45 protein-coding genes and 2 pseudogenes (1 of these 47 running past the window's edge) are annotated in these 57,671 nt (G+C 67.3%); 35 read left to right on the top strand and 12 right to left on the bottom strand.

Annotated elements, in window-relative coordinates:
- The 6 genes and pseudogenes from D187_RS56505 to D187_RS55755 all read left to right on the top strand — a co-directional run.
- Window positions 1–1,082 (top strand): annotated as a pseudogene (locus D187_RS56505) (hypothetical protein); the annotation flags it as partial.
- The gene (locus D187_RS35895; RefSeq protein ID WP_020918501.1) at window positions 1,079–2,419 is read left to right on the top strand and encodes a hypothetical protein; all 1,341 of its coding nucleotides are present in this window, start codon (window positions 1,079–1,081) and stop codon (window positions 2,417–2,419) included. The pseudogene D187_RS56505 and the gene D187_RS35895, both read left to right, overlap by 4 nt.
- 131 nt (window positions 2,420–2,550) lie before the next feature.
- Entirely contained in the window at window positions 2,551–4,701 is a 2,151-nt protein-coding gene (locus tag D187_RS35900) for a hypothetical protein (protein ID WP_020918502.1), read from the top strand.
- Entirely contained in the window at window positions 4,698–6,038 is a 1,341-nt protein-coding gene (locus D187_RS35905) for a hypothetical protein (protein ID WP_020918503.1), read from the top strand. The genes D187_RS35900 and D187_RS35905 overlap by 4 nt, the downstream gene beginning before the upstream one ends.
- Window positions 6,039–6,563: 525 nt before the next feature.
- Entirely contained in the window at window positions 6,564–7,172 is a 609-nt protein-coding gene (locus tag D187_RS55750; RefSeq protein WP_155893833.1) for a hypothetical protein, read from the top strand.
- A 329-nt stretch (window positions 7,173–7,501) separates the two neighbouring features.
- Complete coding sequence (locus tag D187_RS55755; RefSeq protein WP_155893834.1) at window positions 7,502–8,602, top strand: M48 family metalloprotease; 1,101 nt, start codon at window positions 7,502–7,504, stop codon at window positions 8,600–8,602.
- 319 nt (window positions 8,603–8,921) lie between these two features.
- On the opposite strand, the gene D187_RS59370 is transcribed toward D187_RS55755, so the two are convergent.
- Window positions 8,922–9,224: a helix-turn-helix transcriptional regulator gene (locus D187_RS59370; protein WP_076606291.1), complete on the bottom strand. Its 303-nt coding sequence runs from the start codon at window positions 9,222–9,224 to the stop codon at window positions 8,922–8,924.
- Between the two features lie 243 nt (window positions 9,225–9,467).
- Between D187_RS59370 and D187_RS35915 the strand changes: the two genes are divergently transcribed.
- A complete protein-coding gene (locus D187_RS35915) occupies window positions 9,468–9,884 on the top strand; it encodes a hypothetical protein (RefSeq protein ID WP_043433185.1) in 417 nt (138 codons plus the stop codon).
- Window positions 9,885–10,076: 192 nt separating this feature from the next.
- On the opposite strand, the gene D187_RS35920 is transcribed toward D187_RS35915, so the two are convergent.
- Window positions 10,077–11,612 carry a recombinase family protein gene (locus D187_RS35920; RefSeq protein ID WP_002643382.1) on the bottom strand — a complete coding sequence of 512 codons (1,536 nt, stop codon included), beginning with the start codon at window positions 11,610–11,612 and terminating at the stop codon, window positions 10,077–10,079.
- A 938-nt stretch (window positions 11,613–12,550) separates the two neighbouring features.
- Here D187_RS35920 and D187_RS35925 point away from each other — a divergent pair.
- From D187_RS35925 to D187_RS55760, 4 genes are all read left to right on the top strand, one after another.
- Window positions 12,551–13,651: a sensor histidine kinase gene (locus tag D187_RS35925; protein WP_002627580.1), complete on the top strand. Its 1,101-nt coding sequence runs from the start codon at window positions 12,551–12,553 to the stop codon at window positions 13,649–13,651.
- 777 nt (window positions 13,652–14,428) lie between these two features.
- Window positions 14,429–15,844, top strand: a complete 1,416-nt coding sequence (locus tag D187_RS35930; protein ID WP_002627579.1) for a serine/threonine protein kinase — start codon at window positions 14,429–14,431, stop codon at window positions 15,842–15,844.
- A gap of 42 nt (window positions 15,845–15,886) precedes the next feature.
- A complete protein-coding gene (locus D187_RS35935) occupies window positions 15,887–16,357 on the top strand; it encodes a hypothetical protein (RefSeq protein WP_002627578.1) in 471 nt (156 codons plus the stop codon).
- 15 nt (window positions 16,358–16,372) lie between these two features.
- Window positions 16,373–16,537, top strand: a complete 165-nt coding sequence (locus D187_RS55760; protein WP_002627577.1) for a hypothetical protein — start codon at window positions 16,373–16,375, stop codon at window positions 16,535–16,537.
- A 24-nt stretch (window positions 16,538–16,561) separates the two neighbouring features.
- On the opposite strand, the gene D187_RS35940 is transcribed toward D187_RS55760, so the two are convergent.
- From D187_RS35940 to D187_RS35950, 4 genes are all read right to left on the bottom strand, one after another.
- Window positions 16,562–17,299 (bottom strand): class I SAM-dependent methyltransferase, encoded by a 738-nt coding sequence (locus D187_RS35940; RefSeq protein WP_002627576.1) that lies wholly within the window; start codon window positions 17,297–17,299, stop codon window positions 16,562–16,564.
- Window positions 17,300–17,431: 132 nt separating this feature from the next.
- Window positions 17,432–18,838, bottom strand: a complete 1,407-nt coding sequence (locus D187_RS35945) for a Dyp-type peroxidase (protein WP_063725068.1) — start codon at window positions 18,836–18,838, stop codon at window positions 17,432–17,434.
- The gene (locus D187_RS50880; RefSeq protein ID WP_002627574.1) at window positions 18,726–20,432 is read right to left on the bottom strand and encodes a hypothetical protein; all 1,707 of its coding nucleotides are present in this window, start codon (window positions 20,430–20,432) and stop codon (window positions 18,726–18,728) included. The genes D187_RS35945 and D187_RS50880 overlap by 113 nt, the downstream gene beginning before the upstream one ends.
- Window positions 20,414–20,866: a response regulator gene (locus tag D187_RS35950; RefSeq protein WP_002627573.1), complete on the bottom strand. Its 453-nt coding sequence runs from the start codon at window positions 20,864–20,866 to the stop codon at window positions 20,414–20,416. The genes D187_RS50880 and D187_RS35950 overlap by 19 nt, the downstream gene beginning before the upstream one ends.
- A 417-nt stretch (window positions 20,867–21,283) precedes the next feature.
- On the opposite strand from D187_RS35950, the gene D187_RS35955 reads away from it, so the two are divergent.
- Both D187_RS35955 and D187_RS35960 read left to right on the top strand, forming a co-directional pair.
- Window positions 21,284–25,363 (top strand): protein kinase domain-containing protein, encoded by a 4,080-nt coding sequence (locus D187_RS35955; RefSeq protein WP_002627571.1) that lies wholly within the window; start codon window positions 21,284–21,286, stop codon window positions 25,361–25,363.
- Window positions 25,364–25,395: 32 nt separating this feature from the next.
- Window positions 25,396–26,019, top strand: a complete 624-nt coding sequence (locus D187_RS35960) for an RNA polymerase sigma factor (protein WP_020918504.1) — start codon at window positions 25,396–25,398, stop codon at window positions 26,017–26,019.
- 3 nt (window positions 26,020–26,022) lie between these two features.
- Here the strand turns inward: D187_RS35960 and D187_RS35965 are convergent, their stop codons facing one another.
- Entirely contained in the window at window positions 26,023–26,835 is an 813-nt protein-coding gene (locus tag D187_RS35965; protein ID WP_002627569.1) for an Fpg/Nei family DNA glycosylase, read from the bottom strand.
- 139 nt (window positions 26,836–26,974) lie between these two features.
- Here D187_RS35965 and D187_RS35970 point away from each other — a divergent pair, with 139 nt between their 5' ends.
- The 3 genes from D187_RS35970 to lptE all read left to right on the top strand — a co-directional run bounded on the left by D187_RS35970 (window position 26,975) and on the right by lptE (window position 30,570).
- The gene (locus tag D187_RS35970) at window positions 26,975–27,358 is read left to right on the top strand and encodes a response regulator (protein WP_002627568.1); all 384 of its coding nucleotides are present in this window, start codon (window positions 26,975–26,977) and stop codon (window positions 27,356–27,358) included.
- Window positions 27,359–27,455: 97 nt separating this feature from the next.
- Window positions 27,456–29,954, top strand: coding sequence for a leucine--tRNA ligase (gene leuS, locus D187_RS35975; RefSeq protein ID WP_002627567.1), 2,499 nt, complete (start codon window positions 27,456–27,458; stop codon window positions 29,952–29,954).
- Between the two features lie 73 nt (window positions 29,955–30,027).
- Window positions 30,028–30,570: an LPS assembly lipoprotein LptE gene (lptE, locus tag D187_RS35980; RefSeq protein ID WP_051256693.1), complete on the top strand. Its 543-nt coding sequence runs from the start codon at window positions 30,028–30,030 to the stop codon at window positions 30,568–30,570.
- Window positions 30,571–30,579: 9 nt separating this feature from the next.
- On the opposite strand, the gene rpsT is transcribed toward lptE, so the two are convergent.
- Both rpsT and mazG read right to left on the bottom strand, forming a co-directional pair.
- Window positions 30,580–30,855: a 30S ribosomal protein S20 gene (gene rpsT / locus D187_RS35985; protein WP_002627565.1), complete on the bottom strand. Its 276-nt coding sequence runs from the start codon at window positions 30,853–30,855 to the stop codon at window positions 30,580–30,582.
- A gap of 114 nt (window positions 30,856–30,969) precedes the next feature.
- On the bottom strand, window positions 30,970–32,148 hold the full coding sequence (mazG, locus tag D187_RS35990; protein WP_002627564.1) for a nucleoside triphosphate pyrophosphohydrolase: 1,179 nt from the start codon (window positions 32,146–32,148) through the stop codon (window positions 30,970–30,972).
- A 244-nt stretch (window positions 32,149–32,392) separates the two neighbouring features.
- Between mazG and D187_RS35995 the strand changes: the two genes are divergently transcribed.
- The 19 genes from D187_RS35995 to D187_RS36085 all read left to right on the top strand — a co-directional run bounded on the left by D187_RS35995 (window position 32,393) and on the right by D187_RS36085 (window position 55,554).
- Entirely contained in the window at window positions 32,393–34,438 is a 2,046-nt protein-coding gene (locus D187_RS35995) for an FYVE zinc finger domain-containing protein (protein ID WP_245591911.1), read from the top strand.
- A 12-nt stretch (window positions 34,439–34,450) separates the two neighbouring features.
- Window positions 34,451–35,644 carry a DUF4388 domain-containing protein gene (locus D187_RS36000; RefSeq protein ID WP_002627562.1) on the top strand — a complete coding sequence of 398 codons (1,194 nt, stop codon included), beginning with the start codon at window positions 34,451–34,453 and terminating at the stop codon, window positions 35,642–35,644.
- Window positions 35,645–35,749: 105 nt separating this feature from the next.
- Window positions 35,750–36,820, top strand: a complete 1,071-nt coding sequence (locus D187_RS36005) for a PhoH family protein (protein WP_043433235.1) — start codon at window positions 35,750–35,752, stop codon at window positions 36,818–36,820.
- A gap of 104 nt (window positions 36,821–36,924) precedes the next feature.
- A complete protein-coding gene (locus D187_RS36010) occupies window positions 36,925–39,420 on the top strand; it encodes an HD family phosphohydrolase (protein WP_002627560.1) in 2,496 nt (831 codons plus the stop codon).
- 25 nt (window positions 39,421–39,445) lie between these two features.
- Window positions 39,446–40,291, top strand: a complete 846-nt coding sequence (ybeY, locus tag D187_RS36015) for an rRNA maturation RNase YbeY (RefSeq protein WP_002627559.1) — start codon at window positions 39,446–39,448, stop codon at window positions 40,289–40,291.
- 45 nt (window positions 40,292–40,336) lie between these two features.
- The gene (locus D187_RS36020; protein ID WP_002627558.1) at window positions 40,337–41,647 is read left to right on the top strand and encodes an Lnb N-terminal periplasmic domain-containing protein; all 1,311 of its coding nucleotides are present in this window, start codon (window positions 40,337–40,339) and stop codon (window positions 41,645–41,647) included.
- A gap of 18 nt (window positions 41,648–41,665) precedes the next feature.
- Window positions 41,666–42,785, top strand: a protein-coding gene (gene prfB, locus D187_RS36025; protein WP_245591912.1) for a peptide chain release factor 2 whose coding sequence is annotated in 2 segments (ribosomal slippage) — window positions 41,666–41,734 and window positions 41,736–42,785 — 1,119 coding nt in all. Because the reading frame shifts where the segments join, the coding sequence is not laid out codon by codon here.
- A gap of 112 nt (window positions 42,786–42,897) precedes the next feature.
- Complete coding sequence (locus D187_RS36030; RefSeq protein ID WP_002627556.1) at window positions 42,898–43,500, top strand: sigma-70 family RNA polymerase sigma factor; 603 nt, start codon at window positions 42,898–42,900, stop codon at window positions 43,498–43,500.
- 26 nt (window positions 43,501–43,526) lie between these two features.
- A complete protein-coding gene (locus D187_RS36035) occupies window positions 43,527–43,880 on the top strand; it encodes an anti-sigma factor family protein (protein WP_002627555.1) in 354 nt (117 codons plus the stop codon).
- 76 nt (window positions 43,881–43,956) lie between these two features.
- Window positions 43,957–45,501 (top strand): lysine--tRNA ligase, encoded by a 1,545-nt coding sequence (lysS, locus tag D187_RS36040; RefSeq protein ID WP_002627554.1) that lies wholly within the window; start codon window positions 43,957–43,959, stop codon window positions 45,499–45,501.
- Between the two features lie 12 nt (window positions 45,502–45,513).
- Window positions 45,514–47,883 carry an FtsX-like permease family protein gene (locus D187_RS36045; protein WP_002627553.1) on the top strand — a complete coding sequence of 790 codons (2,370 nt, stop codon included), beginning with the start codon at window positions 45,514–45,516 and terminating at the stop codon, window positions 47,881–47,883.
- A gap of 5 nt (window positions 47,884–47,888) precedes the next feature.
- Window positions 47,889–48,563: an ABC transporter ATP-binding protein gene (locus D187_RS36050; protein ID WP_002627552.1), complete on the top strand. Its 675-nt coding sequence runs from the start codon at window positions 47,889–47,891 to the stop codon at window positions 48,561–48,563.
- A gap of 152 nt (window positions 48,564–48,715) precedes the next feature.
- A complete protein-coding gene (gene bamA, locus D187_RS36055; RefSeq protein ID WP_002627551.1) occupies window positions 48,716–51,061 on the top strand; it encodes an outer membrane protein assembly factor BamA in 2,346 nt (781 codons plus the stop codon).
- 101 nt (window positions 51,062–51,162) lie between these two features.
- Entirely contained in the window at window positions 51,163–51,726 is a 564-nt protein-coding gene (locus D187_RS36060) for an OmpH/Skp family outer membrane protein (RefSeq protein ID WP_002627549.1), read from the top strand.
- 15 nt (window positions 51,727–51,741) lie between these two features.
- Complete coding sequence (gene lpxD, locus D187_RS36065; protein ID WP_002627548.1) at window positions 51,742–52,806, top strand: UDP-3-O-(3-hydroxymyristoyl)glucosamine N-acyltransferase; 1,065 nt, start codon at window positions 51,742–51,744, stop codon at window positions 52,804–52,806.
- On the top strand, window positions 52,806–53,273 hold the full coding sequence (gene fabZ / locus D187_RS36070; protein ID WP_043433236.1) for a 3-hydroxyacyl-ACP dehydratase FabZ: 468 nt from the start codon (window positions 52,806–52,808) through the stop codon (window positions 53,271–53,273). Before lpxD ends, fabZ begins: the two co-directional genes overlap by 1 nt.
- 18 nt (window positions 53,274–53,291) lie before the next feature.
- Entirely contained in the window at window positions 53,292–54,068 is a 777-nt protein-coding gene (gene lpxA, locus D187_RS36075; protein WP_002627546.1) for an acyl-ACP--UDP-N-acetylglucosamine O-acyltransferase, read from the top strand.
- 8 nt (window positions 54,069–54,076) lie between these two features.
- Window positions 54,077–54,880, top strand: coding sequence for an LpxI family protein (locus D187_RS36080; protein WP_002627545.1), 804 nt, complete (start codon window positions 54,077–54,079; stop codon window positions 54,878–54,880).
- A 227-nt stretch (window positions 54,881–55,107) separates the two neighbouring features.
- Window positions 55,108–55,554, top strand: a complete 447-nt coding sequence (locus D187_RS36085) for an adenine nucleotide alpha hydrolase family protein (RefSeq protein WP_043433195.1) — start codon at window positions 55,108–55,110, stop codon at window positions 55,552–55,554.
- 17 nt (window positions 55,555–55,571) lie between these two features.
- Here D187_RS36085 and D187_RS36090 read toward each other — a convergent pair.
- The 3 genes and pseudogenes from D187_RS36090 to lpxB all read right to left on the bottom strand — a co-directional run.
- A pseudogene (locus D187_RS36090) lies at window positions 55,572–56,198 on the bottom strand (MarC family protein); the annotation flags it as partial.
- An 8-nt stretch (window positions 56,199–56,206) separates the two neighbouring features.
- Window positions 56,207–56,911, bottom strand: coding sequence for a polyprenol monophosphomannose synthase (locus D187_RS36095; RefSeq protein WP_043433198.1), 705 nt, complete (start codon window positions 56,909–56,911; stop codon window positions 56,207–56,209).
- Window positions 56,912–56,948: 37 nt separating this feature from the next.
- Window positions 56,949–57,671, bottom strand: partial view of a lipid-A-disaccharide synthase gene (gene lpxB, locus D187_RS36100; RefSeq protein WP_002627541.1) — the 3' portion only. Its footprint extends 429 nt past the window's final position; only the last 723 of its 1,152 coding nucleotides appear in the window; its start codon lies off the right edge, out of view; the stop codon is at window positions 56,949–56,951.

A 57,671-nucleotide genomic window follows, 5' to 3' on the forward strand; every position in this document is an offset into this window, starting at 1 on the left:
GGTTGGAGGCGAGGCTGGGGGTGGAGGGCCTGCGAGCGCTGGCCCGGGACATCCAAGCCAGCCGGGAGGCGGGCCACTTCGTGGCGGTGGGGGGAGTGGATGCCGCCCTGGCCCTGCGTGAGGCGCGGGGCGATGTGGCCCGGGCCCAGGCGATGATGGCCCGGGCCCGGCCCGGGGCCACGGGCGCGCCAGAGGGGAAGAGTGGGGCGGGGGCGAGTTCCGGGAAGGGGGCCACCGTGGCGGACGACGCCACACGCGCCACCCTCGAGCGGAGTGGTGCCGCGGAACGCTCCTCCGGGGGCATCGCCTCGCTGGTGGACGAGGAGGTGGGCCTCACCCGGGACGTGGTGGAGGCTCGGCTGGCGCTGGTGGAAAGCGAGGCCACGGGTCCGCGTCTACCCAGGGACGTGGTGGTGCTGGAGAGGCAGCAGCCCTCCCTGGAGGCTCCTCCGTCCGGAGCCGAGGGCAACCCGCGTTGGCGTGAGTACGTCGCCTACTACGAGAGGCGGGTGGGGGAACTCGAGCAGGGGAAGGCCGTCGAAGGGCCTCTGCGCTGGGCCGCCTATGAACGGATGTGGGGCGGGTTCACCCGGGGACTCGCCTTCGAGCGCTTCATGGTGAACCTGTTGCGCGAAGACGCGAAACTGCCTCGGGCTCAGCGTCGCTTCCTCGGCGACTTCGACAGGCCTCGCGTTGAAATGCAGGTGGGCGTGAGGAAGCTGGATTCTGGTCTGCGCTACGCAGATGTGCTCGTCATCGAAGAAGGCGCGCTCGGCGGGCGACCACGTCGCGTGGAGACGTTCAGCTTCAAGAGTCGAGATTTGTCGGGACTGAAGTACAACGATCTGAAGGCGCAGATCGTTGCGGATGCGAAGGAAGCTTTGAAGAAGTACGGCGAGACGCTGAATATCCGCCGAGGCTCCCTCCAGTCCCTTTTCCCAGGGGGCAGTGAGGTGCAGGTCCCGAGGGTCCGCCTCATCTACGAGGGAGGCAACCTCAAGCCCAGGGATCCAGACTTCTTGAAGAGAGCCGTGAACGAAACCAGGCAATTGGTCCCGGGTGTGGAGGTGTTGGTCCAATGAAGGCGCTGAGCGTGCATGACTTGCAGCCGGAGGACAGCCTCAAACTCATTTTCGACGCCGCTTTCGACTCGAAAGCGGCACTGAAGAGCGAGTTGGAGCCGCTTCTCCAGTCGCTTGAGAAGTACGCCAACGGGTGGCTGCCGGATGTCGCCGAGGGCAAGCGGCGACGTAAATACGCCCGCGCTGCCATCTGGAAGGCACTGGAGGAGCAGCGCGGCGAAAAAAGCACGTCCATCGGGCTCTATCGCACGAAGTGGCCCGCGTTGGATATGTCGCTCAGTCTCTGGTCTCCACCGCTGCCTCCCAACCTGGGAGTCTTCATCAACGTGAAACCGCTCTCCTTCTTCTCGGAGGTGGAGCGTTGCCGCCACTTCGTGGAGATGGTGCGCACATGGGCCTCGCGCTACCCGGTTGCCTATGCCATGGCCCACAGTACCGATGACAGGGTATTGGCGGGCGCTCCCAATTTCGGCCGCGACGATGAGACTGAATACAGAGACGGTTTCGACAAGATCTACGAGGTGTGCTGGCTCAATGTCTTCGGACCGAAGCTGGTGGAAACCGTCGGCCGCGAGCGCATGTTGTCCACACCGGCCTGGAGGGTGGAGGAACTGCCCAATGGTGGCGTGCTGCTGGTGACGAGGCCCACCGTCACGGACTTCGCCAGCGAGGAGGCGCGCCTCGCCCAGGCCCGTGTTCACTGTCACTTGCGGCCGGACCTGGACTTCCCCACCGTGCTGCGCACCCTGCGCGAGCGCAGCGCGGCGCTCGCCCCCGTGGAGCCCCGCTTCCACCCAGACATGGCTCCGCTCCTCTCGCGCGTGGTGGACGACGTCGCCAGCTACGAGCGGCAGCGGAAGATAGCCGAACTCAACGCATGGCAACCCCCTGAGCCCGAGGAGTGGCGCCCCGCCGACTCCGCCCTGCCTTCGGACGTGGAGGACCCGGAGCGCGCGTGCGCGCACTATCGCTACCTCGCCGAGCACCTCGTGGCCCTGCTGCACACGAAGGTGCCCTCCATCTTCGAGGCGACACCCGCGTCCCTCACGGAGGCCGACTTCTACTTCTGGCACGAGGAGTTCCCAACGAGCCGCCTGCGGGAGAACATCGACGCGCACGCGGTGCCCGCCATTGGCGCCTACCTGGGCCAGGTGCTGGTGCGCCACCTCGGAGGCCGGTGGATTCCGCGCGAGAAGCTCGAGGAGACCCAGGTGCTCGTGGGCCACCGCGTCTGGTTTCCCTTTGTCCGCGCACGTCACTACATGCGCTCGCGCCAGGCGCTCCTGGACTTCTCGCTCACCCAGCTCTACCGGGTGGCCGAGCGGCACCGTTCCTGACGGCCTCCCAAAATCACGCGGGATGCATCGACATTAGCCAAGTCCGAGAGTTGGCAGGGAGCTCCTTGCTGTCATGACTGGAGAGGGGGGCTATCCTGAGGAACGGTGGTGCTACCAACGAGGAACCCCTCATGCCAACGATCAGCCGCGCGCGCTTCTTCGTGAGCCGCGCTGTCATGGAACAGGGCGGCGGGGTGGCGTTGTTGCTGCTGGCCGTCGTCGTGCTGGCGGGGTGCGCCGCGAGCACTGCGCTCGTCCTGGCCGAGGGGACAGGCGGGTCCGGCGCCGCCTCGGGAGAAGCTGTCGCGTGTGGAGAGCAGGCCCTGCCTCCGGGGTGGCCCGAGCTGTCCGCGGGGGATGCCGAGGCGTTGCTGGCCCCCTTCCTGCGATGTGCCTCGCCCGGGGACTACGTGGCGTTGCAGGAGCGGGTGGACATGCCCCGGGTGGTGGAGGCACTGGACGGCTGGAGCGCCGTGCGGCTGGGGGCCCTGGGGCCCATACGCGCGGACGCCGCCGACCTCCTCACCCGCAAGCGCGCCGCCTTCCTGCTCGAGGCCACCGAGCGCTATGGGCACTACCACGCGGAGGTGTTCGCCCTCTTCGTGCTGCACTCGGCCCATGACGACGAGGTGCGCGCGTTGCTGCGCCTGCTGGCTCGGGACAAGCAGTTGGGACAGACGCTGGGGCTGATGCCCACCGTGCGCGAGGAGTTGGAGCGGCGAGGCTTGCCGCTGTCGGCCCATGCGGAGCGGGCCGAGCGGCCCGGTGACGTGCTGCGGGGGCTGGGCCGAGCGGCCCGGGATGCGCTCGCCACCAGCCAGATGAGTGACGGCGGGCGGTACAGCGAATTGTCCGCGCGGTGGAAGCAGTTGCTCGAGCCCTACCAGGAGGCCGCGCACGAGGTGGAGCGGGCCCTGGCGCTGCGGCACTTCAGTCCGGGAAGCGTGGCGGTGGGCAGCTTCGACGCGGTGACGTTCGGCGTGCCGCTGGGCTTCTATTACCTGGTGCTCGGCACGGGGCAGGGGGTGGCCTCGCTGTCCCGGGGCCAGTACGAGCAGGCCACGCGCGAACTGGCTCCGGCCCTGTTGCTCGGGGCGCTGTACGCCGGGGGCCGGGGCCCGCGCGTCCTGTCCGAGGCGCGCGGTGCCCTGGGAACCGGACTGGCCGAGGCGCGCCTGACGGCGCTGAAGGAGTGGGTGGGGCGGTTGGAGGCGAGGCTGGGGGTGGAGGGCCTGCGAGCGCTGGCCCGGGACATCCAAGCCAGCCGGGAGGCGGGCCACTTCGTGGCGGTGGGGGGAGTGGATGCCGCCCTGGCCCTGCGTGAGGCGCGGGGCGATGTGGCCCGGGCCCAGGCGATGATGGCCCGGGCCCGGCCCGGGGCCACGGGCGCGCCAGAGGGGAAGAGTGGGGCGGGGGCGAGTTCCGGGAAGGGGGCCACCGTGGCGGACGACACCGCACGTTCCACCCTCGAGCGGAGTGGTGCCGCGGAACGCTCCGGGGGCATCGCCTCGCTGGTGGACGAGGAAGTGGGCCTCACCCGGGACGTGGTGGAGGCTCGGCTGGCACTGATGGAAAGCGAGGCCACGGGTCCGCGTCTGCCCAGGGACGTGGTGGTGCTGGAGAGGCAGCGGCCCTCCCTGGAGGCTCATCCGCCCGGAGTCGAGGGCAATTCGCGTTGGCGTGAGTACGTCGCCTACTACGAGAAGCGGGTGGGGGAACTCGAGCAGGGGAAGGCCGTCGAAGGGCCTCTGCGCTGGGCCGCCTATGAACGGATGTGGGGCGGGTTCACCCGGGGACTCGCCTTCGAGCGCTTCATGGTGAACCTGTTGCGCGAAGACGCGAAACTGCCTCGGGCTCAGCGTCGCTTCCTTGGGGACTTCGACAGGCCTCGCATCGAGACGTACGTGGGCGTGAAAAAACAGGAGACCGGTTTGCGCTACGCGGATGTGCTCGTCATCGAGGAGGGTGAACTCGGCGGCCGGCCACGTCGGGTCGAGTCATTTAGCTTCAAGAGCCGCAATCTCGCGTTGCTTGAGGAACAAGAGTTGAGAGTACAGATGATGGAGGACGCGAGAGAGGCTCTACGCAAGTACGGCGGAGCGCTGGACATCCGCCGAGACATCCTCCAACCCCTTTTTCGAGGGCAAAGAGAGGTTCCCGTCCAGAGGGTCCGTCTCGTCTACGAAGGGGGCGTGCTCAAGCCCAATGATGAATTCGTGCTGAACGCAATCTTGAGCGCAACGGAGAGAAAGATTCCGGGAGTGGAGGTTCTGTTCCAATGAAGCGGCTGAGCGTGCACGATTTGAAGCCGGAGGACAGCCTCCGACTTGTTTTTGAAGGTGCCTTCGATCCACGTGCGCCACGTGAAAGCGAGCTGACACCTGTCCTCCAAGCTCTCGAGGAACACGCAGATGGGTGGATGCCAGACGTCGCTGAAGGCAAGCGGCGGCGCAAATACACTCGTGCCGCCATCTGGAAGGCATTGGAGGAGTCACGCGACGATGTGTACACGAGTCTCGGGCTCTATCGCACGAAATGGCCCGCGTTGGACATGACTCTTGCCCTCTGGCTGCCCCCTCGTGCGCCCATGTTGGACATCTCCATCAACGCCAAGCCGCTCTCCTTCTTCGCGGAGGCGGAGCGCTGCCTCGAGTTCGTGGAGATGGTACGTGCCTGGGCCTCACGCTACCCGGTCTCCCATGCCGTGGCTCACAGCAATGATGACATCAACCTGGCGAGGTTTCCCCATTTTGGCCGCGACAAGGAAACCTGGTTCCGGGACGGTTTCGACAAGATCTACGAGGTGTGCTGGCTCAACGTCTTCGGACCGAAGCTGGTGGAAACCGTCGGCCGCGAGCGCATGTTGTCCACACCGGCCTGGAGGGTGGAGGAACTGCCCAATGGTGGCGTGCTGCTGGTGACGAGGCCCACCGTCACGGACTTCGCCAGCGAGGAGGCGCGCCTCGCCCAGGCCCGTGTTCACTGTCACTTGCGGCCGGACCTGGACTTCCCCACCGTGCTGCGCACCCTGCGCGAGCGCAGCGCGGCGCTCGCCCCCGTGGAGCCCCGCTTCCACCCAGACATGGCTCCGCTCCTCTCGCGCGTGGTGGACGACGTCGCCAGCTACGAGCGGCAGCGGAAGATAGCCGAACTCAACGCATGGCAACCCCCTGAGCCCGAGGAGTGGCGCCCCGCCGACTCCGCCCTGCCTTCGGACGTGGAGGACCCGGAGCGCGCGTGCGCGCACTATCGCTACCTCGCCGAGCACCTCGTGGCCCTGCTGCACACGAAGGTGCCCTCCATCTTCGAGGCGACACCCGCGTCCCTCACGGAGGCCGACTTCTACTTCTGGCACGAGGAGTTCCCGACGAGCCGCCTGCGGGAGAACATCGACGCGCACGCGGTGCCCGCCATTGGCGCCTACCTGGGCCAGGTGCTGGTGCGCCACCTCGGAGGCCGGTGGATTCCGCGCGAGAAGCTCGAGGAGACCCAGGTGCTCGTGGGCCACCGCGTCTGGTTTCCCTTTGTCCGCGCACGTCACTACATGCGCTCGCGCCAGGCGCTCCTGGACTTCTCGCTCACCCAGCTCTACCGGGTGGCCGAGCGGCACCGTTCCTGACGGCCCCCAAAAAGAAGCTGTGGGGAACTTCGGGACCCCTGATACCAAAAAAACCGACGTCCGCGAAGCCCCGGCAAGTTGCTGCTTACGGGTCCTCTGGCGGATGCCATCCAAGGACTCCAGGCGGTTCGCTGAGTTCGCCTCTTCTTCCTTGCCCGTTCCTCGCTCACAACGTTCCTGGATGCGCCTAGCGCGTGTCCTGAGGGGATGAGGTGGGGGGACTCGAAACGTGCTCAGCGGACCCCATGGGCAGGGGGGAAACTTCCGGTTCCGAGAGAGTGCGTAGGCCCGCGCGAAAATCTCCATCCAAAAAGTCGGAAGGTGTCTATGGGCGTTGACAGGCGGTGCCAATCGGAGAGGAAGAGCCTGAGGGCCTTGCGGGAGCTTCAGGACGCCCAGCGCGGTCTTATGGAACCGAGGGAGCCCGGATGCGCTACCTAGCCGCGCGGGTGGAACACTCGGGAATCGAGCGGGAGGCTGTGGGTATGTTACTCTCCTCTTGCCGGAGGATGAAGAGGGGTGAACATGCCGAAGCTTATCTGGTTATTGCGGTTGTTTACTAAGGTCTGGATAGCTGCTCTGTCAGTATTGTTGGCCGTCAGTGCTCTTGCCACCTTAATGCTAAGGGGTTGGGACGAGTTCGCAGAAATAGGTAGCCCTCACAATTTTTGGGGGTGGATGCTGGTCCTTGCCGCTTACGCTCCAGCCCATTACGCTGAAAAGCTTGCTGTCAAGCTAGAAGAGAGGATTCCTCTCACCAAAGAGATGGCAATAAAAATTGCTGATAGCTACAGCCTTGTAATCAAACAAAAAGGCCATGAGCTTCCTGCATCCAAGAGGCGCATTGGAGAGGCTCTTCGTCTTTTGTCATGTGATGCAAAGCATGAGGAGTTGCGGTTGTTTCAGCTTGGGGCGGCGTATGTCTCCCTCGCGAACTTCCATCACAAGGGAGCGAAGGAAGCACGAAATGCGGAATTCAGCGCCCTCTGCCGGGAATGGAAGTCATGGATAGAATATTTGTGGGACTCCTTTGGCAATCCTGGGGGCGAGTTTGCCGAGTCCTATCCAGAACTCGCAGCTGAAATTGCCGTCAGTCCTTGGATGCCTCAAAAGAAATATAAGGATACTGCGTGAGCTTCCCTTGGAGGTTTATATGATTTGTTCTGCTATTCCTTGCTGCTCTTCACCCTTGCCCTACTCCCTGTTTGCGGCATCAAAAACGACAATAATGATGACTGGGGATAGACCAAGAGCGCCTAAGAAAAATCCAGTCAGAGGGAGGTTCTCCCTCGACGAAAGGGGCTCCGCGCTCATTTTTCATTAGGTGCTCTAAATAATAAATGAAGTGAATTTGGTTCTTGTGCGACTCATCAATGAGCGACAAGACACTTCTATGGCACCACCCATGAGCAGAAGAGGCTTCAAGATTTTCCACAATGGTTGAATCTTATTAGGGGGACGACTTGAACGAATTGGATGAGATTGAAGCTCAAAAGTTATTCTACAGATTTTTGTTTTCTCCGGATGAGGTGAACAGAATTTTTGATGTGAAGAACGTGGACGACTATTTGCTGAAGTTACGTGCGAATCACGTGATGGATAATACTCGCTTGTATCGAGTCATGTTGCATAGGGCGCGCGAGAGCAAAGGGCGGTGGTCTTTTAGTGATCAGTTTAGTCGGAGAGAGTTTGATGCTTTTGTTTCTGAGCTTTCGGAGGATAGAGAGATTGAATGTAAATCTATCGCTGCGGGGTTCGTTTTCTCAAACAATCCAAATGGAGAATGCGTGAGGACTCCGTTCGGCGATTTGATCGTAGTGTCCGAATCGCTTAGGTATTTTCTCTTTTATATGAATTTGTCGTTCATGGATTTGGGATATGATGTGCCGCAGGATGTTAGATTTTCCGCTTTGTTGATCGCCATGCGCACCATGTTGAAGTCTGAAACTCTCGATTTTGACTTGGATCCCCGTGGGCGAATACCAGCCGTTCTGGAAGAACGCTTGAATGTCATAACCATGGCTCAGTTGGAATTTGTTATTGGACATGAATATGCGCACCATATGTTGAAGCATTTGGACTCTGCGGGCACTACTGTTCAGTCCTTATTTATGGCCTTTCGAAATGAGTCAATTGCGGACACCCCGTTGGTGGTGTATAATTACAATCAAAAGCAGGAGTTCGCGGCGGACGAGGGGTCGCTATTTTTGCCCATTCGACAGCGAGAAAGACGTGAATTTATTTTTAGGATGGCGGCATTGTTTTTTGTATATATGGACGTTTTTGACTCAGTACAGGATGAGATTCTGCCGCGAAAGCCATATGCATGGCGGACGCATCCAGATGCGGTTGATAGGATATGGAATCTCTTCGGTTGTCTGCCAAGGAAAAGCAGGAAAAATAGCCTGCGTAGGAAGATTAATAGAGCACTGCGAATGGCAAAAGATAAGAAGGAGCACCTTGCTGAAGGGGTAAGAATTAGTGTCGAGACGTTTGAGACCTATGGTTCTTTTTATCTAGGGCAATGGAGGGGTCCGATTCTTGTTGATCGACGTGATTATTGAGGCACTGCAAACAAGGTGTGCGACGTGTCAGGGCAGTAGGGGAGGTGATTCAGTCCTCTCGGGCTGGTGTGCTTTGGGTCACCTCTAATGCTTAAAAGAACCAGCACTCGCCAGAAGTCCATCCACAATGGCATTGGAGCTGGTGAGGCTGGTCGCATAGGAGTTACTGAATATTAATTATGAAGTACTGCCCCCCGCGTGCTCCCGCTCTGTCTTCCACCTAGTGTGACTTAGAGTTTCTCTTCTACTAGTGTGGGTCTATTAGCAGGGTGCGCCGCCGCTCGACCTAATCACCTAAGCCCCACCGTGATCCTTTGGTTTATTGCCCCTTATCATCCTCGGGGAACAGCTCTCGAAGAGGGACTTTGTAGGCCAGTGCCGCCGCTACGAGCGTCGCCATGGTGAAGTTCGCGCCCCCTTGCTCCATCTTGATCATGTGCTTGGGGTGGACGCCAATGGCTTCGGCTGCTTGTTCCTGAGTGAGTCCACGCTCTAGCCGCAGTTCGCGGAGCCGCTTTCCGACAAGCAGTAACTCCCGTTTGATGGCACGGGCCGTCGGGCCTCGGGTCCATACCTCCGAACGACCGCGCTTGATGGGGGGCTTCCCTGCTTTGGTGGGCACGGGGCGGGCTTACGCAGGGTTGCTCTTGAGCTACACAGTTCATGAACTACGTGACTCGTCAGGTCTCCACAAGGGCCCCGTACCAAGTTAATCCGAAGGGTAGGGTCAGCCCGCTCGGGCTAATTGGAGGAAGTAGCTCATGAGATACGTAGCCTATGTGCTACATGGCCTAGGTAGTTCATAAGCTACGTAGTTTATGAGTTACTGGGGAGGTAGGCCCCGGAAGAGGAAAGGACGGACCGCATGCCCCGCAGTAGGAAGAAGACTCCTGAAGTGCCCACAATCCCCGAGGTGACGAGCCCGGAAGACGTCGGAAGCCCCCAGGCCAGCGAGCCCGACGAACCCGAGGAAGTCGGCCCCAAGGTGGTCAGCCTCGGGCGGGAACTGTCCGCCCTCAACCTCACCCTCCGGGGTGCCCAGCTTCTGACGGACACTGGGCTTTACGGATACCTGGACGTGGGAGGGCAAGGGGACGTCTTCCACTGCGTCTCCGCCACGTTGTCCTTCCTGGGGGCTCGGATGGGCCTGCTTCAGGGCGTTATCAGGCGAGAGGTCAACCCGGCGTTTCTCTGGGCTCCGCATAACGCGGTCGCGGCTCATGAGTCCCGGGATGATGGGGACTTGTTCCTGACCGAGTGGAAGCCCTCTATTGCCCATTAGGTGCTCCAGGGCGTGACCCATGGGGCCCTCGCGGGGCTCCATCGGTCCGGCCTGCCAGAGGCCCTGGGAGGCTCCTGGAGGCTGCGGGCGGTCAGACGGACCCGCCACGCTCCAACGCGGCTCCTACGGCCAGCCAGAGGCCCTGGAGGGCATCCCCAGCGGCTGGCGTGGCTGGGGGCGGGCGGCCCGTGGTCAGGCGGCTACGGCGGAGTCCTTGGGAAAGGCGTAGAGGACACTGGAGCATCCGCCTCCCTTCCAGACGAACTCCAGGGTTCCCCGGTCATGGTTGACCGTCACGCGGGTGAAGAGGCTCCGGAACAGGACGTTGACCCGCTTCCGGTCCATGGGTTCCGCACGGAGCGCTTCCAGGGCCTCTTGAGCGCGACGCTCCACGAAAGGCCCCAACACCACGTCCCGGCGGGCTGCCAGTTCCCGGATTCGTTTCCTCAAGACCTCGCGTTCCGCCTCTGTCTCCTTGATCTCGCCCAGGATGCTCTGGAGCCGGTTGGTTCTATGGGTCTCCCAGAGGTGCGCGAGGTAGTCCTCCACGGCTTCCAGCGTGCCCGCCGCAGAGTCCAGTTGGGCCTGTACGGAATCCCCCTCAGCGCCTCCCGCGCGTGGGTCGCAAAGGAGGGGTTCCGCGTCATGCAAGAGCGCCTGTTTGAGGGTCTCGTAGGGCACGGACTCATAGGGGCATCCCATGCCCGCCCGGGCACGGCGGCAAACCACGTAGCGCCTGCTGTTCACCCCCTTGTTGATCATGTTCATCCGAGCGCCACAGCGAGGGCACGCCAGCAATCCCCCGAAGATGTTCTGCACGTCCCTTCCCGCATTGGCGCCCCGAGCAGGGCTTGACCTACCCTGGCCCATGGCCTGGACCCGCTGGAAGGTCTCGGGGTCCACGATGGCGGGGAAGTATCCAGGCAGGGGTTGAATGGGCTTGCGGAGCCGCTTCCCGTCCTTCCAGTCCGAGGTATGCGGGGTGAACGTTCCCATCACGGCGGGGTTGTTCAGGAGCCGGTACGTGTAGGAACGGTGCCAGCGGCCCGCCTTGCCGAACAGGGGGATTCCATCGCGGTTCAATCCCGCTGTGATGGCGCGTTGCCCCCGGCCTTCCAGGGTCTCCCGATAGACCCGCTGAACGACGGCGGCCCGTTCCGGGATGACGTCCCACTTCCCCGTGTTCCGGTTCAGCCGAAGCCATCCCGGACATTTCGCCGTCATGGGCTTGGAAGAGGCCTGCTCGCGCTTTCCGGTCCACGCGGCCTGAAGAAGGCCCGACTTCCGGGCGCTCTCTTCATTGGCCCGGATGAAGATCAAGAGGCTCATGATGAGCGAGAAGGGGTCCTTCTCCAGAAGCTCCTGGTGGTAGGTCCGGCCATCGCTCAGCGTGACCACGGTAATGCCCAGTTCGCAGAGGTCTTCCAGGAGCCGCTGGGCCTTCCGGGCCGCCTGTCGGCTGAGCCGGTCCAGGGATTCCACCAGGAGGAACGAGCCGCGCTCGACCATTCCGCATTCCACAGCGGCCTTGAACTCCCCCAGCTTCCCGGTCTCGGCGTTCTTCCCCCGGAACGCGGATACCCCCAGGTCGTGGAAACTCAGCTCCCCCAGCTCCACGTCCTTGTTCTTCGCCAGCCACTCCTGGGTCAGTGCGGTCTGCCGCCTGTAACTGTCCCCCTTCATCTGCTCGGGGGTGCTGAAGCGCAAATAGCTATAAGCCTTGGGCATCGGGCTGCTCCGGTCATGAGCGAAAGTGGGAGACCCGCTGTCCTGAGTACTCACCTACTAGTGGGGGTCTAGGCGGTGTAGGTCCGGAACGACGGGTCCCGAAGCCCCCAAAAAGAATCGGGGAGGAGCCGCCCCCAGCAGCTCCTCCCCGACGAACTCCCCCTGATTCCGCCCCCGACCCGCCACCCGACCCGCCCGACCCGCCCGTCCAACCCCGACCCGCCCCAAAACCCTCCGACCCGCCACCCGACCCGCCCGACCCGCCCGTCCAACCCCGTTCCGCCCCACCACCCCCGGCCGCCCGTCCTGCCCCGCTGCCTTCCTGAAAGAGGTATGAGCATTCGCCGTGCCAATGGCACCTCACCGCCAGTCGCCTGGAATCTCGGGCGCTTGGTACGTGGAGGCCGTCCCCCTCGCCCTCGAGGGCGGTAAGTCTTACGCGCAGCGGTTCTTGTCCCGCCGGAACTTCCCCGAACGGCACCCTCCCGGACTCGCGACCCGGGAAGGAAGCGAGCGCAGCGCTGTCGGGGCAGGTCGTCGAATCACCCTGAAGTCTTACCTTGGAGGACAGGGTGGACAGATGGGAGGAGCACGGATTCCATCCTCCGGCCCGAGCGGTGTCCGACCCGGAGTTCTGGCGCCTGGTGGCTCGGGAGGGGTGGTGCGTGAAGCCCGAGGCTCCCTTCACCAACGTGGGCTTGCGCTGCACACGGGGACATCGTGGCGGATTGCCACAGGCCCTTCTTGAAGGGCCACCGGGCGACGCGAGCCAGGAACGCCCCTCGGAAGACCCCGGTGGGCGGTGCGGCCTCGCGCTCGGGAGTGAGGCGGAACGCCACAACCGGTCCTCCCTCGTCCGCGGACGGCTCCCCAGGGAAGGAGGATTGGCATGTCACTCGCAATGCTCGGGAGGGTTCTTCGCACGCGAGGTTGGCCCGATGAAGATGCAATCCAAGGTGGTGGTGCTCGCGGTGATGGGGGCTGTCCTGGTGGCCAGCGCGAGCGCCCTTTCCCGCCAGCCGACGTTCGCCGCCAGTGTTGGCCTCATGGTGGTGAGCCTGATGGGGGTCTGGGCGACGCTGCACGGGCAGCCGCTGCGCCGGGCGTATGGGTTGGAGGAGGAGGGGATGGGCCTGGGCGAGTTCGCGCGGTGGACGCCGGTGAGCCCCGGTGCCGGGTTCCCGCGAGCGGTGGAGGACGGGAGTGAGACGCGCCGCCGCAACGCCGAGCTGGAGAAGGCGGTCCGGCAGCGGACGTCCGAGCTGGAGCTGGCCAACGCGCGGCTCGGCGAGCAGTTGCGGCAGCTCCAGGTCGCGCAGGCGCGGCGGCTCTCCACCGAGCGGTGGGGCGCGCTCCACCAGCTCTCGGTGGGCCTGAGTCATGAGCTGAGCGATCCGCTCACCATCCTCCTGGGCAACATCGACTACGTCCAATTGCAGCTCGGGCTGTCGGGGGCGAGCTGCCCGGAGGAGCAGTCGAGGATGAGCGAGGCTCTCGCCGATGCGCGCCAGGTGGCCGAGCGCATCCGCCGCATGGCGGAGGATCTCGAGAGGCTCTCCGTGCCGGCGGACCTGGAGGAAGGCCCGGTGGACGTCATGGCCACCCTGCGCGGCGCGATGGAGAAGGCGGCGCTCGAGAGCGAGGGCCGGGCGCGGTGGGTGTCGGTGTTGCACGCGGTGCCGCGGGTGCGGGGCGACCGGGCACGGCTGCACCAGGTGTTCCAACACCTGTTCACCCACGCGGCCCGTGAGCTCCCGCTGGAAGGGGAGGTGCCGATGCCGCTCCAGCTCTCCGTGCGGATGTCCAACGCCTCGCGGGTCGTCGTGGAGATGAGCGCGGGGAGCGGCCTGCCCGAGCAGAAACCGGAGCGGGTCTTCCATCCGTTCGTCGCCCCCCGGCCCCCGGGAGTGGGCACGGGCCTGGAGCTGGCGGTGTGCCATCGCCTCGTCACCGCGCTCGGGGGTGAGCTGTCCGTGCACGACGAGCCGGGCCGTGGCTCCTTCTTCCGGGTGGAGTTGCCGACGTTCCAGGACGCCTGACGCCCACTTCCAGCTCCCGGAGGTTGGGAGCTGGCGCATCAAGTCGATTGATCACCCACGTGAGTGTCAATGATTGACGCTCACTTTGTCATTGGGCCGCGAAGCTCCTTGGCCGTCCCCCGCTGGTCAGCAGTTGGCGGGCAAGACTTCACTCCGCCGCGGCATTGCGTCGCTGCTACTTCGAAATACTTCGCCGGGGAGTCTGGCCCATGAGGCGGTGCCGGGACTGGCTCCGGCACGTTCTGCACCACGACTGGGGACGAACGTGGCGTCGCTGCATGAGCCGGTAACCGAAATCCTGCTCAATGGGCCCGTAATGGTGGCAACGCGGGCAGCTCTTCTTCTTGTTGTCGTTGCTCATGAAACACACCTCTCCTTTGCGAACTGCTGTTCTGGGCAGACGGCGGCAGCACTGACAAATGTCTGAGGGGTGGGCACCCCGTACGAGCGGTGTCTGTCTCTTTAGGCGGTTACTTGTTGAGCGCGACCCCCCAAAGAGGAAATCGGCGCGCTTTGCTGTCACACGGTGCGAGGGATATTCCCCTGCATCGAGTGTAGAGATGTCTTACCCTTGCCTACTTTTCTTGTCAAGAGGGCCCGCCATCATGAGTGGGATGTAGGAGTCAAGGTTCTTGTGAGACGGATCGCTTCTGACGCCGGGTCTCGGTGGGCAGGGGCCTTGAGACAGAGAGGTCAGGGCGACTGGCGGAGTGGTGCCAATGTCATCGACGTGTTAGGTTGCGTCCTCGCCATCGGGCAGGGCGAGGAGACGCAAGGGTGTTCACCAATTCCGGGACGATGTACCCGGGCGCGCTGGCGCCGGGGACACAGGTGGGCCGCTGGCGCGTGGTGGAGCGGTTGGGGGTGGGGGGCCAGGGCGCTGTCTACCGCGTGGAGGACATGGCGCACCCCGGCGACTTCTACGCGCTCAAGCTCGCGCTGCACGCCCATGACGGGCGGGCTGAGCGGGAGGTGGCGCTGGTGATGACCCGGGCGGTGCACCCACACGTGGTGGGCTTCCACGGTTGTGCCCGTTGGCCCCACCCTCGTGAGGGCTGTCTGGGCTTCGTGATGGATTGGATCTCCGGTCTGCCCCTGCACCTATGGGCCGAGACGGGCGACACCACCTTCCGGCAACTCGCCGTCGCGGGTGCCACGGTAGCTCTCACCTTGGGCGAACTGCACGCTCGGGGCGTCCTGCATCGCGACCTCAAGCCCGAGCACATCCTGATGCGGGAGTCGGATGGCCAGCCGGTGCTGCTCGACTTCGGTGTGGGCTGGTACGAGGGCGCGCATCCCCTCACCACGGGCCCTCTTCCACCGGGCACCTTGCACCTGCTCAGCCCCGAGGCCGTGCGCTTTTTATGGAACAGCGCCAAGAGTCCCGGCGAGCACTACACCTTTCAAGCCACGGACGACCTGTACGCGCTGGGCGTGTGCTTGTACCGGGCGGTCACCGGGCACTATCCCCTCAACGAGAACCTCTATGCGGACCTGTTGCAGTACGCCATCGTCCATGTGCGGCCATTGGCGCCCGTGGAGGTCAATCCCCGGGTGCCCCGGGCGCTGAGTGATGTGATTGTGCGACTGTTGGAGAAGGAGCCCCAGGCGCGCTACCCGAGTGGTGCGGCGGTGCACGAGGCCCTGGTCGCGGCTGTCTCCGGTGAGCCGGAGGGGTGGGACGTGCCTCTCTTCGATTGGGAGGAGGCGCCGCCAGCTCAGGAGGGCGACAAACCTCAGCGGCGCATTCTGCGTCCCGCCAGACCCAAGCCTTCCTGGACGTCTCCGCCTCCCAAACCTCGTTCCACCACTGGGCTCACCGTGGAACGAAGCCGCTGGCCGACGAGACTCGCGCTTGCCACGGCAGTGCTGTTGGCGCTGGTTCCCATGACGTTCGCTCCACGCATTGCTCCGAGAGTTCCCACCGCGGAGGAGGCCTGGGCGACGGATGTGCATGTGGATCCGGCGCCCGCCCGGTATGAGCAGGCGCCCCTGCCGGTGAGGAATCAGAAGAGGGCCCCATGTACGGCGAGGCTTGAAATCGAACTGTCCGGTGCGTGCTGGGTTTCGCTCAGGCAACGGCCTCCAAACTGTCCACCGCAGACGGTCGAGTATGACGGCCAGTGTTTCTTGCCCGTGGCGGTACCACGCCCTGTTCCCAGTAGCGTGGATGGGGGCGCACCAGACGAGTAGTGAAAGTTGGAGAGCAGACTCCCATGACCTCTCGGAGGGAAGATGAGTGATGGCCATGCATGGCAGGGCCACTGGAGGGCCCGCCTGAACGAGCGGGTTCGCGAGCGGGGTTACGATGCGCTCACCGCCTTCGCCGAGGCGCGCCCCACCGCGTCGCTGGTGGAATTGGCCGAGGCTCTTGGAGAGGAGGACGTCAACGCAGTGCAGGTGTGCAGCGGACTGGCGGCCGAGGCTGAACAAAACCATCAGCTCACACGTCTGGTTCGTGGACAATTCGTGCGTGAGTTGTCTGATGGTCTCCCTGAGGGTTGGCCGGCCGTACTGGACGACATGAACCGTTTCGAGGTCGCCATGGCACTCGCCCGATGGAAGAGCTACACCCCAGAAACCCACAAGGCACGCGTCGATCAGGCCAGCGATACGCTCTTCGCCACGCCGCCGCCGCCGGGTTGGCGCCCACTCGGTCCCGACGACGAGTTGCTCCTCTCTCTCTTGCCTGACGAGGAGGTTTGAACTACCCCCACGCCCGTGCCGGCCTGGAAGGTGCCGCCCGCCGGCACTCAATCCAGAGAATCGCGGGACGCCGCGTTCGCGGGCGAGATGAAGTTCACGGCCCTCCTCGCCGACAGGCTCGAGGACAACGAACTGGGCTCGAGCCTGTCACTCCAGAACCTCGCGGCGTTCATCGAGTGAGTTCACCGCGGACTCTCGAGCGGCTCACCGCTCGCAGCGCAGTGCCACCGCGTGAGGGTTGTCGAGGTAGTCCTGCCAGAAGGCCCGGCCGAACTTCGAAATCCCCTCGGGCGAGCACTCGGGACGCGTCCAGGTGAGGGTGCGGAAGCCGGCCTCGCGCAGCGCTCGCTCGTACGTGTCCCGGCTCCAGTGGGAGAAGTGGATGGTGAAGGGGCTCTTCGTGTGCAGCTCCGCGGAGATCGCCTGTCCTTCCCGAGGGGTCTCTGGGTAGTCCAACATCGTGATTCCGTAGCGGGTGCTGTTGGGGCCCTTCGCGCTGAACTCGGGGTTGAAGGCGTAGGTGACGAAGCTGCCCCCCGGCTTCACGTGGTCATGGATGTTCCGGCACATCCGAAGCAGGTGCTCGGGCGAGTTCGCATAGTGCAACAGGTAGATGGCCGTCACGACGTCGAACGAGCCCAGCGAGGGCATGTCGGCCACGTCGGACACGTGGTAGTCGATGCCCAGCGGTTGCGCGGCTTCGTACTCCCGGGCACCGCGAATCATCTCCTCCGAGATATCCACCCCCACCACCCGCGCGGCGCCTCGCGTCTTGAACTGCCGCGTGTACAGCCCATCACCACAGGCCAGATCGAGGACGTTCCTTCCCTCGAGTGGGCCGAGCGCCTTGAAGAAGGTGTATCCCTCGATGTACTCCGAGCGCACCGGCAGTACGTCCCAATCCGCGACCTTGTTTCCAATCTGATCGTATTGTGCCGACATCTCCCGCTTCCTTACCTGGCCGAACTCGAGCAGGGGTGCACGGCATGTTACGCCAACGGGCCTTCACCGGGGCTGGGATCCGCTGTCACGGAGGCGCACCTGGCAGCGGGGAGGGGGGTGGGCGCTCCGGGCTCAATCGGTGGCGGGCTCCAGGTGGGCCAGGAACTCCAGGGCGCTGACGCCGGGCATGAAGAAGTAGCCCCCGCCCTTCATGGTCACGAAGCTCTGGATGCCCGTCATGCATCGCCGCAGCGGCGTCATGGGGATCGTCATCATGCCGCTCTCCTGGTTCGACGAGACGGGATCCCGCTCATCGTACAGCCGCCCGAACTTCTCGTTGTGCAACCAGCTCTGCTGGATGAACTCGAACTGCCGGCCGAGCTGGGCGTTGAGCGCGATGAAGATCAGCCCCTGCTCCGGGGAGGCGTTCTCCGCCTGGGGCTCACCGCGATAGGGAATGCCGCGGCGGAGGATCCGGTGCCGCCGGCTCACTTGTCTGGACAGACCCGGCTCTGGCTCGATTGAGTCGCGCGGATTGGCGCGCCGGACGTGAGACGTCACCGGGCAGCCCAGACCCGCGGCATCCTCCTGGCTGTAGTTGAAGGCATTGGAGTGTCCGTGGGGTCCCGGCTCGGGGGCCTCGTGTTGACCCGGCTTCAAGGGGGCGCCATTGGACCAGCGTCCCATGAGCTTGGCCTTCAACCACTCCTTCTTCTTCGCGTCGTCCTGGGGGCAGCCGTCGACGATTTCCTTGCTCTTCTCCTCCACGAACGCGTTGAAGCCGTCGACGTCCTGCTGGAGCTTGCGCAGCACGAGATAGGAGCCGTTGAGACCCAGATCCTTGCGCCCCGCCAGCTGCGCCGCGTTGAGCCGGCCGAGGGCATCCCTGTTCGCGCGGACGGTCGGCGAGAGCGGCTTCTCTTGATATTCATTGTCATGACCCAGGATGAACTCACCCGCGGCGATGGGGCTGTCGTCGTCCTCGGGATGGCGCCCGGGCTTCCGGAATCCCTGGATCACCGGCTGGGAGATTCCATCCTGGAAGCCAAAGGGCTCCCGGAAGGAGACCCGCCCGTCCTGGTCCCTCGAGTGGGCGGCGCGCTGACAGGAGAGTTCCTGAACACCCGCCTTCGCGAGCAGCGTCCGCTGGTGGGCCAGCCGGGTGTTCAGCTCGTCCTCGTTCCGGGCATAGAGCATCAACAACACATGGAGGTCCTCGTCGCGCGGGCCCCCGGAACGCGTGCCGCCGAACTCCCAATGTTCGGGAGCGCTCGACCCGGTATCGCCGAGCACGTGGGCCCGTGCGGCCATGCCCTTGCGGAACTCGTAGGGGAACGTCTGGAGCGCGTCCTCGTCCAGGCCCAGGGCTTTCAGGCCGTGCCAGGTGAACGCCACGTTCAGACACGCGGTCCACCGCTCGAGCCGCTCACTGGGGATCTCCGCCGCCGTCGTGAGTTCCCCTTTCAGCATCTCCCGGATCCACGCTCGGAACGGACCCGCGTCCTGGATCCTCAACAGCAGAAAGGCGGCGGTCGCCATGCGCTTGTAGCCATGGACGATGAGCCCCTGGACGTCGTCCAGCTTCACGGGAGGCGGGGGTGGAATGGCCTTCGGAGCGGCGGCTCCTGAGAGGAGTCTGCGCGCGTAGGACACCCAGCTTCCGGGCAGTGACATGAGGAGTTCTCCTGTGAAGGGTTTGGGTTGGACGGAGGTGGATGGAGCGCAGCCGCTCCTGGAGGATGGAGAAGGCCTGACGAAGGCTCAGCAGCTTCTCCTGATAGGGAAAGCGGCCCTGTTCCAGATAGGTCTTCAGGGACTGGCGCATGGGCTCGTTCTCTGGACGGCTCAAGTCTTCCAGGGTGAGGACCCGGCGCAGCTCGAGGGCCTCGTGGAGATCCGTGACGGCCACGGCCGTGGGGGGCGCCTCGCCATGGAGCAGGGCGCTGTAGTGGACGAGGGTGGGGCATTGCACGCCGCGGATCCACTCCTTGAAGGGCTCCACGAAGGGCCGGCCCGAGGGAAAGCCTTTCGAGCCGCTCCAGATGAGCTTGAGGAAGTTGCTCACATCTTCGTGGTTCACGAACGCGTCGATATAGGCTTCCCAGCTCTCGTCGTAGGTGACGATGAACAGCAACTGCCGCTGCGCGCCGCGCTGGAAGATCGCCCACCGCGCGAAGTGGATGACCCGCATGTCGTTCATGCCCACCAGGTTGCGTTTCAGCCGCCAGTTGACGAGCCCCATGAAGAAGCGTTGCCGGAGCCGGCCGAGCGCGCTGTCGGGGACGTCGGTGACGAGGATCATCGAGTTCTGGATGGGCCCCTGCCGCGCCTCGATCTCCTCGCGCAACGCGTCGGGGATGGTGACGTGCTCGACCGTCTGGAGCGGACGCGCGAACCGGTTCTTGAGCTGGACGAGCAGGCGCAAGGGCTTGTCGACGAAGAGGTAGGTGAGGGTCGCGAGGGCCGCTTCGATGAGGGCGGCGCTCTGGTTGCGTGACCACTCCGGAGTGGTCACGCGCGCGAGGTGGGGGTCGAGGTGTTCGCGCAGATCGTCGTACAAGGAGGTGGGCTCGAGCCGCTCCAGAAAGGGACGCCGGTGCGGGTTGTTCAAATAGGCCTCGGCCCGCGCGCGCAGCTCCTGCAACTCCCGGATCGCCGGAACGGAGGCGACGCGGTAGGCGAAGTCGACGTGCCGTGTGCTGTAGGGCACCGCGTGCTTCAGCAGGTACTCCTTGACCTGCGTGGGCCGGGCCAGCCCCTCCTCCGGGTAGCCCTCGCAGTGGGCGTAGAGCTCATCGAAGGTCGTGTCTCCCGACAGGGAGGACTGGGCGGCGAGTGCGTCCACGAGCAACTCGAGGGAGGCGCGGAGCTGTTCGCGCCCATGGAGCGAGGCGGACAGGCGCAGGTCGGCACCGAAGAGCAGGTAGCAATCCTCGCGAGGCCCGGCCGGTGGGCCGTCCCAGGGCGCGCCGCCGAGGATGCCCCAGTGCGCGAAATAGAGCGCATGGATGGCTCGAAGCGGTTGGGACTGACGCGCCTGGATGGTTCGATCCAGCCTGCGCAGCGTGGAGGTCAACCCCTCCACGGCTTCAGGACGGATCTTCGTGATGATGCTCAGTGTGCCGTGGAACATGAGGAGTCACCCAGTCCGAAGAGGAGCGTGGTACGTGTTGAACATGAATGGCGAGACGCCTTGGCTGGTGGGGTCTGCCGCCGGGCGTCGGAGTGGGCGAGCACCCGACGCACCAGGCCCTCGAACTCTTCCAGGGGAGAGCTCTTGGGCACGAACCGAGCGCCCGGAGCATGGGGGTCTCCCGAGGAGCTGTGGAGGATGATGGGAATGTCGTGCAGGCGCTCGTCCGCGTGGAGTGCGTGGCACAACTCCAGCCCGTCCATGCGGGGCATCATCCAATCCGTCACCACCAGCTCCGGTGGGGACTGCCGGGCGAGGGACAGGGCCTCACGTCCGTCGTGCGCCTCGATCACCCGGTAATCCATCTGCTCCAGCACCTCCCGGAAGAGGTCGAGCAGATCTTGTTCATCATCAACCAGGAGAATCGTTCGCATGATGCCCTCCGCTTTGTTTCGAAATGTCTCTCCCTACACGGAAGGAGTTTGACTACCTTCTCTGTGATGCCGTTCGGACATGCATGAAGATGTCCGTGAAGATGGGAATGGGAGGGCCGGAGGGAGTGTCTGGGGAGGCGGGCGGTGCCAGGGGTTGTCTGTCCGCCACCTGTTCATGCGTGCGAGCCTGCCCTGGCCGGGGAGGGTGTCTCCTTTGTCTTTGTCGAAGGGGGGGACCTGGGGAGGGCTCGCCTGGGTCGACGGCCATTCCTTGCTCACGTTCGCGCTGGTTCTTAATCCTTCTTGATCCTGGGATGAGGCGTTGCGCCAGGCGGTCCGGCGGGAACACCGGAGGGCGAACGGATGCGTCAGGACGACAGGGATTCGAACGGACAGCGTTGGAGACGGGAGTCCAGCATGTCTGATGCTCCAGACGAGAGGGAGGGGGACGAGGAGCTCGACGACGATTTCCTGCGGCAGGTCACCCAGGTGGTGGCCGTGCCCCTGCGGGCTCCGCGCCGGGGAGAGCATCTGGGAGGGCCGGACGGCCACCGGTTCGAGATCCTCGAGCAGATTGGGGGAGGAGCGATGGGCCTGGTCTTCCGGGCCCGGGACGAGGAGTTGCAGCGGGTGGTGGCCCTCAAGTTCCTGCTCTCGCGCGAGGGCGTCCCCGAGGCCCCCATGAGCACCCTGCTGCGCCAGGAGGCCAAGGCCGTCGCCCAGTTGGATCACGAGAACATCGTGCGGCTGTTCGACGTGGCCGAATGGAGCGGCGAGCCATGGGAGCCCAAGGTCCCCTTCCTGGTGCTGGAATGTCTGGAGGGCGAGAGCCTCGCGGCGCTGCTGTCGCGCGAGCGGCCCTCGCTGCCTCGCTGCCTGGACATCATGAGTGCCGTGGCCGCGGGGCTGGCGCACGCCCATGAGCACCACATCGTCCACCGCGACCTCAAGCCGGACAACGTGTTCATCTGCCGCAAGGGGCAGGTGAAGCTGCTGGACTTCGGGCTGGCCCACATCACGGCCGCCTCCTTTCCGGCCACCTTGCACCTGCCCGCCGCGGGAACCCCGGCCTACATGGCGCCCGAGCAGTGGAGGGGACATCCGCAGGATGCCCGCACGGACCTCTGGGCCGCGGGGGCCCTGCTCTTCGAGCTGCTCACGGGCGAGCCGCCCTGCCCGGAAGCGAGCGTGGCGGGGCTGCGGGAGTGGGTGTTGTCGGACGCGCCCGTGCCCTCGGTGCGCGAGCGCTGTCCGGAGCTGCCCGAGGAGGTGGCGCGGCTGGTGGCCGCCCTGTTGGAGAAGGCCCCCGAGCGGCGGCTGTCCAGCGCGGCCGAGTTGAAGGCCCGGCTCGACCGGATCGCGGAGGGGCTGACGCCCTGGCGCGAGGGGGCTCCCGGCCTGGGGCCCCAGCGCCGGCAGGTGACGCTGCTGGAGTGCTGGCTGGCGGACCTCGCCGGCCTCGCCGAGCACCTGGACGCCGAGGACGTCGGGGAGCTGGAGGGGGCGTTTCATCAAGCCTGCTCGGAGCTGGTGGCGCAGCACGGGGGCTCCATCACCCTGTGCGTGGGTGACTCGGTGCTCGCCTGCTTCGGCTATCCCCAGGCCCGGGAGGACGACGCGGAGCGGGCGGCTCGCGCGGGGCTGTACCTGGTGACGCACCTGGGGACGGCGCTCCAGCAGAAGTTGCCCTACCTGCCGCGCCGCGAGCTCGCCATGAAGGTGGGGCTGCACACCGACACCGTGGTGCTCGACAACCTGCCCCAACCGCTCCAGGGTCGCGCCGCCGTGCTTCAGGGCGAGGCACCCCAGTTCGCCACCTGGCTGTCGCGCCAGGCCGCGCCCGACAGCGTGTGCCTGAGCCCCACCACCTGGCGGCTCGTGCGGGGTGCCTTCCGCACCGAGCCGCTCGGGCCCCACTCCTTCCAGGGACTCGCCGGCGAGGTGAAGAGCGAGCTGTACCGGCTGGTGCGGGAGAAGCGCACCCGGGGCCGCTTCGAGCAAGCCCACGAGGCGGAGGAGCTCACGCCCCTGGTGGGGCGGGAGGCGGAGCTGAAGCGACTGAGCGCGTATTGGAAGCGGGCCCGGCGGGGCGAGGGCGCGTTCGTGCTCGTCCAGGGCGAGGCGGGCATTGGCAAGTCCCGCCTCCTGCGGGGGCTGCGGGAGCGGATTCCCCTGGAGGAGGGTATGCGCCTGCAGGTGCAGTGTCTGCCCCAGTTCAGCGGTAGCGCCCTGCGCCCCATCATCGACTTGCTGCTGCACATGCTGAAGCTCGACCCGGAGGGCAATCCCCAGTCCAACCTGCGCAAGTTCCAGGGGCGCATGGGGGCGGTGGGGCTGCCGGCCGAGCATGTGCGCTCACTGGCCGTGCTGCTCTCGCTGCCCATCGTCGAGGAGTCCCCCCACCTGCGTCTCTCCTCGCAGCGCCAGAAGGAGAAGACGTTCGAGGCGCTGGTGACGCTGTTGCTGCGCCTGGCCGAGGACCGCCCCATCTTCGCCCTCGTGGAAGACTTGCACTGGGCCGACCCCTCGACGCTGGAGTTGTTGGGGGTGCTGCTGGAGCAGGTGGAGCAGGCCCCGCTGTGTGTCTGCCTCACGGCCCGTCCGGACTTCCAGCCCTCCTGGCCCGCGCGCGAGCGGCTGCGCCTCGTCCCACTGGAGCGGTTGTCGCCGAGGCTCACCGCGGACCTGGTGCGGCAGGCCGCCAGCGGGATGGCGCTGGCGGAGGAGACGGTGGAGCAGCTCGTGGCGAAGACGGACGGGGTGCCCCTGTTCGTCGAGGAGATGACGCGCATGGTGGTGGAGCGGGCGCGGGCGGGGGAGTCGTCCGTCGAGCCCTCGGCCATTCCCGTCACCCTGGGGGGGTTGCTGCTGGAGCGCCTGGACTGGTTGCCCCGGAGTCAGAAGGCGCTGGCGCAGTTGTGCGCGGTGGTGGGCCGCGACTTCAGCCACGCCCTGCTCTCCGCGCTGTCCGGACGGAGCGAGGCGCAGCTGCGACAGGACGTCGCCGGGTTGCTCCAGGCGGGCCTGTGGCAGCGGGTGGAGACCGCGAGCGAGCCGCGCTACCAGTTCCGCCACGCGCTCTTCCAGGACGCGGCCTACCACTCATTGTTGCGCCACACGCGGCGCGACTACCACCGGCGCATCGCCCAGACCCTGGTGGTGCAGGCGCCCGAGCTGGTGGAGACACAGCCCGAGCTGCTCGCGCACCACTACACGGAGGCGCGGGAGATGGTGACGGCGTTGCGGTTCTGGGCGAAGGCGGGGGAGCGGGCCAGCCTGCGCTCGGCCAACGTGGAGGCCATCCACCATCTGCGCGAGGCGCTCCGGCTGTTGCGCTCCCTGCCGGAGACCCCGGAGCGCGCCGAGCAGGAGTTGCGGCTGCTGGTGGCGTTGGGCATGCCCCTGCATCAGGTGCGCAGCTTGCGCTCCGCCGAGATGGAGCAGACCTACGGCCGGGTGATGGAGCTGTTGCATCAGGTGGGGGACGCGTTGCCCGGATTACAGGTGTCCACCTGGGGCGCCTATGCCTACTTCTTCGCGCGGGCGAAGTTCCACGTGGCCCAGGAGCTGGCGGAGCTGGTGGTGAGGCAGGGGGAGCGCCATCGCCACCGGGAGATGCTCGCCCTGGGACACCGGATGATGGCCACCGATCACTTCACCTGGGGCCACATGTCCACCGCCCTGGAGCACGTCGAACTCGCGCTGGAGTACTCGGACTTCGATCTCGAGACGCACCGGACGCTCGCCGTGACTCAATGGATCAACCCGCGGGCGGCCGCCCTGGCCTATGGCTCCCTCGTGCAGTCCGTCGTCGGGCACGAGGAGCAGGCGCGCGGGTACGGGCAGCAGGCCGTGGCCCTGGCCGAGAAGATCGGCCATCCCAACAGCCTGGCGTTCACGTTGCTGTACGTGGCCCTGGGCTGCCAGATGCGTGGCGAGCCCGGGTGTGCCCGGGAGTGGGTGGAGAAGTGCATCGCGATCTCGTCCGAGCACCGCCTCCGCATGTGGTTGGGCTGGTCCGTGTTCCTCAAGAGCTGGGTGCTGGCCGAGGGGGGCCGCGTCCAGGAGGCGCTGGAGCTCATGCAGTCCAACTTCGCGCGGTGGCGCAGCACGGGGATGCGCACCGGCATGCCCTTGTTCCTGGGCATGTTCGCGAGCTTCCACCTGAAGTTGGGGGAGTACCAACGGGGGCTGGCGGTGGTGACCCATGCCCTGGCGTGGGCGGACACCCTCGAGGAGCGCTCGTATGAAGTGGAACTGCACCGCCTGGAGGGCGAGTTGCTGCGGGGGGTCGGCCGCGAGGCGGAGGCCACGGCGTGCTTCCTGCGCGCGCTGGACCTGGCCCACGAGCAGGGCAGCGCGGGCCATGGCCGACGGGCGGAAGAAAGCATGAGGCGCCAGTTCCGCGAGCGGGGCTGGGAGTGGCCGCGCCCGCTCGATGGGGAAGGCGCCGGGATGGCTCCGCGTCACAAAGGCGTGGTGCGGACTCCAGGGTAGAGGAACGGCTCGAGAGAACGCGGGGACTGAAGATGGCGATGGATCGTGAGCAGTTGGAGCAGGACATCCGGGAGTTGTGTCAGCGCGGGGATACCGGGCGGGCGGTGGAGCGCGCGCTGCAGGGCTACGGAATGGAGATCATGAGGCTCATTTCCTCCGTCATGCACAACCCGGAGCAGGCCAATGATGCCTTCAGCCTCTTCTGTGAGAACCTCCTCAAGGGGCTGCCAGGGTTTCGCTGGGAGAGTTCCTTCCGGACGTGGGCCTACCGGCTGGCGCGCAACGCGTGCTACCAGTTGATTCACGCGCCCGCCGCGCGCGAGACGCCCGTCACCGCCTCGCTGATCCCCGAGCAGCCCGAGCAGGGCCGCTCCGACACGCAGCCCTGGCAGAGGACCTCGGTCAAGGAGCGCTTCCGCGCCCTGCGTGACAGCCTGCAACCCGAGGAGCGCATGATCCTGATGTTCCGGGTGGATCAGCGGCTGTCGTGGACGGAGGTGGCGCGGGTCATGTGGGACGAGGACGAGCCGCCCACGAGCGCGGCGCTCAACCGCAAGGCGACCTCCCTGCGCCAGCAGTTCCAGCGCATCAAGGCGCACCTGCGCACCATGGCCATCGGGCAGGGGCTCATCGAGGAGGACAACCTGGGAGGCTGACGCTCAGCGCCTGCCCCGGCGGTGCGCCTGGCAGCGCGAGCAGAAGAACAGCCCGCGTCCGGAGAGCGACAGGCGGGTGATGGGGGTGGCGCACCGGGGGCAAGGCTGTCCCACGCGGTCATAGACACAGAACCGGTCCTCACGGCGCCTGCCCGGAAGGGTGAGGGCATTGGGAGGAGCGTGGGGCGTGACGATGCGGCCATCGCGGGCCGCGTCCTCCAACAACTCGCGCAGTGCCGTCCACAGGCGCTCGAAGTCGTCGGGCCGCAGCTCGGCGGCGGGCAGTTGGGGCGGCAGCCGCGCGAGGAAGAGCGCCTCGGCGCGCAGGATGTTGCCCACGCCCGAGATGCGCGTTTGATCCAACAGCACGGTGGCCAGGGGGGCGAGGCCCCGACGCAGGGCCTCGAAGGCGCGGGAGGGGGAGGCCTCGGGCCGCAGGGGATCCTCCCCCAGCCGGGCGCGCAGGTCGGCCTCGGCTTCCGGGCTCAGCAGCTCACAGCGTTGGGGACCCGACAGGTGGAGCGTGGCATGGGGGGAGGCGAGCCGCAGCCGGCAGGCCGTGGAGGGAGGAGGCCCCGCGCAGCGGAAGTGCCGGATGTTGCCGACGAGGCCCAGGTGCAGGTGCAGGTGCACCCCTCCCTCGAAGTGGTGGAAGAGGTGCTTGCCATGGGCTTCCACGCCCACGAGCGTCCGCCCGGACAGTCGCCGGGCGTCCTGGGTGAAGCGCCCCTGAGGGGAGTCGGCGGAGAACTGGCGACCCACCAGCCAGCGGTGGTGGACGCGCGCGAGGCGGTGGATGATGTTTCCTTCGGGCACTCCGGGGAGGTAACGCCCGGGAGATGACCTGTCACGTCATCCCGCCCGTCCGGGGCCTGGCGGCGCGGGGAGTCATGGACGTGACGGACGCTCAGTCCTTTCCCTGCTCTGGGGGGCGTCGGTGCTATCGTGGCGCGCCATGACGCAGCAGATCCGTGCGCTGGTGGTGGACGACTCGCAGGCCATGAGGCGCAGCCTCATGTACGCCCTGCAGCGTCTGGGCACCTGGCTACACACCGAAGAGGCCCAGGATGGGGCCGAGGGCCTCAAGAAGCTCACCCTGGGCCGCTACGATCTGGTCCTCACCGACATCAACATGCCGCTGATGGACGGGCTCAAGCTCATCCACCACCTGCGCCAGACGGAGGCCTACCGCACGGTGCCCATCGTGGTCATCACCACCGAGTCGGCCATGGAGGACCGGGCGCGGGCCATGGCGCTCGGGGCGAGCGCCTACCTGGTCAAGCCGGTGCAGTCCAAGGTGGTCCAGGACACGGTGAAGGGCCTGTTGCGGCTGGAGTAGGGGAGGAGTCGGCTCCCTCCTCGGGTGTCAGCGGAACGGGACGGGTGGCGTCTGTTGTTGCTTGGGGACGGACGCCCCACTAAGACCCTTGACCGTCATGGCCATGAACGAGCGTTACGAGCCGCAGGCAATCGAGAAGAAGTGGCAGGACCGTTGGAATGAGGCGGGAGTGTTCCGCGCGGGCACACGCCCCGGAGCCCCGAAGAAGTACATCCTCGAGATGCTTCCGTACCCCAGCGGGAAGATGCACATGGGGCACGTGCGCAACTACCTCATCGGTGACGTCTACGCGCGCTTCTTCCAGATGCGGGGCTACGACGTGCTGCACCCCATGGGCTGGGACGCCTTCGGTCTGCCCGCGGAGAACGCGGCCATCAAGGACGGCGTGCACCCGGCGGTGCGCACCCGCGAGAACATCGACTCCTTCAAGAAGGAGATCCGCTCGCTCGGCTACAGCTACGACTGGTCGCGCGAGGTGAACACCAGCGAGCCCGAGTACTACCGCTGGAACCAGTGGTTCTTCATCCAGATGCTGCGGAAGGGGCTCGTCTACCGCCGCTTCAGCAAGGTGAACTGGTGCACGGGCTGCCTCACCGTCATCGCCAACGAGCAGGTGAAGGACGGCGTGTGCGAGCGCTGCGAGTCGAAGGTGCTGGACAAGGAGCTGCCCGAGTGGGCGTTCCGCATCACCCGCTACTCGCAGGAGCTGCTCGACGGCCTGGACGAGCTCAAGGAGTGGCCCGAGCGCATCACCTCCATGCAGCGCAACTGGATTGGCCGCTCCGAGGGCGTGGAGGCGGACTTCTCCATCCAGGGCAGTGAGGAGCGCCTGCGCGTCTTCACCACGCGCGTGGACACCATCCATGGCTGCACCTACGTGGTGCTGGCGCCGGACCACAAGCTGGTGGCGCGCATCACCACGCCCGACAAGCGCGCCGAGGTGGAGGCCTTCGCCCGGAAGATGGCGGCCATCTCCAAGACGGAGCGCACGGAGGAGGGGGCCACGAAGGAGGGCGTCTTCACGGGCGCCCACGCCATCAATCCCTTTACCGGCCAGCCGGTGCCCATCTGGGTCGCCAACTTCGTGCTGGCCGACTACGGCACGGGCGCGGTGATGAGCGTGCCGGCGCACGACGCGCGCGACTTCGACTTCGCGCGCAAGTACTCGCTGCCCATCCGCGTGGTCATCCAGCCCGCGCAGGGCGACAAGCTGCCCGAGGGCGGCGCCCTGGAGGCGGCATACACCGAGGACGGGGTGCTGGTGGACTCGGGCGAGTACACGGGCCTGAGCTCGGACGAGGCGCGCCGGAAGATGGGCGCCAAGCTCCAGGCCGAGGGCCGGGGCGAGCCCAAGGTGACGTACCGCCAGAAGGACTGGGGCTTCAGCCGCCAGCGCTACTGGGGCACGCCCATCCCCATCGTCTACTGCGAGAAGTGCGATCCCGAGCGCAAGGGCCAGCCGGTGCCGATCGAGCAGCTCCCGGTGCGTCTGCCGGAGATCGACACCGAGGCGGTGCTCACGGGCAAGGGCGAGCCGCCCCTGGCCAAGGTGCCCGCGTTCGTCAACACCACGTGCCCCACGTGCAATGGCCCGGCCCGGCGCGAGACGGAGACGATGGACACCTTCGTCGACTCCTGCTGGTACTTCGCGCGCTACCTCTCGCCGCGCTTCGACGGGGCGCCCTTCGATCCGAAGGAGGCCCAGCGTTGGCTGCCCGTGGACGTGTACGTGGGCGGCCCCGAGCACGCGGTGATGCACCTGCTCTACTTCCGCTTCTGGACGCGGGTGATGAAGCTGCTCGGCCTGTCCCCGGTGGACGAGCCCGTCAAGCGGCTGGTGACCCAGGGCATCGTCAACGGGCCGGATGGGCGCAAGATGTCCAAGCGCTGGGGCAACGTGGTGGCGCCCTCGTCCATCGTGGAGAAGTACGGCGCGGACACGGCGCGTGCCTACGTGATGTTCGCCGGGCCCCCCGAGCGCGACTTCGACTGGTCCGACGATCAGGTGGAGGGTGCCTACCGCTTCCTCAAGCGGGTGTGGGTGCTCGCCACGCAGCACCAGGGCGTGGCCGGGGCGACGCACGAGGGCGCCTACGAGGGCAAGGCGCTGGAGATCCGCCGCGCGGCGCACAAGTGCCTCAAGCGGGTGGGGGAGGCCATCGAGCGGCTGTCCTTCAACACCGCCATCGCCGGCACCATGGAGTACTTGAACGCGCTGTCCGCGCTGGGCACGGCGGAGACGCCCGCGGAGAAGGCCGCCATGGCCGAGGCCATTCGCGTGCTGACGGTGGTGCTCACGCCCTTCGCGCCGCACCTGGCCGATGAGATCGCCGAGGCCTACGGGGCCAAGGACTTCGTCGTCACCCAGGGCTGGCCCGACTTCGATCCGGCGCTGGTGGTGGACGACGTGATTCCCTACGCGGTGCAGGTCAACGGCAAGCTGCGCGCGGAGGTACGGGTGGCGGCGGACGCGGCCGAGGCGGACGTGCGCGCCGCGGCCGAGGCGGACGAGCGGGTGAAGGCCGCCCTGGCGGGCAAGACGCTGCGCAAGTTCGTCTTCGTGCCCAAGCGCCTCGTCAACTTCGTCGTCGGCTGAGCCGGGTTGGAGCGCGGGGAGGGGGCTCCTCCTCGCGCTTGACCGTGGGGATCGCCCCGCTACTGTGGGCGCCATGTCCCGGCTCTACGCGGTGGGTGGGTTGCTCTGGTTGTCGGTGCTGGGGTGTGGCTACCGCTTCACCCCCCGGTCCGCGGGACTGCCCGGGGGCGTGAGCTCCGTGTGCGCGCCCATCTTCCGCAACGACACCTCCGAGCCGGGCCTGGAGACGCTCTTCACGCGCGTGTTCCGTCAGGAACTGGTGCGCGTCGGGGCACTGGGCGGCGCTGGCTCCTGCCAGGCGTCCGTCGAGGGCGTGGTGGCGTGGGTGAACAGTGCTCCGACGATCGTCACCGAGCCCATCTACGAGGGCAACGTCGCGGTGACGGGGCCACAGCTCGCCAGCTACCGGGCCTCGGTCGGGGTGACGTTGAGGCTGGTGCGGGACGGCCAGGTCCTGGCGGAGACGACCGTTTCGGGCAACGAGGACTTCCTGCCGGGCGCGCAAGGGGCGTCCGGCGACGTGCTGCAAGCCGAGGCCAACCGTCAAGCCGCGCTGTACCGTCTCGCCGAGACGTTGATGCGCGAGGGCTATGATCGGTTGGCCAACAACTGGTGACGCGGAGGACTACTTCGCCGCGGCCTTGGCGCGGTTGACGGCCTTGGCCAGGCGCGAGATGCGGCGCGAGGCGGCGCGCTTGTGGATGACGCCCTTGGAAGAGGCCTTGTTGATGCGGCTCGCGGCGGACTTGAAGGCGTCCGCGGTCTTCCCGGCATCCGAGGAGGTGAGGGTGTCGCGCAGGTTCTTCACGGCGTCCTTCACCGTGGTGCGCACGTTGACATTGCGGGCGCGGCGCTTCTGCGCCTGGCGGTTACGCTTCTCTGCAGACTTGGTGTTGGCCAAGGTGATCTCCAGCGTACTTCTGTGGAAAGAGGCGCCGTACCTACTTCGGCGCCTCCCCCACCGTCAAGGTTTGCGTGCTTCCGACCGTGATCCAGGCGTCTGGACGCCTTCCCTTCACCGGTCTCCGACCGCGTACTCCCACCGCAGCCCGGAGGGATCCTGGAAGCTCAACCGGCTCGGCCCCCCCTCCGCTTCCAGCGTTCCTCCCGCGGACAGGCCCTCCAGGAGGGCGCGCAACCGCTGCACCGCGGCGGCCGAGGGCGCCGCGAAGGTGAGCACGGCTGGCGAGGGGGTGGCCGGGCCCGCCACGAAGGTGAGCCGGTACATCCCATCCCCGTAGACGGCCTCCTCGGGGCTCGCCCGCTCGGCGCTCCAGCCCAGCAGGGGGGCCACCCGATCCCAGAAGGCACGCTGGGCGGACAGGTCCGCCACGGGCAGGCGCAGCGCGATCAGGGTCGCACGGGGCACCCGGGTGGGTGGCGGCAGGGCCTTCTCCCGGGCCTTGGCCGCCTGCCAGTGTCGTTCCATGTGCTCCAGGGTAGCCTCTCCGAGGGGGACCTCCTCGGCGCGCAACGCGGACTCGATGTGCTGGAAGCGCGCGGTGAAGCGGCGGATGGCCATGCGCAGCGCGTCCTCGGCCGGGGTGTGGAGGAAGCGCGCGAGGTTGGCGAGCGCCAGCAGGACATCCCCCAGCTCGTGCTCCAGCTCGTCCCAGTTTCCCGAGGCGATGGCTTCGTCCAGCTCGCCCAGCTCCTCCTGGAGCTTGGCGCGCACGTGGTGCAGGTCCGGCCAGTCGAAGCCGATGCGGCTGGCCTTCTCGGTGAGGCGCTCGGCGCGCAGCAGGGCCGGGGCCCGCGTGGGCACCCCGTCGAGCACCGAGCCCTCCTGGCCCGTCTTCTTCTTGCGCTCCTGCGCCTTGAGCTTCGCCCAGTCGGCCATGGGCTGGGGGGTGCCATCCGCCTGCCGCTCGCCGAAGACGTGCGGGTGGCGCTGGGTGAGCTTGTCGCTGATGGAGGCGGACACGTCCGCCAACGTGAACTCGCCCAGCTCCTCGGCGAGCCGGGCATGGAAGACGATCTGGAAGAGCAGATCCCCCAGCTCCTCGCACAGCGGACGCCAGGGCCCCCCGTCGGCGACACGATCCATCTCATCGAGGACCTCGAACGCCTCCTCACTGAGGTAGGGGCGCAGTGAACGCAGGTCCTGCTCCCGGTCCCACGGACAACCATCCGCCGAGCGCAGACGTGCCACGATTCCCGCCAACCTCTCCAATTGTTCCCCTGCTGCACTCATGGCTCTTCCTCCTCTTCTCTCCGAGCGTGGGGCCCGGCGCCAACACGTGAATTCCCGGTGGCGGGGCGCGACAACTTTCGTGGGACAGGGGGGTCGCCTATCATCGGCCTACCGAATGTCGCACCCCTCTTTCTCGTTGCGCTTTCTTCCGCTGCTGCTGTGCCTCGCCTCGTGGATGCCCGCGAGGCCGGCGCATGCGCAGCAATATCAGGATCCCTCCATGCTGGAGCCAGAGGAGATGGCGATGCCATCCGATTCGGACTCCGAGGAAGACGAGGAGGGGCGCCCGGCCCGGGGTCGAGGCAAGAAGGGCAAGGGCCGCAAGGGCCAGGAGGACGAGGCGCAGGACGAGGCGGCGAACGCCGCGGAGCAGGACGCGGGAGTGGTCGTGGCCCCGGCGCCCGCGGCTCCAGCCGCCCCCACCGTGCCCGAGCCGGTCGCGCGGCCACCCCCGGCGCCCATCCTCACGCCGCGCATCTCCGATGCGGACCTCCAGGCCGCCTGGGTCAAATGGCGCGACGCGGTGGCGGCGTTGGACAGCGAGGCGGCGCGCGCGGCCCAGCAGGAACTGGTGACGCTGCGCGAGGACGTGGCGGCCCTGGATCTGGAGTCCTTCAGCGTCGGCTTCATCCGGGCGGCGGAGGGACGGCGCAAGGCGCACGACGAGGCGGGTGCGCTGCGGCTCGTGGAACAGGCCGCGGCGCTCTCTCCGAACCTTCCCTACGCGCGTCTGGCGCTCGCCCAGGCCTATGCCGAGCGCTCGCCCGAGGCCGTGGGCAAGTACTCGCGCGAGCTCCGGGCCGCGCTCGAGTTGATGCTGAGGGATCCCCGCTACCGTCGCCCGGTGCTGGCGGACCTCGGGACGGTGGTGCTGATGGCGCTGCTGGCCACGGCGGCGGTGGTGGTGGGCGTGCTCTTCGTGCGGCGCGTGCGCTTCCTGCTCCACGACTTCCACCACGTCTTTCCCCGCGCTTCGGCCCACTGGCAGTCCACGGCGCTCGCGGTGCTGCTGCTCTTCGGCACGCCCCTGGCCCTGCGCTGGGGTGTCGTGCCCACGCTGTTGCTGCTCCTGGGCTCCGTGTCGTTCTACCTGTCGCGCTCGGAGCGGGTGGTGGCCACGTTGCTGCTCGCCCTGGCGGCGCTCGTCCCCCTCGCGGCGGGCAAGCTCGCCCAGTCCGCGGTCTTCGCGGGAACGGTGGCCGAGGACGTCTACGTGCTGGAGCACGGCGGAATCGACGCGGAGCCCGTGGCCCAGCGCGTGCGCGTGCGCCACGAGAAGAAGCAGGCCAGCTTCGCCGAGCTCTTCGCGCTCGGCCGGTTCGAGGCGCGCCGGGGCCAGATGCCGGAGGCCATCGCCCACTACAAGGCGGCCATGGCGCTGCGTGCCGGGCATGCGCCGTTGATGACCAACCTGGGCAACGCCCTGCTGGCCACGGGTGACATGGGCGGCGCGACGCGGCTCTACACCCAGGCCCTGTCGGCGGACCCGGGGCTGGCCGCGCCCGCCTTCAATCTGGCCGAGGTCTACCGCCGCCGTGCCGCCGTGGCGCCGGACTCCGAGATCAGCGCCCAGAACCAGAAGGCGCGTGACGCGCTCGAGACCGCGGGCCGTCTGGATCGCGAGCTGCTGATGTGGGAGCGGCCGCCGGATGATCGGCTGACGATGAACCGCCTGCTGCTCGCGCCCGTGCTGCCCCTGACGGACCTGCCGGTCATCGAGGACACGTCCCTGGCCGAGCGCGTGGAGGCCCAGTTGTCGAGCCGGTTGCTCGGAGGTGGCTCGGGCATCTCCGCCTGGGGTCCGCTCGTGCTCGGGGCGCTGCTCGTCGCCATGCTCGGCCTGGCCCGAGGCATCTTCAATCCGTCCCACGAGTGCGAGAAGTGCGGCCGTCCGGTGTGCCGGCGCTGTGACAAGGAGCTGGGCGTGGCCAGCAAGCTGTGCGCCCAGTGCGTCAACGTCTTCTCGCGCAAGATCGTGGTGGAGGCGCGCGTCCGGGCTCGCAAGCACATCGAGATCGAGCGCAACCGCCAGTGGGCGAGCGGCGTGTCCTACGTCTTCGGCGGCCTGGTGTCCGGCGCGGGCCACCTCTTCAACGGGCTGGCGGTGCGCGGTACGCTCTACGCCTTCCTCTTCCTGCTCGGGGTGGCGGGGCTGGTGTTGCGCTCCGGGGTGCTGCGCTCGCCCTATGGAGAGGTGCCGATGTACCTCAAGCTCGCCCCCCTGTTGCTTCTCCTCATCCCCCTTCACCTGTTGTCGCTGCGCGGGCTGTATCGCCGCCAGAACGAGTAGACCGGAACGACGATGGCGCTCACGGGAACCCTCAAGGACTTCGGCATCGCGGACATCCTGCAGCTCATCGGGCAGCAGCAGAAGACCGGGGTGCTCTACCTCAAGAGCAAGGATCAGGACGTCCAGGTCTTCATCCGGGACGGCAACATCGTGCGTGCCGAGAGTGTCACGCGCAAGAAGAAGGATCTGCTGGGCAACATGCTGGTGAGCGCCGAGCTCATCACGCCCCAGCAGCTCGAGAGCGCGCTGGAGATCCAGAAGCGCACCCTCAAGCGGCTCGGGGACGTGCTCACCTCCACGGGCGCCATCTCCGCGGAGAAGCTCAAGCAGATGATGCGGCTGCAGGTGACGGAGTCGCTCTACGGACTCTTCTCCTGGAAGGCGGGCGACTACGAGTTCAAGCAGGAGGACAGCGTCCAGATAGATCAGGACGATCTCGCGCCGCTGCGCGCCGAGAGCGTGCTCATGGAAGGCTTCCGGATGGTGGATGAGTGGCCCCACCTGCGCAAGAAGCTCTCCAACGAGGCCACCACCTTCGAGAAGCTCAAGGAGCTGCCGCCGCAGAAGGCCCAGGAGAAGGAGGACGACTTCGACGCGTCCTTCGACGATGCCTTCTCCGAGGAGAAGAAGGACGAGAACAAGGGCGAGTTCAAGTCCATCGGCAGCACCGAGCGCCGCGTGTACAGCCTCATCGGCCCGGGGCGCGACGTGCGCAAGCTGGTGGATCTCAGCTGCCTGGGCGAGTTCGAGACCTGGAAGGCCCTCGTCAACCTGCTCAACCTCGACTACATCCGGGCCCTGCCACCCTCGGGCCTCTCGAGCCTGTCGTCGTCCGCTCGCGGTGGGGATCTGCTCGTGCGGCTGGGCGGCGTGCTGGCGCGCGCCGTGGTCACCCTCCTGGTGATCGCCGCGCTGGGCTTCGTCGCCTCGCGGCTGCGGCCGGACACGTGGGACCTGCAGGGCGCGTCGGCCTCCTCGTACTCGGACCCGGCCGCCCAGCGCCTGGTGTCTCGTGCCCAACAGGTCCGAATCCAGGCCGCGCTGGAGGTGTTCCGCCTCGAAAAGGGCAACCTCCCCGAACGATTGGACTCCCTGGTGGAAGTGGGTCTGCTGCGCAACGAAGACCTGCGCTATCCGTGGCGGGATGATTACTATTACCGTCGTACGTCGGATCGTCAGTTCATCCTCCTGCCCCCCTTGCGCTAGGTGGGCTGCTCGCTGCTGGGCAACACCGGAGGCTGGAAGTCGTTATCGAGGCCGTTACTGAAGTGAGGTTGAAAGCCGAGACCCGCACTCATGGGATGGGATGAATTGCGAAACCCCGCCACTGTAGAGGCCCAAGAAGTCAGCCCCACCTCCGCCAAGGTGGATGTCCGCGACAACGCGACGACCCTGGCGCTGTGTGGCAACCAGAACGAGAACCTCAAGCTCATGGAGCGCCGCCTCGGTGTCCGCGTGGGACAGCGGGGGACGGAACTGCACCTGTCGGGACCGGCGGATGCCGTGGCCTTCACGGTGAAGCTGGTGGAGAGCCTCGAGGGGATGATCCGGGCCGGCCGCGCCATCTACCGCGAGGACGTGGAGCAGGCCATCAAGGTGATGGGGCGCGGAGGCGTCGAGTCGCTCCAGGACGTGATGCTCGGGCCCGTGCTCAAGAGTTCGGGCAACAAGCAGATCGCGCCCAAGAGCATCGCGCAGAAGCGCTACGTGGACGCCATCCGCGCCAACGACATCGTCTTCGGCATCGGCCCCGCGGGTACGGGCAAGACGTACCTGGCCATGGCCATGGCGGTCTCCTATCTGCTCGACAGGAAGGTCAAGCGCATCGTCCTGGCGCGTCCGGCGGTGGAGGCCGGTGAGAAGCTGGGCTTCCTGCCCGGGGACCTGGCGGAGAAGGTCAATCCCTACCTGCGCCCGCTCTACGACGCGCTCCACGACATGATGCCCGTCGAGCGCGCCACGAGCTTCATCGAGCAGGGCGTGGTGGAAGTGGCGCCGCTGGCCTTCATGCGCGGCCGCACGCTCAACGACTCCTTCGTCATCCTCGACGAGGCGCAGAACACCACCGTCGAGCAGATGAAGATGTTCCTCACCCGCCTGGGCTACAACAGCAAGGCGGTCATCACCGGGGACGTGACGCAGGTGGACCTGCCGGTGGGCCGGATGAGCGGCCTGCACCACGCGCGCTCCATCCTGCGCAACATCGAGGGCCTGTGCATCTCCGAGTTCACCGACGTGGACGTGGTGCGCCACCCCCTGGTGCAGGAGGTCATCCGCGCCTACGATCGCTTCGACGCCGCCCAGCAGGCCGCCAAGGCGCTGAAGCACGCGGAGCAGATGGCCCCCTCTTCTTCCTCCAGCGAGGAGCCGTCCGCCTCGTGAGGCAGCTCGCCGGGTGGTGGGGCGGGGGAGCGGTTGGCAAGGAACATTCCGCCTCCCGCCTTGCTTGAAGTCTCCGCCCCGCCTCTCATAGGTTGAAAACCGCCATGGCCGAACCGGAATCGCCGCCCCCCGGACCCAGTCCGCTGGACGCCTTGTCTCGCCGCTTCCGGCTCGGCCCCGAATGGGGCCGGCGCCTGACGAACCTGCTGTTGCTGGGGGCGGTGTCGATCGCGGCGGGCTTCGTCATCTCCCCGGGCCTCTACAGCCAGCAGATCCCCGCCCTCTCCGAGGAGGACCTGGGTCGGCCCTTCCGGACGAATGCTCCGGCGGGGTTCAAGGCCGGGCGGGACTACGACATCCTCCACGAGTCGATGACCGAGAAGCGGCGCCAGGAGGCACGCGCCGCGGTCCGCCCGGTGTATGACCTGAGCCCGGGGGTGGCCTCGGAGCTGCGCACCTCCGTGAGCGGCGCCTTTTCGGACATGCGTCGGCGTCTGGCGGAGAAGCAAGCCGCCGCGCCGCCCGTGCCCGTGGACTCCACCGAGACGCGCAAGGCGCGCAAGTCGCCCGCGCCGACGGCGGAGGAGCGTGAGCGGCAACGCCAGGAGCTGGAGGCGATGCGCGAGAGCTTCCTGGTGCTGCTCTTCGGGCGCCGGGACGCGGAGATCGACGCGGACGACTTCCAGGCGCTCAACGCGGGGCACTTCTCCGAGCAACTGGAGGCGGCCACGTTGTCGCTCGTGGAGCGGGCCTACGGCTTCTCCGAGCCCCTGCCGGTGTACATCGCCCCCGCGCGCGAGGAGCTCGCGCGCGAGGGCGCCCAGGGCATCACCGTGAGGGACTTGCGCCACAATGGCGAGCAGACCCTGGCGATCACGGCGCCCACCGTGGTGGACCTGCGCGAGACCTATACGGAGCTGGAGCGCTTCGCCTCCGTTCCGGGCAACCTCCTGCCGGACTCCCCCGTCGTGCAGCGCCGGGCGGTGCTGCGGCTGGCCAAGCGGCTGGTGCGGCCCAGCCTCACCATCAACCTGGCGGAGACGGACGCCCGGCGGCGCCTGGCGGCGACGGCGGTGAAGGACGCCGTCATCTCCATCAAGAAGGGCCAGCGCGTCATCGGCGACGGGGAGCTGGTCAACGAGACGCACCTGGTGGCCATCCGCGGCATGCGCGCGCAGACGGACCGGTTGGACTTGCTGCAGTTGCAGGTGGGCGGCACGGGCCTGGTGGCGCTGCTCATCTCCGCCACGTACCTCTTCTGCCGGGCGGCCTTCCGGCGCTTCCGTCCCACGCGCAAGGACGCGCTGCTCCTGGGCCTGCTGCTGGTGTCGATGCTGGGCCTGGCGCAGATCTGGGTGTCCATCGCGGACGCGGTGCAGGACCGCTATGCGGCGCTGCCCCTGGAGGCCTTCTACTACGCCTTCCCGGTGGCGGCCGGGGCCATGCTGGTGCGCTTCGTGCTCTCCGAGGAGCTGGCGCTCTTCTTCGCGCTCGTGCTCGCGTGCCTGTGCGGCGTGATGCTGGGCAACTCGCTGTCCTTCGGCATCTACGCGCTGGTGGGGGCCCTGGTGGCGGCCGACCGCATCACCCGCGCCAAGGATCGGGTGGGCATCTTCAAGGCGGGCCTCGTCACCGGCGTGGCCAACCTCCTGGCGGTCCTCTTCCTCTTCCTGGCCGAGGGCAAGGGGCTCACCCCCGACACCCTCCTCACCGCCGTGTTCGCCTTCCTGGGCACGACGCTGGCGGTGCCGGTGGTGGTGCTGGCGCTCACGCCGCTCATCGAGTCCGTGTTCGGCTACGCGTCGGACCTGAAGCTGCTGGAGCTGGCCAACTTGAACCACCCCGCGCTCAAGGAGCTCATCGTCCAGGCGCCGGGCACCTACCACCACTCCATCATCATCGGCACGCTGGTGGAGAACGCCGCGGAGGACATCGGCGCCAATCCGCTGCTGGCGCGCTCGTGCGCCTACTACCACGACATCGGCAAGGGCCGGAATCCGCTCTACTTCGGGGAGAACCAGAAGGGCGACAACCGGCACGATGGGCTCGCCCCGGCGATGAGCGCCGTCATCATCAAGCGCCACGTCACCGAGGGCCTGGAGATGGCGCGCCAGTACCGCCTGCCCAAGCTGGTGGCGGACGCCATTCCCCAGCACCACGGCACCCGGCTGGTGGGCTACTTCTTCCACAAGGCCCTCAAGGAGCAGGAGGGCAAGGAAGGCGCGCCTCCGCTCGACGAGAGCGTCTACCGCTACCCGGGTCCCAAGCCCCAGTTCCGCGAGGCCGCCCTGGTGATGATCGCCGACGCCGTCGAGGCCTCCACGCGCTCGCTGCCGGAGCCCACCTCGGCGCGGCTGCAAGCGCAGGTGCAGAAGATGATCAACCTCATCTTCTCCGAGGGGCAGTTGGATGAGTGCGATCTGACACTTCGGGACTTGAACCTCATCTCGCAGTCCTTCCTGCACACGCTCGAGGGCATCTATCATGCGCGTCCCGCGTATCCGGCCGGTGCACTGCAGGCGGGACCCAAGGGCTCGCTGATGGTGGCTCCGGCGGTGAAACAGGAAGACAAGGCGCGTCCGGTGGGCACGGGAACCTGATGCGCGTGGCGGGAGGAGGGCGAACGTGAAGCTGCGCAAGGGGAAGGTGATTCCCCGCGACGATGGGAAGCGCATCGAGGAGTTCGTGGGCGCGGCGACGACGGGCACCGACGCGGTGTCGGTGGCGCGCATGCTGGCGCCGCCGGGCTGGAGCGAGCCGGCGCAGAAGCCCGAGTTCGACGAGGTGGTCATCGTCCTCAAGGGCGAGCTGACGCTCGTGGTGGACGGCCGGCGCCAGCTCATCGAGGAAGGGGAGATGGGCCTGGTGCCCCGGGGCCGCCGGGTGGTGTACCGCAACGATGGGCAGGGCGCGTGCGACTACTACTCGGTGTGCGCGCCGGCCTTCCGGGTGGAGCTGGCCAACATCGAGCAGGCCGAGGAGGAGCCCCAGGAGAACCGGGTGACGGTGCAGGTGGCGCATCCCCAGGGCAAGCGCTTCTCCAAGCTGGTGACGGAGCTGGCCGAGACGTTCCTGGAGAAGCTGGAGCTGTCCGGGTGCGAGCTGTCCATCTCCCTGGTGGGCGACCATGCCATCCGCCGGCTCAACCGCACCTGGCGCAAGAAGGACAAGGCCACGGACGTGCTGAGCTTCCCCGCGGGCGAGGCCCCCAAGGGCACGCCCGGGCCGAGGCAGCTCGGCGACGTGGTCATCTCCCTGGACACGGCGAAGTTGCAGGCCCGGGAGTACGAGCGCACCCTGGAAGAGGAGGTGGCACGCTACCTGGCGCATGGCCTGCTGCACCTGTTGGGGCACGACCACGAGCGGCCCAAGGACGCGCAGAAGATGGCGCGCGCCGAGGAGCGCCTGCTGGGCGCCAGCGGCATGGTGGGTGACGCGGTGGCTCCCCGGGCTCGCAAGCTCATGACGTGAGACGGACGGGTTGAGTCGGGCGGCGCGCGTGATAGGTAGGTGCGAATGTCCCGCCTCGGCTCATCGATGCTCTGCCTGCTCGGCCTGTTGCTGACCGCCCTTCCGGCGTCCGCTCAGGAGCTGCCTCCCTGGGGAACCGGGGAGAGCCGGGGCGAGGACTTGTCCGTCTACCTGGTCACCTTCGGGCCCGGCGACGACGTGGCGTCCTGGTTCGGTCACGGCTCGCTGGTGGTGGAGGACCAGAAGCTGCGCCAGTCGCGCCTCTACAACTACGGCATGTTCTCCTTCGACGAGCGCATGCTCCTGCGCTACGCGATGGGGCGGCTCGAGTTCTGGGTGGACGACGCGAGCCCCGCGGCCACGTTCCGCTTCTACCGCTCGCTCAACCGGGACGTGCGGCTGCAGGAGCTGAACCTGACGCCCGCGCAGAAGGTGGAGCTGGGACGGTTGCTGGCGGAGAACGTGCTGCCCCAGAACCGCGACTACCTCTACCACCACTACAACGACAACTGCGTGACGCGGCTGCGCGATGTGCTCGACAAGGTGCTGGGGGGTCAGCTGCACGCCGCGGCGAGCGGCCCCGGGCGGATGACGCTGCGCGAGCACACGCGCCGCTACACCGACGTGGGCCCGCCCATGAGCCTGCTGCTCGACTTCCTGATGAACGACGAGATCGACAAGCCCGCCACGCGCTGGCAGGAGGCGTTCCTGCCCGACGAGCTGGAGCGGCAGGTGGCGGAGGCCCAGGTGACGGGGGCGGACGGCAAGCCCCACCCGCTGGTGGCCCGGGCCTTCACCGTCTACGCGGCGCAGGGCCGTCCGGCCACTCCCGCGCGGCCGCCGGGCTACGCCGCGGTCCTGCTGCTGCTGGGGCTCGTACTGGGCGGCATCGCGGTGGGGCTGGCCCTGTGGGAACGGCGCACGGGTGGGCGGGCGCCCCGCGTCCTGCTCGGCCTGCAGAACGTCCTGGTGGGCCTGGTGGTGGGGATTCCAGGGCTCGCGCTGTTCATCATGTGGCTGGGCACGGACCACACGGTGACGTACCGCAACGAGAACCTGTTCCTGGCCAACCCGCTCACCGTGCTGGCGCTGCCCCTGGGCTTCGCCTTGATGCGCGGCTCGCCGCGGGCGCGCGAGTGGATGTGGCGGTTGTGGGTGGTGCTCGCGGCCCTGGGCGTGCTGGGGCTGGTGCTCAAGGCGCTGCCCCTGTTCGATCAAGACAACTGGCGCCTCATCGCGCTGCTGCTGCCCGTGTCGGTGGGCATGGCGGGCGCGATGACGCTGGGGCGCTCCGCGGTGGCGGTCGGACAGGAGTCCCCGCCGCTGGCGCCCACCCTGAAGGCTTCTGGCAACTGACTGGTAGGAGGACACAACATGGCGAACGACTCGATGGAGAAAATCGGCGGGCTTCGCGAGCGTCTGATGGCGCTCAGGGGGCATCTTTGACCTCGATCGCAAGAGGTCTCGCATCGCGCTGATCGAGCGCGAATCCACGCTGCCCACGTTCTGGGACGACAACACCAAGGCCCAGGCGATGCTCAAGGAGAAGGCCACGCTGGAGTCGAGCGTGGGGGCCTTCGAGAAGGCGCTCCGGGGCCTGGACGACGCGCAGACGCTGCTGGAGCTGTCGGCGGAGATGAACGACCCGGCCAGCGCGAAGGAGGCCGAGGACTCGCTCGGCTCCGTCGAGGCGGACATCGCCAAGCTGGAGCTGGCGCGGATGCTCTCCGGCGAGCAGGATCGCTCCTACTGCTTCATGGACATCAACGCGGGCGCGGGCGGCACGGACTCCATGGACTGGGCCGCCATGCTCATGCGCATGTACACGCGCTACTGCGAACAGCGCGGCTGGAAGGTGGAGATCAACGACTCGCAGGAGGGCGAGGAGGCGGGCTTCAAGAACGTCTCGCTGCGCATCGAGGGCGAGTACGCCTACGGCTACCTCAAGGCGGAGGTGGGGGTGCACCGGCTGGTGCGCATCAGCCCCTTCGACGCCAACGCGCGCCGGCAGACGGCGTTCGCCTCGGTGGACGTGTACCCGGAGGTGGATGACTCCATCCAGATCGACATCCCGGAGAAGGACATCGAGCTGAAGTTCATCCGGGGTGGCGGCGCGGGCGGTCAGAAGGTCAACAAGACCTCGTCCACGGCGCAGCTGCGCCACCTGCCCACCGGCATCATCATCACCTGCCAGACGGAGCGCTCGCAGTCGGCCAACAAGGACATGGCGTTCAAGATCCTCCGCGGCCGCCTCTATGAGCTGGAGATGAAGCGGCGCGAGGCGGAGCGGGACGCCGCCGAGGCGCAGAAGAAGGACATCTCCTTCGGCTCGCAGATCCGCTCGTACGTGCTGGCGCCCTACCGCATGGTGAAGGATCTGCGCACGGGCGTGGAAACGGGCAACGTGGACGCGGTGTTGGATGGAGAGCTGGAGCAGTTCGTCACCGCCCAGTTGATGGGGGTGAAGAACCCCAACCGCGCGGCCCCCGAGTAGCCCCTCGCCCACCAGGCGGGGAACCTTTCCGCGGTCTCGTTGTCCAAAGACCGCGGGAAGCCAGGGCAGTGGGGTGGAGCCGTGCGCGGGACGGGCCGCGGGGAGGTCACCGGTGTCTGCGAGCGAAGTGCTCGGGAGTCAGGACGTGGAGACGCCGGAGCGCCTGTTGCTGGCGCGGCTGCGGCGTGGCGAGCCGGAGGCCTTCGAGGCGCTGGTGCGTGAGCACCAGGATCGGCTCTACGACTTCTGCGTGCGGATGCTCGCGGATCCGGAAGAGGCGTATGACGTGGTGCAGGAGGTGTTCGTGAGCGCCCACCAGCACCTGGCGCGCTTCCGGGAGGACTCCAAGCTGTCCACGTGGTTGTTCCGCATCGGAAAGAACCACTGCCTCAACCGGCTGAAGTACCTCAAGCGCCGGGGCCGGGGCCGCTCGGACGAGTACGGCGAGCAGAGCGAGGGCGCGCTGGCGCGGGCACTGGGCTCGCCCCCGGGGCCCGACGAGGCCCTGGAGTCCGCGCGCGAGCAGGCGCGGGTGCAGTGGGCCATCTCCCAGCTGGAGCCGGACGCGCGCATGTTGGTGGCGCTCCGGGACATCGAGGGCCTGTCATACGAGGAAATCGTCGACATCACCGAGCTAGCGTTGGGAACCGTGAAAAGCCGGCTCCACCGGGCCCGGGAGAAGTTGGCGGATGTGTTGGGGCGGCTTGAGGAATGAACGGTTTTCAGCGGAGACTTGGAGATATGCCAGCGCAGCTCAGCCACCGGGAGACCCGGGCCCTGTTCATCGCCTTCGCGGATGAGGAGCTTCCCACCGACACGGCGCGTGAGGTGCGCTCTCACCTGGACACCTGTGGCGAGTGCCAGCGGGGGTGGCAGGCCTATTCGAGCACCGTGCTCCGGGTGCGCCAGGCACCGCGGCACAAGGCGCCACCGGCGCTGGCCTCGCAGGTGCTGGCACGGGTGAAGCGCCAGCGCCGCTCCGGCCTGCGCGGGTTGAACCTCATGCACGCGCACTACCGGCTGCCGGTGGAGATCCTCATTCCCGTGCTGCTCGCGGCCGCGGTGGCGGCCTACCTGCTCGTGTCTTCTCCCTGAAAGAAGGGGTGGCTGCGTCCATTGATTGCGTCCCGGGGTGCGCTTGGCTAGCGTGCCGCGCCCTCACGGGATGCCCATGTCCGACACGCCAGAGAACAAGACCGCCGAAGTAGACCTTGGGTCCAAGGAGCAGGAAATCTACGCGCAGCGCCTCGACAAGGCGCGCAAGTGGAAGGACTCCGGCTTCAACCCCTACGGCAATGGGTACCGGCCCCAGCACCTGGCCGCCGACATCCTCGCCCGTCACGACAAGCAGTCCACCGAGGAGATCGAGCAGGCCGGGCCCGTCGCCTACGACGTGGCGGGCCGCATCGTGGCCGTGCGCAGCTTCGGCAAGGCCGCCTTCGTGAAGCTGCGCGACCGCTCCGGGGAGATCCAGGCCCACCTGAAGAAGGACGCGCTCGGGGACGCCTACGAGCTCTTCAAGCTGTGCGACCTGGGCGACTTCGTGGCGGTGCAGGGTACGCTCTTCCGCTCGAAGACGGGCGAGCTCACCCTGTCGGCGACGAAGTTCCTGCCGCTCACCAAGTCCCTGCGCCCCCTGCCCGAGAAGTGGCATGGCCTGTCGGACGTGGAGACGCGCTACCGCCAGCGCTACCTGGACCTCGTGTCCAACCCCGAGGTCAAGCAGACCTTCCTCAAGCGCAACAAGCTCATCCGCCACATCCGCGAGTTCCTCGACGGGCGCGACTTCATCGAGGTGGAGACACCGATGATGCACTCGCTGGTGTCCGGCGCGGCGGCGCGTCCGTTCACCACGCACCACAACGCGCTCGACATCGACCTGTACATGCGCATCGCGCCGGAGCTCCACCTCAAGCGTCTGGTGGTGGGCGGCATCGAGCGCGTGTACGAAATCAACCGCAACTTCCGCAACGAGGGCATCAGCACCCGGCACAACCCCGAGTTCACGATGCTGGAGTTCTACCAGGCCTACGCCACGTTCGAGGACCTGATGGACCTCACCGAGGAGATGCTCTCGGGGGCGGCCAAGGCGGTGACGGGGGACACCAAGGTCACCTACCAGGGCCACGTGCTGGACTTCGGCAAGGGTTGGAAGCGCATCCCCATGACGGAGGCCATCCGCGAGGTGGTGCCCTCCTTGAGCGACAAGGACATGGCGGACCCGGATCGGCTACGGCACGAGCTGCTCTCCAAGGCCCAGGGCGAGGCGGATCGCCGCGCCATCCAGGCCATGCACCACGGGGAGTTGGTGGGCGCGCTCTTCGAGCACCACGTGGAGACCACCCTGGTGCACCCCACCTTCATCACCCAGTACCCCACGGCGGTCAGCCCCCTGGCGCGCCGCAATGATCAGAACCCGGACTTCACAGATCGCTTCGAGCTGTTCGTCGCGGGCCGGGAGATCGGCAACGCCTTCTCCGAGCTCAACGATCCCCTCGACCAGAAGGAACGCTTCCTCTCCCAGCTGGAGGCCAAGCAGCGCGGCCAGCAGGAGACGATGGACTACGACGAGGACTACATCCGCGCACTCGAGCACGGCATGCCGCCCACGGCGGGTGAGGGCATTGGGATTGATCGCGTCGCCATGTTGTTCACCGACGCGCCGTCGATCCGCGACGTCATTCTTTTCCCCCTCCTCAAGCCGCTTGCGAAGTAGGCAGGAACCCCTGTGAACGCCGAACGGCAGACCGTCTACCGCTGGAGCCTCATCTGGAGCGGCGTCCTCGTGGCGCTCGTGGGCGTCGTGCTGCTCGGCGTGGCCATTGGCCGCGTGGATGCGTGGGCGCGGGTCGCCTCGGTGCTGGGGCTGTCCGCCCTGGCCTGGGGCGGGCTCGTGCAGACGATCAACGCGGTCGGCCTGGTGGCGGTGCAGTCCGCCGTGCCCTCCTCGGTGGGCCTCGTCGGCACCGAGTACCTCGTCATCGGGTCCGCCGCGTGGATCGTGGGCTGGGTGCTCATCGCCAGCGGCATCCGCCGGGCCCCGGAGTCCACCGAGGGGCCCAGCCCGGCCGCGGGCGCGGTGCTCTATCCCCGGCTCGCGCGCTACCGGGACTTCTACTGGAGCACGCTGGGCGCCTACGGCGGCGGCATGCTGCTGGCGGAGCTGGTGCTCATCCTCCTGCAGACGTTCCTGTCGAGCGGAGGAGGTGCGAGCGGAGGAGGGCAGGGGGGTCTGGCGCCCACGGTGGCCTTCGCGGTGTCGCTCATCATCGCCTCGCTCGTCGCCTTCGGGTGCGGCTTCGTGGGGGCCGCGCGGGCGCGGCGGCTGGCCATGCCCGAGGCCACCATCGGGGTCATCTACCTCGGCCTGCCCGTGCCCATCGGCCTGACGCTGATGGAGCAGTTGCCGGACCTCCAGGTGTCCCTGGGCTACCGGCTGCGCGAAGTGACGTACGTGGCGGACATGCTCGGCCGCCCGGTGGTGGGCTACTGGCTGGTGTTCTCGCTGTTGGTGCTCATGCTGGTGCTGGGCATCAACACGGGCTTCATCGCCGCGGGCAGCGGGCGCATGGATCTGCGGCTGGGCTTCGAGCTGTTCGTCGCCCGGCGCCACGTGGGGGTGTTCCGCCCCTCGCTCGTGTTCGGCACGCTGGCGGTGCTCCTGTTCGGCATCGTCCCGCCGCTCATCATCTACGGCATCATCCGTGCCGTGGAGGCGGCCGTGGAGCGCACCCGCATCCGGGAGCTGGGCCTGAAGGATCCGCTCGCCGCCGCCTCCGCGCTCAACCGTCTGAAGCTGCGCGAGCAGTCACCCACCATGATGATGACGGCGCTCTCGGTGGGCGGCGTGGGCGTGGGCGTGATGGCGCTCATCATCGTCCTGTCGGTGATGAGCGGCTTCGAGGAGGACCTGCAGAACAAGATCCTCGGGGCGCACTCGCACGTGGTGGTGTCGAAGTACGCGGGCCACCTGTCCGAGTACAAGCGGCTGATGGAGCAGATCGCCAAGGTGCCCGGCGTGGCGGGCCAGACGCCCTCCATCGACAACCCGGTGATGGTGCTCGCCGAGGACGAGGTGCAGGGCATCGTGCTCAAGGGGATTGATCCGGAGACCGTGGGCTCGGTGCTGGATCTGCGCCGGAACATGCTGCCCGGGGGCGAGCTGGACAACCTGGAGACCCCCCAGAAGATCGCGCCCCGGCGCTCGCTGGGCCTGGGCTCGAAGCCCTCCGGCCAGGACGACGAGGAGGACGAGGAGGTCGATCCCATCATCGGGAAGACCACCCGGGGCACCGAGCAGAAGGTGCTGCCGGGCATCATCCTCGGCCGGGAGCTGGCCACCATCCTGCGCGTGGTGGTGGGAGACCGGGTGAACGTCATCTCGCCCCAGGGCGCGGAGCTGGGCCCCGCGGGCCTCATCCCCAAGAGCCGCGCCTTCCGCGTGGCGGGCATCTTCTACTCGGGTATGTACGAGTACGACGCCAAGTTCGCCTACATCCTGCTGGCCGAGGCCCAGAAGCTCTTCAACACCACGGGGCCCACGGGCATCGAGTTGAAGGTGGCGGACGTGGACGACGCGCGGCGCATCGCCACGCAGGTGTCGCGCGAGCTGGGGGGCTATCCCTACCGCGCCCGGGACTGGGGGGAGATCCACCGCAACATCTTCTCCGCGCTCCGGCTGGAGAAGCTGGTGATGGGCATCATCCTGTCCATCATCATCATCGTGGCCGCGGGCCTCATCGTGGCCACGGTCATCATGCTCGTGCTGGAGAAGCGCAAGGAGATCGCCGTGCTCAAGGCACTGGGCGTCTCCGACGGCGGCATCGTGAAGATCTTCCTCGCCGAGGGTCTCCAGATTGGCGTGGCCGGGGGCCTGCTCGGGCTCTTCTCGGGGCTGGCGTGGTGCTACTTCATCCTGAAGGTGGGCATCAAACTGGACCCGTCCGTCTATTACATCCCCAACCTGCCGGTGAAGATCGAGCCGGTGCAGACGGCGCTCGCGGTGGTCATCGCGGTGCTGGTCACCTATCTGGCGTCCATCTATCCCGCGCTCAAGGCGAGCAGCGTGGAGCCGGTGGAAGGCCTCAAGGCGGAGTGAGGACGATGGCACTGCTCTCCATCCGCGACGTCTTCAAGAGCTACTTCCTGCACGGCAAGCGCATCGACGTGCTGCGCGGCGTCTCCCTGGACATCGACAAGGGGGAGATGGTGAGCCTCATCGGCGCGTCCGGTGCGGGCAAGAGCACGTTCCTGCACGTGCTGGGCACGCTGGACATGCCCGCCGCGGGCGAGCTGCTCTTCGATGGCCAGAGCGTCTTCGCCATGAACGACGCGGAGATCGCCGACTTTCGCAACCGCACCATCGGCTTCGTCTTCCAGAGCCACTACCTGCTGCCCGAGTTCACCGCGTTGGAGAACGTGGCCATGCCGGCGCTCATCCAGCGCCGGGAGCGGGCGCCCACCTATGCCTACGCGCGGGAGTTGCTCGAGCGGGTGGGCCTGGGCAGCCGGGTGGATCACCGGCCCGGAGAGCTATCCGGCGGTGAGGCGCAGCGCGTGGCCCTGGCGCGCGCCCTGGTGCTCAAGCCGGCGGTGCTGCTCGCCGACGAGCCCACGGGCAACCTGGATCCCGCCACCGGCGAGGGCATCCACCAGTTGCTGCGCGAGGTGAACCGGGACCTGGGCATCACCGCCGTGGTGGTGACGCACAACGAGACCCTGGCGCGCTCCATGCCCCGGCGGTTGCGGCTGATGGCCGGCCAGGTAACCGAAGCATGAGGCCTTCCGGACCCCCGTCCGGCGCTTTCTCATTGAGACCCGCTGATTTCCTCCCATAGATTGCCCCGCCCTTTACCGGCCGACTTCTCTTGAGGCTCCCCGTTCTTCCGCTCAGGTTCCTTGTTCCTCTCCTCGTCGCCGCATGGACGGTGATGCCCGGTCGCGTGCTCGCGCAGACGAACACGGATGCGCCTCCCGCGACCTCCGCCCCCCGAAGCGCCGATGCCCCGGTCGATCCCGACCGGCAGGCGCGTGAGGACGAGGTCACCGACATCCGCGTCGAGGGCAACCGCCGCGTCGAGGCCGAGGCCATCCGCCGCGCCCTGCGCACCCAGGTGGGCACGGACCTCGACACGTCCCGCAGCGCCGAGGATCTCCGGGCCGTCTGGGCGCTCGGCTACTTCAGCGACGTGCAGTTGCTCGTGCAGCGCCTGCCCGCCGGCGGCGTCATCTACGTGGTGCGCGTGCAGGAGCGCCCGTCCATCCGCTCGGTGAAGCTCGCCGGCAACGAGGAGATCAGCCAGGACGACCTCAAGGAGTCCATCGAGGTCAAGCCCCTCACCATCCTGGACATGGACACGGTGCGCAGCACCCAGAAGAAGATCCAGGAGAAGTACATCGAGAAGGGCTACTTCCTGGCCGAGGTGTCCCACAAGATCGAGCCCGTGGCGGGTGGCCAGGTCGACGTGGTCTTCACCGTCGAGGAGAACTCGAAGGTGCTGGTGAAGGACATCGTCATCCTGGGGGCGGAGAAGATCTCCGTCTCCCGGCTCAAGGACGTGATGCTCACCAAGCAGGGCGGCTACCTGTCGTTCCTCACGAGCGAGGGCACCTACCGCGAGGAGGTCTTCCAGCGCGACCTGCAGGTCATCCAGGCCACCTACTACGACGAGGGCTTCATCAACGTCCGGGTGGACAAGCCCAACGTGTCGCTGTCGGCCGACAAGCGCGACATCTACATCACCCTCCGGGTGACCGAGGGCGAGCGCTATGACATCGGCAAGATCGACTTCTCCGGCGACCTGGTGGTGCCCAAGGAGGAGCTGGCGCGCCTGATGAGCACGAACTCCGGCGAGCACTTCAGCCGCTCGAAGCTCGGCACGGACATCCAGGCCCTCACGGACGTCTACTACGACCGGGGCTACGCCTACGCCAACATCAACCCCGTCACCAACATCAACGCCGACCAGCGCACGGTGGACCTGACCTTCGACGTGCAGCAGGGTCCCCAGGTCACCATCGAGCGCATCGAGGTGATGGGCAACACCAAGACGCGGGACAAGGTCATCCGCCGCGAGCTGCGCGTCTACGAGGGGGAGCTGTACAGCGGCACCGGCGTGCGCCGCAGCAAGGAGCGCGTGACGGCGCTCGGCTTCTTCGAGACGGTGGAGGTCAACCAGAAGCCCGGCTCGCGCGGGGACTCCATCGTCCTGACGGTGGAGGTGAAGGAGAAGGCGACCGGCACCTTCCAGGTGGGCCTGGGCTTCTCCAACGTGGAGGACTTCATCTTCACGGCCCAGGTGTCGCAGAACAACTTCCTCGGCTGGGGCCAGAGCGTGTCCGCCTCGGCGCAGATCTCCAGCCTGCGCTCGCTCGTGCAGCTGTCGTTCTTCGACCCGTACTTCCTGGACACCAACTACATCTTCTCCGCGGACTTCTTCCGGGTGGAGTCCAACTACGTCGACTTCGACCGCCGCTCCACGGGTGGCAACGTCGGCCTGGGCTACCAGATCGTCGAGGATCTGCTCGTCAACGTGGGCTACTCGCAGGAGCACGTGAGTGTCTCCGCCCTGTCGAACCTTGGCGGCGTGCTGCTGGCCAACCGTTTCCTCAGTGGCGTGACGAGCTCGGCGCGCCTGTCCGTCACCTACGACAAGCGCAACAACCGCCTCTTCCCCTCCCAGGGCTTCATCCACTACGGCTCGGTGGAGTACGCGCCGGGCTTCCTCGGCGGCTCGTTCCTCTTCGCGCGCTACAGCGCCTACTCGCGCCTGTACTTCCCGCTGCCCCTGGGCGCCGTCTTCAAGACCAACGCCACCGTGGGCTACATCCAGTCGCTGGACAACCAGCGGCCGCTGCCCATCTCCGAGCTCTACTACCTGGGCGGCATCAACTCGATGCGCGGCTACGCGTTGCGCACCATCAGCCCCTCGCTGCTGGTGCCCAACTCCTCCTCGCCCGATGCCGTCATCCAGTCCATCAACGTGGGCGGCAACAAGCAGTTCATCCTCAACGTGGAGTTGGAGTTCCCCATCTTCGAGAAGGCCGGCATCCGCGGCGTGGTCTTCTACGACGCGGGCAACGCCTACGCCTCCAACGAGCGCTTCTTCGAGGACAAGCAGGACAAGCTGCCCCTGGGCCTGTTCCACTCGGTGGGATTCGGCTTCCGGTGGTTCTCGCCGGTCGGTCCCTTGCGCTTCGAGTGGGGAATCCCGCTCACCAAGCGCCCGGATGATCAGCCCATCCTCTTCGAGTTTACGATCGGCAATTTCTTCTGATAGGTCGTCCGTCCACTCTGTTCCCGGCCTTTCGGGGCCGTTGAACAGGGAAACCGGCGGGACGTCGAACTTTCCAAACTTCCCCCGAGGAGCTGTCGCACATGTCGCTTCGAAGCAAACTGTCCGTCCTGGCCATCGCCGCCTCGCTCGCGGTCCCCACGCTGGCCGCCGCCGAAACCAAGATGGGCTATGTGGATTACCAGCGCGTCATGCTCGAGGTGGATGACGGCAAGGCGGCCAAGGCCCGTCTCCAGAAGTGGCTGGAGGCCCGGCAGAAGGAGATCGACGCCGAGCAGGAGGCCCTGCGCAAGGAGAAGGAGACCCTGGACAAGCAGGCGAGCGCGATGAGCGAGGAGACGCGCGTCCAGAAGGCCACCGACCTGCAGAAGAAGGTCTACGACCTGGCTCAGAAGTGGGAGAAGAGCCGCGGTGAGGCCGCCGAGCGCGAGCGCAAGGAGATGGAGCCGATCATCGCGAGGATCGACGACGTCATCAAGAACATCGCCGACCGCGAGGGCCTGGGTATGGTCTTCGAGAAGCGCGACTCCGGCCTGGTGTTCGCCCTGAGCCAGTACGACCTGACCAACGAGGTCATCCGCTCGTACAACAGTGGCAAGGGCAAGGCGAAGGACGCCCCGGTCGCCAAGGACGCGCCCAAGAAGTAGGCCTCGCTCTCTTCCGTGCATACGCCCAAGCCCCGCCGGCTCGGGGAGCTCGCCGCCCATGTGGGCGGTGAGCTCCTCGGTGACGCCGGCCTCGTGATTACCGGACTCAATGGGCTCGTCGAGGCAGTGCCTGGCGAGCTCTCCTTCTATGGCAACCCGCGCTACCGCCGGCAGTACGACGCCACCCGGGCGTCGGCCGTGCTGGTGGGCCGGGAGGCCGAGCCACGCGAGCACGTCTCGCTGGTGCGTGTCGCCAATCCGCACCTGGCCTTCGCCCAGATTTCCCAGCTCTTGCACCCGCGGCCCACCTACGAGGCGGGCGTGCGGCCCGGCGCCCACGTGCACCCCGAGGCCAGCGTCCACCCGGACGCCACGGTGATGACCGGGGCCACGGTGGACAAGGGCGCGCGGGTGGGGGCTCGCGCGGTGCTCTTCCCCGGAGCGTACGTGGGGGAGGCGGCGGTGGTGGGCGAGGACAGCGTGCTCTACCCCAACGTCACCGTGCGCGAGCACTGCCTGGTGGGAGCGCGCGTCATCCTCCACGCCTCGTGCGTGGTGGGGGCGGACGGCTTCGGCTTCGCCTTCAACCCCGAGGGCGCCCAGGGCCCCGAGCACTACAAGATTCCCCAGGCGGGCATCGTGCGCATCGAGGACGATGTCGAGGTGGGCGCCTGCACCACCATCGATCGGGCCACGCTCGGCGAGACGGTCATCGGCCGCGGCACGAAGATCGACAACCTGGTGCAGATCGCCCACAACGTGAAGGTGGGCCCGCTGTCGCTCTTGTGCGCGCAGGCGGGCGTGTCCGGCTCGTCGGAGCTGGGCACGGGCGTGGTGCTGGCGGGGCAGGTGGGTGTGGTGGGCCACATCCGCGTGGGTGACATGGCCAAGGTCGGGGCCCAGTCGGGCGTGGCGCAGGACGTGGAAGATGGACAGGTGGTGAGCGGCACCCCGGCCATGCCCCACCGCGAGTGGCTGCGGACGTCGGCCGCGCTCGGCCAGTTGACCGAGCTGCTCAAGGAAGTACGCACCCTGCGGCGCAGGGTGGAGATGCTCGAGAAAAAGGAGAAGGGCGGATGATGGACATCCAGGAGATCCAGGCGCTGCTGCCCCACCGGTATCCGTTCCTCCTGGTGGATCGGGTGGTGGAAATCGTTCCTGGCCAGAAGATCGTGGCCTTCAAGAACGTCACCATGAACGAGCCCTTCTTCAACGGCCATTTCCCGGGACACCCGGTGATGCCGGGCGTGCTCATCCTGGAGGCGCTCGCCCAGGCGTCGGCCATCCTCGCCTACAAGACGGAGAACATGGACCCCGCGCGGTCGGTCTCCTACCTGATGAGCGTGGACGGGGCGCGCTTCCGCAAGCCCGTGGTGCCCGGAGACCGGTTGCAGCTCAACGTCGAGGTGCTGCGTCACAAGGGCGCGGTGTGGAAGACGAAGGGAACGGCCACGGTTGACGGAGCGAAGGTGGCCGAGGGTGAGTTCCTCGCCACCGTCGTGGACAAGGACAAGAAGTCGGGCGGCTCCACCGCCGAGGCGTCCTGACAGGACGAGGGAGACACCATGGCGCAGGTTCACCCCACGGCGGTGGTCCATCCGGATGCCCGCCTCCACGAGACCGTGGAGGTGGGTCCCTACTCCATCATTGGTGGCAAGGTGACGATTGGCGCGGGCACGAAGGTGGGTGCCCACGTCGTCATCGATGGCCGCACCACGCTCGGCGAGCGCAACCGCATCTCTCCCTTCGCCTCCGTGGGGGGCGTGCCGCAGGATCTCAAGTACGCGGGCGAGGACACCCAGCTCATCATCGGCAACGGCAACCAGATCCGTGAGTCCACCACGCTCAACATCGGCACGGTGGGCGGGGGCGGGGTGACGCGGGTCGGGGACAACAACATCTTCATGGCCAGCAGCCACGTGGCCCACGACTGCGTGGTGGGCAGTGGGTGCGTGGTCGCCAACAGCGTGGCGCTCGCCGGGCACGTGGTGGTGGAGGACTTCGTCATCCTCGGCGGGCTGTCCGCGGTGCACCAGTTCACCCGGGTGGGCAAGCATGCCTTCATCTCGGGCGGCGCCATGGTGACCATGGACGTGCCGCCCTACTGCACGGCGCAGGGGGATCGGGCGGAGCTGTCCGGCCTGAACGTGATCGGCCTGCAGCGCCATGGCTTCAGCGAGGAGCAGGTGGCCCGCATCAAGGAGGCCTACCGGATCCTCTTCCGCTCGAAGCTGGTGCTGACGGAGGCGGTGGCCCGGCTGAAGGCGGAGCTGGGTGGCCAGTCGGAGATCGACTACCTGGTGGACTTCATCGCCCAGAGCAAGCGCGGCCTGACGCGCTGACACCCCCCGTGGAACGCATTGGCCTCATCGCGGGCAACGGCCGTCTGCCCTTCCTCTTCGCCAGCGCGGCCCGGGCCCAGGGCCTGGAAGTGGTGGCGGTCGCCCACCGGGGCGAGGCGGATCCAGCGCTGGCCTCCGAGGTCGCCTCCCTGACGTGGGTGCGGCTGGGGCAGGTGGACCGCATCCTGCGCGCCTTCCGCGACGCGGGCGTCTCCCGGGCGGCGATGGCCGGGGGCATTGGCCGGGTGCGCGCCTTCACCGAGGCCCGGCCGGACCTGGGCGCGGTGCGCATCCTCTCGCGCCTGCGCAGCGTGCGCGATGATGCGCTGCTGCGCGCGGTGGCGGACTACTTCGAGTCCCATGGCGTCACCATCGTGGCGCCCACGGACTGGTTGGCCCAGGCCCTGTGTCCCGCCGGGCACCTCGCCGGACCCGTCCTGAACGCCGTCCAGGAGAAGGACGTGGCGCTGGGACGCGAGGTGGCCACGCTGCTCGGACAGGCGGACGTGGGCCAGACGGTGGTGGTGCGCCAGGGCCACGTGCTGGCGCTCGAGGCGGTGGAAGGCACCGACGAGGCCATCCGCCGGGGCGCGAAGTACGGCGGCGCGGGCGCCGTGGTGGTCAAGCGCTGCAAGCCCGGGCAGGACCTGCGCTTCGATCTGCCCGCCGTCGGCCCCCGCACCCTGGACGTCATGAAGGAAGTGGGGGCCACCGTGCTGGCGTTGGAAGTGGGGAAGACGGTGCTGTTGGACGCACCCGAGCTCTTCCGGAAGGCCGACACCGCGGGCATCTCCCTGGTGGGCGTGCCCTGAGGGGCGAGGCGGGCCGCTCACTCCCGGAGAAAGTCGGGGAGCGGATGGTCTCTCGTTCCAGGGTAGGGAATGTTCGAGCCCGAAGGATCTGTTACGAACATCACCGCCGCGAAGGAGCCGGATTCGCGTTGCACGGCACCCGGGTACTCCCCAGGGTGCCTTCCTCTCGACGTCCCCCCGTCTTCCGCCGCGATGGCGGACGGTGCCGCCCCAAGGAGAACCCACGGATGAAGCGACTCGTGCTCCCCGCCCTGCTCGCCCTTGCCTCCCCTGGTTGCATGCACGCGCCAGCGCCCGCCACGGCGGCCCCCGAAAACGAGGCGACCAAGTGCGAACTCGTCCAGACCCTGGTGCGTGAGCAGCTGCCGCAGCAGATCCTCTCCGGCCTGGAGGCCGACGGGCATGACGGGCCCACCCAGGTGCTCGTCTTCGTCCAGGACCAGGACGAGAACGTGCTCGAGCGCCTGTTCTCGGGAGATCCCTCGTGTGGGGGTCCCAACTTCAAGGTGGTCCGGGAGATTACCCGCGAGGCGCTGGTGCTCTTCCTCCAGCGCCAGGGAGAGGGCTACGTCTACGACGCGCAGCGCGCGGGCCCCAACCGGATGTCGCTGGGCGGCAAGGCCAAGGGCGCGGTGATGAAGCGCTCGGGCGTCTGGGCCGCATCCAGCATCTGAGACACCGCGGGGTGCTCGCGCAGCAGATCCTTGCCGCCATCCGCGATGAACTGCACCGCGATGGCCGCGAGGATGAGCCCCATGACGCGCTCGAGGATGGCCACGCCGGACTGGCGCAGCACGCGCTGCACGAGGCCGGCGGCGCGCAGCACGAAGTAGCTCGTCACGAAGGTGATGAGGATGGCCAGCAGCACGGGCACGGCGGACACGAGCCGATCCCCGCCACGGGCCATCAGCACCACGGCGGTGGCGATGGCGCCGGGACCCGCGAGCAGCGGCATCGCCAGGGGCACCAGCGCCACATCCTCCTTCACCACGCCTTCCTGGGTCTCGGACGGGGTGGTGCGTGTCTCCGAGGGGCGCGCCCGGAGCATGTCCAGGGCGGTGATGAGCAGCAGGATGCCGCCGGCCACCCGGAAGGCGCCCAGCGACACGCCGAACACCTTGAAGATGACGCCGCCAAAGAGGGCGAAGAAGAGCATCAGCGCGCATGCCACGATGCACGCGCGCCGCGCCGTGCTGCGGATCTTCTCCTCCGAGTCCCCCGCGGTCATCGCGAGGAAGATGGGCACCAGGCCCACCGGATCGACGACGAAGAGCATCGCGGGCAGCGCCACGATGAACAGCGAGAACTGTTCGGACATGCGCCCTCCTACACCGTGAGGCGCAGCTTCCACACCATCGTCAGCGCCTCGACGAAGATGCGCCGGCTCATCTTGGACTGCCCGACCCGGCGATCCTCGAAGACGATGGGCACTTCCTTCACCGTGAAGCCCTGCTTGAGGGTGCGGTAGGTGAGCTCGATCTGAAAGGCATAGCCGGTGCTCTGCACGGCGCTCAGATCGATGGACTCGAGCACCCGGCGGTGGAAGCACTTGAAGCCGCCGGTGAGGTCGCGGATGTCCACCCCGAGGATGCTCCGCGCGTAGAGCGAACCGCCCTGACTGATGAGCTGCCGGCCCACGCCCCAGTTGACGGTGCCGCCGCCGTGCACGTAGCGCGAGCCCAGCACCAGGTCCACGCCGGCCTGGGCCGTGTCCAGGATCGTGGGCAGGTAGCGCGGATCGTGGCTGAAGTCCGCGTCCATCTCCAGGATGTACGTGTAGCCCCAGTCGAGCGCCTGCCGGAAGGCATGGAGGTAGGCGCGCCCCAGCCCCTGCTTCTTCTCGCGGTGGAGCACGCGGATGCGCGGCTCCTTCGCCGCCAGCTCGTCGGCCAGCTTCCCCGTGCCATCCGGGGAGTTGTCGTCGACGACGAGGATGTCCACCCGCGGCTCGGCCGCCAACACCGCGCGGGTGATGGGCTCAAGGTTGTCCCGCTCGTTGTAGGTTGGGATGCAGACCAGCGCTGGATTCATCGCGCGGCGGGACATAGCAGAGCGCTCGGGCTCGCTCCTAGACTTTCGCCGCGGGCAGCAACTCCAGCACCGACTCGGCGGCGCGCGTGGCGGCCCCGGACTCGCCCAGGCGCGTGCGCACTTCTTCCAGCCCCCGGAGCATCTCGTCGCGCGGCGCGCCCGGCACCCACAGGCGGCGGATCTCCCCGGCGATGCGCTCGGGCGTCATGTCTCCCTGGAGCAGCTCGGGCACCACCCGGCGGTTGGCCAGCAGGTTGACGAGCGCCACGTGCGCCACCTTCAGCATCATCCGGCCCACGAGGTAGGTGAGCAGCGACACGCGGTAGACCACCACCAGGGGCCGCTGCATCAACCCCGCCTCCAGCGCCGCCGTCCCCGAGGCGACGATGGCCGCGTCGCTGGCGCCCACCACCTCGGGGGCCCGGCCCTCCACGAGGATGGGCCGCACGCCGCTGCCCTCGAAGCGCGAGAGGATCTCCTCGCGGGCGATCGTGGGCGCCACGGGCACCACCACCTGGAGGCCGGGACGCTCGGCGACCAACGTCTTCGCCGCGCCCACCATGGAGGGGAGGATGCGGCGGATCTCACTCATGCGGCTGCCGGGCAACAGCGCCAGGGTGGGCGCCTCGGGGGGCAGACCGAGCTTCTGACGGAAGGCGAGGGCACTGGCGGGGGCGGGCACCTGCTCCACCACGGGGCTGCCCACGTAGCGCGCGGCGACGCCGGCTTCCCGGTAGAAGTCCTCCTCGAAGGGGAGGAT

The organism is Cystobacter fuscus DSM 2262 (genome assembly GCF_000335475.2).
Taxonomy (GTDB): Bacteria; Myxococcota; Myxococcia; order Myxococcales; family Myxococcaceae; genus Cystobacter; species Cystobacter fuscus.

Bases quoted from the DNA above. Each gene is read 5' to 3' on its own strand.
- D187_RS35895 (WP_020918501.1), top strand. From the start codon at position 1,079: ATGAAGGCGCTGAGCGTGCATGACTTGCAGCCGGAGGACAGCCTCAAA.
- D187_RS35900 (WP_020918502.1), top strand. From the start codon at position 2,551: ATGCCAACGATCAGCCGCGCGCGCTTCTTCGTGAGCCGCGCTGTCATG.
- D187_RS35905 (WP_020918503.1), top strand. From the start codon at position 4,698: ATGAAGCGGCTGAGCGTGCACGATTTGAAGCCGGAGGACAGCCTCCGA.
- D187_RS55750 (WP_155893833.1), top strand. From the start codon at position 6,564: ATGCCGAAGCTTATCTGGTTATTGCGGTTGTTTACTAAGGTCTGGATA.
- D187_RS35915 (WP_043433185.1), top strand. From the start codon at position 9,468: ATGCCCCGCAGTAGGAAGAAGACTCCTGAAGTGCCCACAATCCCCGAG.
- D187_RS35920 (WP_002643382.1), bottom strand. From the start codon at position 11,612: ATGCCCAAGGCTTATAGCTATTTGCGCTTCAGCACCCCCGAGCAGATG.
- D187_RS35925 (WP_002627580.1), top strand. From the start codon at position 12,551: ATGAAGATGCAATCCAAGGTGGTGGTGCTCGCGGTGATGGGGGCTGTC.
- D187_RS35935 (WP_002627578.1), top strand. From the start codon at position 15,887: ATGAGTGATGGCCATGCATGGCAGGGCCACTGGAGGGCCCGCCTGAAC.
- D187_RS35940 (WP_002627576.1), bottom strand. From the start codon at position 17,299: ATGTCGGCACAATACGATCAGATTGGAAACAAGGTCGCGGATTGGGAC.
- D187_RS35945 (WP_063725068.1), bottom strand. From the start codon at position 18,838: ATGGCGACCGCCGCCTTTCTGCTGTTGAGGATCCAGGACGCGGGTCCG.
- D187_RS50880 (WP_002627574.1), bottom strand. From the start codon at position 20,432: ATGTTCCACGGCACACTGAGCATCATCACGAAGATCCGTCCTGAAGCC.
- D187_RS35950 (WP_002627573.1), bottom strand. From the start codon at position 20,866: ATGCGAACGATTCTCCTGGTTGATGATGAACAAGATCTGCTCGACCTC.
- D187_RS35955 (WP_002627571.1), top strand. From the start codon at position 21,284: ATGTCTGATGCTCCAGACGAGAGGGAGGGGGACGAGGAGCTCGACGAC.
- D187_RS35960 (WP_020918504.1), top strand. From the start codon at position 25,396: ATGGCGATGGATCGTGAGCAGTTGGAGCAGGACATCCGGGAGTTGTGT.
- D187_RS35970 (WP_002627568.1), top strand. From the start codon at position 26,975: ATGACGCAGCAGATCCGTGCGCTGGTGGTGGACGACTCGCAGGCCATG.
- leuS (WP_002627567.1), top strand. From the start codon at position 27,456: ATGGCCATGAACGAGCGTTACGAGCCGCAGGCAATCGAGAAGAAGTGG.
- lptE (WP_051256693.1), top strand. From the start codon at position 30,028: ATGTCCCGGCTCTACGCGGTGGGTGGGTTGCTCTGGTTGTCGGTGCTG.
- mazG (WP_002627564.1), bottom strand. From the start codon at position 32,148: ATGAGTGCAGCAGGGGAACAATTGGAGAGGTTGGCGGGAATCGTGGCA.
- D187_RS35995 (WP_245591911.1), top strand. From the start codon at position 32,393: ATGCCATCCGATTCGGACTCCGAGGAAGACGAGGAGGGGCGCCCGGCC.
- D187_RS36000 (WP_002627562.1), top strand. From the start codon at position 34,451: ATGGCGCTCACGGGAACCCTCAAGGACTTCGGCATCGCGGACATCCTG.
- D187_RS36010 (WP_002627560.1), top strand. From the start codon at position 36,925: ATGGCCGAACCGGAATCGCCGCCCCCCGGACCCAGTCCGCTGGACGCC.
- D187_RS36020 (WP_002627558.1), top strand. From the start codon at position 40,337: ATGTCCCGCCTCGGCTCATCGATGCTCTGCCTGCTCGGCCTGTTGCTG.
- D187_RS36035 (WP_002627555.1), top strand. From the start codon at position 43,527: ATGCCAGCGCAGCTCAGCCACCGGGAGACCCGGGCCCTGTTCATCGCC.
- lysS (WP_002627554.1), top strand. From the start codon at position 43,957: ATGTCCGACACGCCAGAGAACAAGACCGCCGAAGTAGACCTTGGGTCC.
- D187_RS36050 (WP_002627552.1), top strand. From the start codon at position 47,889: ATGGCACTGCTCTCCATCCGCGACGTCTTCAAGAGCTACTTCCTGCAC.
- bamA (WP_002627551.1), top strand. From the start codon at position 48,716: ATGCCCGGTCGCGTGCTCGCGCAGACGAACACGGATGCGCCTCCCGCG.
- D187_RS36060 (WP_002627549.1), top strand. From the start codon at position 51,163: ATGTCGCTTCGAAGCAAACTGTCCGTCCTGGCCATCGCCGCCTCGCTC.
- fabZ (WP_043433236.1), top strand. From the start codon at position 52,806: ATGGACATCCAGGAGATCCAGGCGCTGCTGCCCCACCGGTATCCGTTC.
- lpxA (WP_002627546.1), top strand. From the start codon at position 53,292: ATGGCGCAGGTTCACCCCACGGCGGTGGTCCATCCGGATGCCCGCCTC.
- D187_RS36085 (WP_043433195.1), top strand. From the start codon at position 55,108: ATGAAGCGACTCGTGCTCCCCGCCCTGCTCGCCCTTGCCTCCCCTGGT.
- D187_RS36095 (WP_043433198.1), bottom strand. From the start codon at position 56,911: ATGAATCCAGCGCTGGTCTGCATCCCAACCTACAACGAGCGGGACAAC.